Genomic DNA, 57671 nt, shown 5'->3' on the forward strand with positions numbered 1-57671 from the left:
AATCGCCCAGTGGGTAACTGGGTAATTGCGGCGTGTGTAAGGGGGCGGTCTGGCTAACTGACTTTCCGGTACACCTCACGCAGGGAGGACTTTCCGGGTACGGTGACCGACTGGTGAATTCCCGAAGAACCGGGATTGCCCCGGCGGCAGGGGATTCGGCTTATCGTTGATGTGCCCGAACGTGTCGCGACCGGTCTGGCCGATCGCGGCTCCAACAGATGAAGCTGCGGGAGGCGGATCCAGACGACGAGATTGCCCGGATGCGCACCCCCTGCGGCGCACCCGGGCGGGAAAAACTATACCAGTTGGTGTGTTTCAAGTTTTTCGCGCTTTTTCGTACCAAAAGTTTGGTAATTAGGGCATCAGCCCGCCTTGAAGTATTTGAAAGACACGTAACTCGCGTCGACGGTAGCCCAAAGGGTCCGCGACGGTAGCTAGCTTCGGAGGCGTTTCGAGCATGGCACGGCAGCAAGAGCGGGCCCGCCGGACACGCGCGGCGATCATCAGGTCCGCCGCCGTTGAGTTCGGGAAGAGCGGCTATGCCGCTGCATCGCTCAACCGCATATTGGAAGGTTCACGCGCCACCAAGGGCGCCATGTACTTTCATTTCGATTCCAAGGAGGATCTGGCACGGGCAGTTCTGGAAGCGGCGGTCGACCGCTACCGCGCCTCCACCGAAAGATGGCTCGGCAGAGGCGATCTCGGCCCGCTGGACGTTCTGCACGGCATGATCGACGAGATCGCGCTGCGCTTGGAGAACGACATCATCATCCAGGCCGAGTTCCGGCTCATCATCGAGCCGGAGTTCTACCGCGACATCCAAGCCGGCGGCGGCCGCATCCTCGGGCGGTCCATCCGGCTGCTCGCGGTGCGTGCCATCGAGCACAAGCAGTTGCGCGCCGACGCCGACCCGGACCGCTTCACGCGGACCATCGCGGCGGCGCTGGCGGGTCAGCGCTACATCACCGATGTGCTCGGCGGCCCGGTGGATCTGCGCTCCCGTTTCGCCGAGGCGCTCGAGGTGGTCATCGAGGCCACCGCGACACCGGAGTGGGCCGAGGAGTTCAAGCGCGGCGGCTGGAAGGTGGCGGCACGGCTGGAAGATCTCAATTTGGCGCTGTGACCAGCAGATTTGGGATTAGAGCGGAAGCTGTCATAAGCTATCTCCGCTCCCAACGGAAGCCGTTGAGCAAACGGTCCAGAGAAATCTGGCGGGCCCCCTTCGTCTAGCGGCCTAGGACGCCGCCCTTTCAAGGCGGTAGCGCGGGTTCGAATCCCGTAGGGGGTACCAGTAGTGGCAACACTACTGGCGGAGCAAGCAAGGCCCTGTGGCGCAGTTGGTTAGCGCGCCGCCCTGTCACGGCGGAGGTCGCGGGTTCGAGTCCCGTCAGGGTCGCAAGACACAAGTTTGGCATTCGAATGGGTGCCTTTCGGCCAGGTAGCTCAGTTGGTACGAGCGTCCGCCTGAAAAGCGGAAGGTCGCCGGTTCGATCCCGGCCTTGGCCACCAGATTCGGAGAAGCCCGCACCGGTAGGTGCGGGCTTTTTCGTGTGTCCGGACCTACCGGCCTGATCTTGGTGCCACCATGGAGGCATGGCTGATTCCGATGACCAGGCGTGGTACTACGACCTCACCACCCATCAGGCGGTCCAGGGCAAGCAGGGCTGGGTGAACGACCGGATGGGCCCGTATCCCGACAAGGCAACGGCCGAAAGGGCTTTGGAGATCGCGCGGGCGCGCAACAAGGCCGCGGACACCGAGGACGACTGACGGTCGTGTGATCGCCCGTACATCACGCGTGGTGCGCTCATACGCCACTCAGTTCCATCAAGTACGGTTTCGGAGCAAGTAGTGACCGAAGCGCGCGGGAGGGCGAGGCCTTGAAGGTGACCGTGGTGGTGCCGACCTACAACGAGCGGGAGAACCTGCCCGTGGCGGTGGAGCGTCTGACCGCGCTACCGGTGGCGGACCTGCATGTGCTGGTCGTGGACGACAACTCGCCGGATGGCACCGGTGAGGTCGCCGACAAGCTGGCGGCCGACCTGCCGAATCAGGTGAGCGTGCTGCACCGTACCGAAAAGGACGGGCTCGGGCGCGCTTACATCGCCGGCATCACCAAGGCGCTCGACGAGGGCGCGGACGTGGTGATCCAGATGGACGCCGACCTCTCGCATCCGGCCGAGGTGATCCCGGCCATGCTGGAGAAGCTCGAGACCACCGACGCGGGCGTCGTGCTCGGAAGCCGTTATGTTCCCGGCGGTTCCACCGCCGAGGAGTGGAAGTGGTACCGCAAGGCGCTCTCGGCCTGGGCCAACTTCTACGTGAATCTGATTCTGCGCCTGGGCGTCAAGGACGCCACCGCCGGTTTCAAGGCGTGGAAGGCCGATACGCTGCGCGCCATCGACGTGGCCTCCATCAAGTCGAACGGCTACTCGTTCCAGGTGGAGATGAACTACCGCACGGTCAAGAAGGGCATCGCCATCGCCGAGGTGCCGATCCGCTTCGAGGAGCGCACCCTGGGCGCGTCCAAGATGAGCCTCAAGGTGCAGCTGGAGTCTGCGGCCATGCCGTGGAAGCTCCTGTTCGGCCGTCAGGTCTGAAACTCACTCTGAGATCTCGTGCCCGCGACCCTGCGGGTCGCGGGGCACAGAGGGAAGAAGTTATTCGCTTTCGGGCCAGTGCAGCAGGGTGTCGGTGAACAGCTGCCGCACCCGCTCGATGTCGGCGTCCATCTGGGCGGGATCCCAGCCGCTCACGTCGATGGGCGATAGCACCGCCACGTCGACGACGCCTTTGCGCACGATTGCCGAATTGCGCCAGGCGATTTCGCCCGCGTTGCGGATGACCACCGGGATGATCGGGACTCCGGCCTGGATGGCGATGTGGAACGCGCCCTTCTTGAAGGGGCCGATGCGCGGGGTGAGCGAGCGGGTGCCCTCCGGTGCGATCACCACCGACAGTCCGCCCCGGAGGGTTTCGACCACCGGCGTGAGCGCGGCCTTGGCGGCCGTGGTGTCGGCGCGGTCGATGAAGGTGACCTCGACCAGGCGCATGAGCGGGCCGAACACCGGGTTCTTGGTGACCTCCTTCTTGGCGATGCCGGTGAATCCGGTGCCGAGCACCTCGGCCAGCACCACGATGTCGAATTGGCTCTGGTGGTTGAAGAGGAAGACGGCGGGCCGTGGGGCGCGGGCGTTCTCGGCTCCGGCCACGCGGACCTTCACACCGCTGCCGCGCAGGGTGGAGTCGGCGGCGAAGGTCATCATCGAATCCGCCATCTGGCGGCGCTGTTTCGTGTGCGCCTTGGCGGCGACCCCGACCAGCGCGCCGCCCAGCAGCCCGCCGAAGCCGCCGAGAGTGCGCGCGTAGTCGGTGGCCCTGGGTTCCTGCCGGGGCCGGAAATGCAGGACGGGCCAGTCCTTTTCGGCGGCCTCCAGCACCACGCGCGGATCCGGGTTGACGGCTACCGGATGTCCGGCGAGCTGCAGCAGCGGCAGGTCGGGTGCGGCGTCGGCGTAGACGCGGACGTCGGCGAGCTCGATATCTCGTGCGGCCAGGAACCGGCGGACGGCCTCGGCTTTGCCGTTGCGCCACAGGGGTTTTCCATCCACGTGCCCGGTGAGCACGCCGTCGGCGACGCTCATGGTGGTGCACAGCACGTTCGGGATGCCGAGTTCGGTGGCGACCGGCTGCACCTGGTACCGGGTGAGCGAGCTGACCAGCAGCAGGGTGTGTCCGGCGGCCTCGTGCTCGCGGATGAGCCGCCACGCCTCCGGGTACACGTGCCCGTGCACGGACTGCTGGAACAGTTGCGCCCCCAGCTCTTCCAGCTCGGTTTCGCGGATGCCCGCCCAGGTGTGCATGGCGAACTGCAGGAACCGCTCGTATTCGCCCTCGCTGCGCGCCCCGCGGATGGAGCCGAGCATGGTGGCGGTGAGCACCCGATTTCCGGTGCGCCGCCCCATGATTCGGCTCATGAGCGGCGGCGGGTTGAATCCGGCCACCACGGTGCCGCCGAAGTCGAAGACGGCGGCGCTGCCCGGTCCGCGTGGCCCGGTGCGGATGGCGGCGATGGCGTCGTCGAGTTCCGTTGCGCCGATGGGCTGTTGCGTGATGCCGACTCCGGGGCGGAGTCGCCGGCGCGGCCGGGTGCCCTCCGCGACGCCGGATGCCCGATGGCTCATAGCGCGTCCAGCCGGTTGGACGGATCCAGGACCGCGGCCCGGGAGATGCGGGCGCTGATATCGCGCAGTTCCGCGGCGAAGCGGATGCGCCGTGCGGTCAGGTCGAATGGGTCGTCGCCGCTGAGCAGTCCGTGGTTGTCCGCGAGTTTCAGTGCGCTGCCGAACAATTCGGAGGAGACGGATTCGGGGCTGTGCAGCCGCTGCTGCAGCAGCATCTGTTTGCCGACCTGGAGGCATTCGTCGATGAACACCTTCTTGTCGAGCGCCTGGGCTGGGTCGCGTGCGGCGAGCCGTTCGGCCACCACGAGTTGCGCGTCGAAGAAGGAGCGGAGCACGCGGTGCGCCATCATGAAGCCGGATCCCGCGAGTTGGGCCAGGACGTCCGCGCCGACGGTGCCCGCGGCGGTGCGCCGATGCCACTGCTGGTCCACCAGCAGCATTTCCGTGGTGAGCTGGCTGGTGAACTCGGTGCGCTCGGGGAAGAAGAACTCGAATTTGAGCAGATCCCGCAGCCGGTAGGCGGCCTCCCAGCCGGCCCGCAGCTGATCACCCTCCGGTGCTTCGACGGCGGTGAGCACGGCCAGTTCCAGGATGGCCCGGTTGACGAACCAGTGCACGGCGCTGTTGCGGTAGAACGCGGCTTCCAGGTGCGCGCCCGCGTTGATGGAGTACACCGGTTCCAGCCCGCCGCGGTACACGGTGACGACCTTGGCGACGGCGAGCTGTTCGAGCACCACCGCGAGCCCGTGATCGTCACGGAGCGTGGCGAGTTCGCCGCGCGGCAGGTTCCGGCCCTCCAGGTAGCCGAGGACGGGTGCGATGGCGGTGCGCAGTTCGTCGCGGGTGAGGGCGCGCTCGTGCACGCCGAGCAGCACCAGGGTGGTGAGGGCGTTCACGGTGACCGGGGTGACCTCGTTGATGCCGACCGCGACCTCGAAGGCGAGCCGCTGCACCGCGCGATGCTCGAGTTCGAGCAGTTCGTCCTCGGCGGTGATGCCGTGCGCCTGGAGTGGATCCCCGTGTGCGGCAAGGCGTTCCCGTGCCGACAGCGGGGTCCCGAAGCGCACGTACACGTGCCCGGCGGAGTGCTGCTGGTTGCGCACGTACTGGGCCAGCCAGGTGAGCCCCTCGGGTTTCTTGCTGCCGCCGGTCTGTTCGTCGGCGATGGCCCCGATCTCGTTGAGCCGCTCGTAGGTGATGGAGACGGGCACCAGCATGACGTCGTCGATGCGTTTCGAACGCAGGGCCGCCGCAAGGTAGTTCAGCAGGCCGTAGCGGGGTGGCCGGAGTTTGCCGGTGCGGGTGCGCCCGCCCTCGAAGTACCACTCCAGGTTGAATCGTTTGGCGAGCAGGTAGGCGAAATATTCTTCGACGACGGCCTTGTACACCTCGTCGTCGCCGAAACTGCGCCGGATGAACACGGTTCCGGTGCGCCGCGCGATGGGTCCGAGCGGCCAGAAGCTGAGGTTGGCCCCGCCGACGACGTGGTTGGGCGGGAAGTCGTTGCGCGCCAGGATGTCTCCGAGCACGAAGGCGTCCACGTAGGAGCGGTGCGAGGGCAGGAACACCAGTGGATAGCGCCGGTTGAGGGTGCGCAGCCGGTCCAGGCCGTTCTCCTCGGAGTCGACTTTCCAGGTGGACGCGTGGATGGGGCGCATGGCCTGGGTGAACAGGTCCGACACCAATCGGCTCTGCGCCGCGACGAGTTCGCGCAGCGCCTTCTCCGCGCGCCGGTGCACATCGCGGACGGGGACGCCGGTGGCTTCGGCGATGGTGTCGAGCCGCCGCAGGAATTCGCGCGAGTCGAGGATTTCCTCGGCGACCAGTCGCGGCACCTTGTACCGGTCGCCGATGACCGCGCGTTCGGCGCGTTCCAGGGCGACGATGCCCGCGCGAACGATGGCGCGCGCGAAGGCTTCCGGTGCGGCGACGGTGCCGGGATTGTTGGCGCGCAGCTCGCTCAGCCGGGCGGGCTGCCCGGTGAGCACCAGATGCCGGTCGGGTGCTTTCCGCACCAGCCGCCGCTGCAGAAACTTGTTGGGTTTGCGCGGGTTCGACAGGGTCGCGAGGTCGGTGAAGGTGGTGCGCCGCACGCCGTCTCGTTCGGGCGGCAGCCACAGCACGCGTACGGGCACCACGAGTGGGTCGTCGACCCGGCCGACGAGGCGGTCGGCCACGGCCTCGGGGTCGAGGTCGAGCTGGGTGACGGGTGCGCTGGTGCCGAACTCCTGCGCGATCCCGCCTTCACTGAGCCAGTTGCCGACGAGTTCGCGTTCGACGCGGCTGGTGGCGTCGACGAGGGCGACGACCGATCCGGGGGTGGTGCCGGCTTCTGGGAGCCGACTGTCGTGGTCGAGCATGGTCGTATCCCTCCGCACACACGTGGTGACGATCTCCATTCAAGCCGAAAACCGGTGTGGTGCGGGGCGGAACATGGGGAGGATTTCGCGGCGGGTCTTCGTGATGTAATCGGCTCCCGCCTGCTGCGCCATGCAGGGCTAGGTAATGCTAACCTCACTCACTAAGTTAGGTAAGCGTAACCTTGGAGGACCTGGTGTCGGCTACGGACGAGCGAGTGCGGCTGGAGTTTGCGAACAGTCCGGCGGCACTGTCCCCAGCACGGGTCACCGACCCCGTCGCGGCCATGGCGGCCCTCGCCGCATCGGATCGCTTCGGCGAGTACGTGGTGTACGAGAAGCCAGGCGCGTGGGTGTTCGCCGCGGACCCCGTCGGCAGCGTCGAACTCGACGCCGACGAACTGCGCGTCACCTGGGGCGGCGACACCACCCGCGGGCCGTGGACCGGCAGCCCCGCACAGGTCGTCGACACCGCGCTGGCCGGCCTCCCCGTCGGCCGCCGCAATGCCTACGGCTGGATCGGATTCGAATTCTGCGCCTGGTACCTGGGCGCGACCGAACACGTGCACCCGCGAGCCACCGTGGCGCAGATCATGATTCCGCGCATCGAGGTGCGCATGGACTCGAGCGGGATCCAGATCTCCGGGGCCACCACCGACGAGGCCGGGGACATCCTGGCGCTGATCGGCTCCGCGCAGGGCAAGGCCCTGCCCGTCCCGCATCCGGTGGACATCGGCATCGACCCGACCGGCTATCCGGAGCGCGTCGCCACCGCAGTCGCCGAGATCAACGCCGGCAAGTACCAGAAGGTCATCCTGTCCCGGAAGGTGGATCTGCCCTTCGCCGTGGACATTCCGGCCACCTACCGGCTGGGCCGGGCCAACAACACCCCCGCGCGCTCGTTCCTGCTGCGCCTGGGCGGCCTGGAGGCCGCCGGGTTCAGTCCGGAACTGGTGGCCTCGGTGGACCGCGACCGCGTGGTCACCACCGAACCGCTGGCCGGCACCCGCGCCTTCGGCCGCGGCTCGGACCTCGACATGGCCGCGCGCGCCGATCTGATCAGCGACCCCAAGGAGATTGTCGAGCACGCCATTTCGGTGCAGACCTCCTTCGCCGAGATCGCCACCGTCGCCGAACCCGACACCACCGCCGTCTCCGATTTCATGGCCGTGCGGGAACGCGGCAGCGTGCAGCATCTGGCCTCCACCGTGCGCGGCCGGCTGGCCGCCGACCGCAGCCCGTGGGACGCGCTGCAGGTGCTGTTCCCCTCGGTGACGGCCTCCGGCATCCCGAAGGCGGGCGGCGTGGACGCGGTGTTCCGCCTCGACCACGATCAGCGCGGCCTGTACTCCGGTGCGGTGGTGACGGTTTCGCCGGACGGCGAACTCGAGGCCACCCTCGTGCTGCGCGCCGTCTACCAGACCTCGACCGGCGCGTGGCTGCGCGCGGGCGCGGGCGTGGTGGGGCAGTCGCGGCCCGAGCGCGAGTTCGAGGAGACATGCGAGAAGCTGGGCAGCGTCGCGCCCTACGTGGTCAAGGCCTGAGATACCTCGAGGGTCTGCGCCGTAGCCGGCGCGGGCCTTCGATCCCGTCAGCTCACCGGGAAATCGATGCCGGTGAGCTCCTCGGCGAGTTTCCACAGCAGCCGCATGGTCTTCTCGTCGCGGGCCGCGCCGCTGGTGCCCACCCGGCCGGGCGGGCCGCTCCAGCCGAACCATTCGGACGGGCCGTAGTAGCCGCCGGGTTCCACGGCGGCCGTGGCGGCGTACACCGAGTGCAGCGCGCCCGCCGCCGAGCTCTGCGCGATCAACCGGTTGCCCAGGTTGATGAGGGACTCGAGCAGGTTCTCGGTCTTGGAATTGATGTCGGTGGCCGCGTATCCCGGATGCGCGGCCACCGCCAGTTTCCGCGATCCGGCCGCCAGTAATCGGCGCTGGAGTTCGGTGGTGAATTGCAGCAGAGCGAGTTTCGACTGCGCGTACGCCCCGAAGCGGGAGTAGGCGCGCCGCTCCCAATTCAGGTCGTCCAGGTCGATCCGGCCTATGTGATGCGTCACGCTGGACACGTTCACGACGCGGTCGGCGATGCGGTCGAGCAGCAGCGCGGTGAGCGCGAAATGGCCGAGAAAGTTCGTGCCGATCTGCAGTTCGAAACCATCGGCGGTGTGGCTCTTGGGCACCGCCATGACACCGGCGTTGTTGACGAGCACATCGGCTCCCTCCACCGAGTCGGCGAATCGCCGGATGGAGGCCAGGTCGGCCAGATCCAGGGCGCGCACCTGCACCGTGCCGTCGATGGTCTTGGCCACCGCCTGCGCCTTGATCTCGTTGCGGCAGGCCATGATCACCGTCGCGCCCGCGCCGGCCAGGGCGCGAGCGGTGGCCGCGCCGAGGCCGCTGGTGGCTCCCGTGACGACATGTGTGCGTCCGGTCTGGTCAGGGATATCCGCTGCGTTCCACCCACCCATACGAGAACTCTAGGACGTGTGACCGATATCGGCAGCCCGCGAGCGTGGCCTCAGGCTCCGCGCAACGCCTTCTTGTCGATCTTGCCGACCGCGGTGATCGGCAGGCTGTCGGCCTGACGCAGCACATCGGGCAGCTTGTAGGTGGCCAGGCCGCGGTCGGTGAGGAACGTCTTGATCTGCGCCAGTGTGGGCATGTCACCCTCGACCACCAGTACGGCGCAAGCCTTTTCGCCGAGCGCGGCATCGGGCAGGCCCACGGCGGCGGCGTGCCGGACGCCCGGGTAGGCGAGCAGGTGCTCCTCGAGCTCGTCGCAGGAGATGTTCTCGCCGCCGCGGTTGATCACATCCTTGATGCGACCGGACACCACCAGGTGACCCGACGGCAGCCGGCGCACCAGATCGCCGCTGCGGTAGTAGCCGTCCGGGGTGAAGGCGCGCGAATTGTGTTCCGGCGCACGGTAGTAGCCGCGCAGCGTGTACGGGCCGCGGGTGAGCAGCTCGCCCTCCTCGCCGTCGGCCACGTCGTTGCCGTCGCCGTCCACGACCCGGACCTCGTCGGCCGGGGAGAGCGGGCGGCCCTGCGTGGTGGTGATCAGCTCGTCGGAGTCGTCGAGGCGGGTGTAGTTGAGCAGGCCCTCCGCCATGCCGAACACCTGCTGCAGTTTCGCGCCCAGCGCCGGGGTCACCTCGACCGCGTTCACCTCGGCCAGGCGCGCGCCGCCGACCTGGAGCAGCCGCAGCGTGGACAGGTCGGCCTCCTCCCATTCGGTTGCGGCGCACCAGAGCTGGGCCAGCGGCGGCACCAGCGCGGTGACGGTCACGCCGTACTTCTCGATGGCCGCGAAGGCGTTCTCCGGGCTCGGGTCGAGGGTGAAGGTGACCGCGCCGCCGGTGGCCACCGTGCCGAGGATGCCGGGGCAGGCGAGCGGGAAGTTGTGTGCGGCGGGCAGTGTCGCGAGATACACGTCGCGCGGGCCGAGCCCGCACACCTCGGCGCTGGCCTTCGCGTTGTAGGCGTAGTCGTTGTGCGTGCGCGCGATGAGCTTCGGCAGCCCCGTGGTGCCGCCGGACACCAGCATGAGCGCGATATCGTTCGCGTCCACCTCGGGCAGCGAATCGCCCTCGGCGGCCACGGAATTCAGATCTGTGAACGCACCGGGATCGCCCAGCACCAGCACATGCTCCAGGGTGGGCACGGCGGCGGCGACCTCACCGGCCAGCGCACGGTAGTCGAAATCGCCCAGCCGGTCCGCGATCAGATAGGCGACGGCGCCGGAAAGCCTTGTCAGATGCTCGATCTCGGCTCGCCGATGCGCGGGCAGCGTGAGCACCGGAATGATTCCGGCGCGCAGCAGCCCGAACAGCACCCGCAGGAACTCCGGCACATTGGGCAGCTGCACCACCACGCGGTCGCCCGGCGTCAGCCCGAGCGCCAGGAAGCCGTGCGCGGTGCGATCGGCGGCGGCGTCGAGTTCGGCGTAGGTGAGGCTGCCGTCGGCGGTGACCAGTGCGGTGGCCTCGGGCCACTGCCGGGCGGCGGTCCGCAGCAGTTCGCCGAGCGGTGCTCCGGCCCAGTACCCGGCCGCGCGGTACTGCTCGGCCAGATCGGCGGGGAAGGGTACGAAGCCGTCGCGGTGGTCCTGGGCGGCAGTGGTCGGGGAAGTCACGTCTGGCCTCACGCTTCGAGCAGGTTGATGAACGGTCCTGCTGAATAGGTTAGGCAACCCTATCCCATGGCGACAGTCCGCCCCGGAAAAACGCGACGGCCCCGCACCCTGACCGGTGCGGGGCCGTGCCTGCGCGCGCGGACGGTCACTCGAGGACCGGGCAGTCGCCCTTCAGGATCCCCAGATCGTGGAACAGCTGATAGCAGGACGGATTGTCCGGCAGGTACCAGTGCAGGCCCGCCAGGCAGAACACCGCCACCAGATTGATCACGATGACGATCCCGGCGAACCACAGCGCCAGCCTGCCGATCAGCTCGTGCAGCCCGCCGGTCGGAATCCGGGTGGCCGCCGTCTCGGCGGAGAAGGCCAGCACCACGCCGATGGTGGCGATCGCCGCGACGAACAGGATCCACGCCCACACGTACAGGTGCAGGCCGAGCACCGCGCCGCCGTAGCCCTTGTCGCCGGGCAGGATGTGCAGCATGGTCTGCCGCCAGGAGGCGAAGCCGCCGCCGAAGCAGGCCACGATGCACAGGCCCCAGCCGGTCATGTAGTCGCGGCGGGAGATGGTGCCCGCCATGCCTTTTCGCACGATGAACGCGCCGCCGAGGACGGCCAGGGTCATGAAGTTGCGCTGCACCATGCACAGCGGGCACGGGTAGTCCCAGGTGCCGAACTGCACGGCCAGGCCGCCGCAGACGACGCCGGTCCAGCCGACCACGAAGATGACGGCCAGCCAGTACTGCACCTGTCCGAGGGCGCCGGTGCGCGGTGCGGTCGCGGTGTCGTTCGTCGCGGCGGTCACCAGGTGAGTCCCAGTCCGAGGCCGCTGGTGATGTGATGCCGCAGCAGCAGGCCGGTCAGGATCAGCACGACCCACCACGACGCCAGGACGACGCGGCGCGAACTTTGTCGGTAGATCAACACCAGAACCGCCAGCAAACCAGCCCAAATTATGGTGTCCATGGTCGCGGACGCTACCGCTTGCGCAGGTCATAGCAAGTTAATGCACTGTGGACACGCCGTCGTCGGTGCCCGTAACGGTGATTGGCAATCTCTCGGCACGGGCGCGCGGGCGGTGTGGCGCACTCGGGTTCACGGCGAGACCGCCCGGTCCCGCTCCCGCGCCCCTAGACTCGGTCGGGTGAGTGGTTGGGACATCTCCGACATCCCGGATCAGAGCGGGCGGACGTTCATCGTCACCGGCGCCAACAGCGGACTGGGCGCGGTCACCGCCCGGGCGCTCGCGGGGGCGGGCGCGCAGGTGATCATGGCCTGCCGCAACGAGTTGAAGGGCCGATCCGTCGCGAGCGAGATCGGCGCGGGCGTCGCGGTGCGCCGCCTCGACCTCGCCGACCTGTCCTCGGTGCGCGAATTCGCCGACGGCGTCGACGCGGCCGATGTGCTGATCAACAATGCCGGCATCATGGCCGTGCCGCAGGGTCGCACCGCCGACGGCTTCGAAATGCAGGTCGGCACAAACCATCTCGGCCACTTCGCACTGACCGGGCTGCTGCTCGACAAGATCCGCGACCGCGTGGTCACGGTGTCCAGTGGCGCGCACGCCATGGGCCGCATCGACCTCGAGGACCTGAACTGGGAGCGGCGCGCCTATCAGCGCTGGGCCGCCTACGGGCAGTCGAAGCTGGCCAACCTCATGTTCGCCTACGAATTGCAACGCCGGCTCACCGCGGCGGGCTCCGCCAAGCTGTCCGTCGCCGCGCACCCCGGCTACGCCGCCACCGAATTGCAGTCGCACACCGAGTCCATCCAGGACCGGTTCATGGCCATCGGCAACAAGCTGTTCGCGCAGAGCGCCGAAATGGGCGCGCTGCCAACACTGTTCGCCGCCACCACCGAGGTGGAACCGGGAACCTACTACGGCCCCACCGGATTCCGCGGCCTGCGCGGCCACCCGGGCCGCAGCGGTTCCACCGCCGCCTCCCGGGACGAGATGACGGCGCGGCGGCTGTGGGAGCTGTCCGAACAGCTCACCAAGGTCAACTACCCTTTCCTGCGGAAGTAGCCTGGAATTCGCTGAAATGTAACGGATTTACGCGTGCGAGAAAGCCAATACGCTGGGACGCATGAGCATTCCGCATGACCGCCGCGAGCAGCTGGAGAAGATCCAGCAGGGCCTGCTGCAGGGGGAACAGATCCTGGCGGTCTACGACGCCATCGGCGTGGGCACCGGATTCCTCGGGCTCACCGACCGTCGCGTCATCATCCAGGACAATTCCTTCGTCGGTAAGAAAGTCGCCATCACCAGCGTCCCCTATTCGCGGATCAGCAGTGTGAGCGTCATCTCCAACAAATCCTTCGCGGGCGCCTTCTTCTCCTCCGGGCATATCGCGATCAGCACCGGCCACCACACCTACGAGGTCGAATTCCGCGGCGATCAGAAGGCTCGCCACGTGCACGACGTGATCCTGCACTACATCGCCAGGTAGTTGCCGCAGTGTCGCACGCCACACTCTTGTTCTGTCATTTCTGGTACAGTCCCCGGCATGCAGCGCGTGTATTTCTGGTTTAGCCAGCCGGCCCCGGGTGGGCCTGGCGGCGTGAACCTGCGCTGACCTCCCACCCCGAGCCGGAAGAACACAGACCGGCTCCCAAGGGTTTTCGAATTCTTCCGCGTGGGCCGGCCTGAGAAAAGGAACCCACGATCATGACCCTCGCCGCCGATCTCGACAGGCATGCCGACCTCGACGACCAGCGCACGCTCAATGTGAGCCCGCTACGCTCGCCCGCCGATATCCGCGGCGTGCACCCCATCGACGACACCCTCGCCGATGTCGTGCGCGCCGGCCGCAAGGCCACCGTCGACGTGCTGAACGGCGACGACGACCGCCTGATGGTCATCGTCGGCCCGTGCTCGGTGCACGATCCCGAAGCCGCCATGGACTACGCCCGCCGCTTGGCGGCCAAGTCCGCCGAACTCTCCGACCGGCTGCACGTCGTCATGCGCGTCTACTTCGAGAAGCCGCGCACCACGCTGGGCTGGAAGGGTCTGATCAACGACCCGCACCTGGACGGCTCCTTCGACATCAACACCGGCCTGGACCTGGGCCGCCGGCTGCTCGTCGACATCACCGGCCTGGGTCTGCCGGTGGCCTGTGAGTTCCTCGATCCCATTACGCCGCAGTACATCTCGGATCTGGTGTCGTACGGCGCCATCGGCGCGCGCACCGCCGCCAGCCAGGTGCACCGGCAGCTGTCGAGCGCGCTGTCCATGCCGGTCGGCATCAAGAACGGCACCGACGGCGACGTGCAGGTCGCGGTGGACGGCGTGCGCGCCGCGGCCGCCAGCCACGTGTTCCCCGGCACCGACCTCGACGGTCGCTCCGCGCTCATCCGCACCGCCGGCAACCCGGACTGCCACGTCATCCTGCGCGGCGGCAGCAACGGCACCAACTACGACGCCGCCTCCTGCGCGGAAGCCCTGCTCCGCCTGGAGAAGTCGTCGCTGGCGCAGCGCCTCGTGGTGGACGCCTCACACGGCAACAGCAACAAGGACCACAACAAGCAGGTCGACGTGGTCACCGATATCGCCGAGCGCATCGCCGCCGGCGAGCGCACCGTCGTCGGCCTCATGATGGAGAGCTTCCTCGTCGCGGGCCGCCAGGACCTCACCCTGGGCAAGTCCGAGGACCTCACCTACGGCCAGTCCATCACCGACGCCTGCCTCGACTGGGAGGTCACCGCCGCCCAGCTCGACCGCCTCGCCGACGCCGTCACCGCCCGTCGCGGCTAGGTCGCGACCACACAGAGCAGGTCGCCCGAGGACACGGTCCGGGTCGTGAAACCCGCCTCCGTCAAGTAACCGATCAGCTTGGCGGAGGCGGGTTTCGGGCTTTCCGAGGGACCGTCGGGGTCGCCGTAGCCGTAGACCAGATACAGCGAGCCGTCCGGCGCGAGCAACTCCCGGACGACGGCCAGCGCCGCGGTGGGGCGGGCCGTCCAGAAGAGATTCACATTGACGGCCAGGATCTTGGTGAAACCGCCCGGCCCGAGCTTCCCCGGGAGGGCATCGTCCAGGGCCGCCGTCAGCAACCGGACACGCCCCGAATCGACCAGGGCCGCATGCTTTTTCGCCGATCGCGTGACGGCGGTCTCGGACTTGTCGACGGCCACCACCTCGCCGGACTTCAGCCTGGCCGCCAGATACGCGACCGAGGGGCTCGAACCGGCCCCGATCTCCAGGACGCGATCGTCCGGGCCGACCCGCATGGTGTCGGCGATCCACTCGAATCTGTTGTCGCTCGCCATGATCGGTGCTCCTAGACGTCGTCGGGCCAGTCCCGGGCCGGAGTGGAGGGATCGGTGGCCAGGCGGCCCGCGATCCAGATGTCGCGGCGCACACCGCGCTGCAGGCCGCCGCCGCGTAGCAGGCCCTCGTAGCGGAAGCCGGCGCGGCGCGCCACCGCCGCCGAGGCGTGATTGCCGGTGAAGGCCCGCCATTCGATGCGCTGGAATCCGAACAGGGCCGGATCGAAACCGGCGGTGCAGACCAACTCGACCGCCCGGGTCATGAGGCCGCGGCCGCGCACCGCGCTCGAGAGCCAGAAGCCGATCTCGGCGGCATCGCTGTCACGGTGGACGTCGGGGGTGCCCAGGCCGATCATGCCGACCACCGGGCCGTCCGCCGCCGGGCGCAGCGCCCAGGTGGGGCGGCGGCTCGCCCAGCCCGGGGTGACGATGTCGTAGACGAACTTCTCGGCGTCGGCGCGGCGGTAGGGGACCGGCATGGTGGTCCATTCGCCGAGTGAGGGCTCCTGGCAGCGGGCGGTGATGGCGTCGATATCGGGCGCCGCGGGCGGCGACAACCACAGCGTTCCGTCGGTCAGGGTCTGCGCGTCCTCCATCGAGTCATGCTGACATGGAATCGCCGGTGGGCGCATGAGGTTTCCCGGCGCGGGCGCCTCCGGATCCGCGGTGCGGCGACGGCGACCGGAGGTTCCGGGACCGGTGACGGTCGTCCGGGACACTGGCCGTAGGATCGATGCGATGGTTGCCGCTCTTCTCGCCGACTTGTTCGAATCCCATCGGCCGCATCTGCTCTCGGTGGGCTATCGGCTGACGGGCAGCGTCACCGACGCCGAGGACGCGGTGCAGGAGAGCTGGTTACGCCTCGCCGTCGCCCGCCAGCACGAGATCGAGGATCTGCGCGCCTGGCTCACCACCGTCGTCAGCCACATCTGCCTGGACCGGCTGCGCAGCGCCACCGCCCGCCGCGAACGCTATGTGGGGCAATGGCTTCCGGAACCCGTCGTCACCTCGGCGCTGCCCTCCAGCACCCCCGATCCACTGGCCGCCGTCGTCCGCAGGCAGGACGCCCGCCTGGCCGCCCTGGTCGTGCTGGACACCCTGACCCCGCCGCAGCGGATCGCCTTCGTCCTGCACGACGGATTCGCGGTGCCGTTCGAGGAGATAGGCGGCATCCTCGGCGTAACCGCCGACGCCGCACGCCAATTGGCGGTGCGGGCACGCAAAGCCGCTGCGCGCGCACCGGAACCGGTGACCGACGACGAGCACAATGCCGCCGTGCAACTGCTGATCGAAGCCCTCTACAAGGGTGATGTGGATGCCGTTGTGGCAGCACTGCATCCGGAGGTGCGCACCATCGGCGACGCGGGCGGCACCACCGCCACCGCCATCAATGTGGTCGAGGGCGTGGAGAAGAACGCCCGCCTGTGGCTGGGCCTCAAACGCAAATACGGCCTCGACGACGTCACCGCCATCGGCCCCGGCGAATTCGAACTCGTCCTCGTCAACGGCCAGCTCGGCCTGCTCGTCCACGAACGCGCCCCGCGCGACGGCTACCCGGGCTCACCGCTGCGCGTCTACGCCTTCACCGTCCGTGACGGCCAGGTCTGGAGCATCTACGACCTGGTCAACCCCGCCAAGCTCACCGGCATCCGGCTGCCCGCCGACCGCCCGGACGCCTTCGGCTCGCACTGAAACCATTTCCGCTGGTGGACTATCCTCCGGACATGCCCTCCACACCGACTGTCGCCCGGCTGCGGCCCTTCGCCTCGACGATCTTCGCCGAGATGACCGAACTCGCTGTCAAGCACGGCGCGGTCAATCTCGGGCAGGGGTTTCCCGACTCCGACGGCCCGGCGGGCATGCTCGAGGTGGCGCGGCAGGCCATCGCGGACGGATTCAACCAGTACCCGCCCGGGCGCGGGGTGCCCGCGCTGCGGCAGGCCGTGGCCGCTGATCGCGCGCGGCGGTACGGGACGCACTACGACCCGGACAGTCAGGTGCTCGTCACCGTCGGTGCGACCGAGGCCATCGCCGCGACAATTCTCGGGCTGGTGGAACCGGGCGACGAGGTGGTGCTCATCGAGCCCTACTACGACTCCTACGCCGCCGCCATCGCCCTCGCGGGGGCACAGCGCCGCACCGCGCGGCTGGTGCCCGAGGGTGACGGGTTCGCCCTCGACCTGGACAGCCTGCGCGCCGCCATCACCCCGAAAACCCGTATGCTGCTGGTGAATTCACCGCACAATCCGACCGGCACCGTGCTCTCGCGCGCCGACCTCACCGCCATCGCGGAACTCGCGATCGAACACGATCTCTACGTCATGTCCGACGAGGCGTACGAGCACCTCGCCTTCGACGGCCACCAGCACATCAGCATCGCCACCCTGCCCGGCATGTTCGAGCGCACCGTCGTGATCTCCAGTGCCGCCAAGACTTTCAGCGTCACCGGCTGGAAGATCGGCTGGGCCTGCGCGCCCGCGCCGCTGCTCGACGCCGTCCTGGCCGCCAAACAGTTCCTCACCTTCGTCGGCGGCGGCCCCTTCCAGCCCGCCGTCGCCCACGCCCTGCAGCACGAACAGCAGTGGGTCGCCGCCCTCCGGGACACCCTCGCCGACAAGCGACTTCGCCTCTCGGCCGCCCTCGCCGACGCCGGCTTCGCTGTGAAACGCAGTGACGGAACCTATTTCGTCTGCGCCGACATCACCCCCCTCGGCGCGACCGACGCCTACGCCTTCTGCCGCGAACTCCCCGAACGCCTCGGCGTCGCCGCCGTCCCCGTCAGCGTCTTCGCCGACGACAAAGCCTCCTGGAATCACCTGGTGCGCTTCACCTTCTGCAAGAAGGAGGAGACCATCGCCGAAGGCGTACGCCGCCTCCGCGCGGGCGTCCGCGTCGGCTGATCAGCCCGCGCCCGTAGACGGTCGCCTCTGGGCGGCCGCGTCTCTCGGCGGCTGCCCCGGAATGACGGGTAGGGGTATCCGCCTCAAGCGGGCACTGGGCGAGCACGGTCGGTGGCTACCAGCGCCGCCATCGCGCCCAGCACCGTGCCGGTGACCGCGCGCTGGGCACGCAGCCACAGCGGCCGTCCGGCGAGGAACGTCGCCACCATGCCCGCGCTCAGCACGATCAGTCCGTTCACGGTGACGGCCACGGCGATCTGCACCGCGCCCAGGCCCAGGCTCTGCAACCACACCCGGCCGTGTTCGGGCACCACGAATTGCGGGATCAGCGCCATGTACATGATCGCGATCTTGGGATTCAGCAGGTTCGTCACCAGGCCCATGGTGAACAGGCGGCGGGTGGGGTCGGCGGGCAGCTCCTCGGGGGCGAAGGGCGAGATCCCGCCCGGCCGTAGCGTTTTCCAGGCCAGCCAGAGCAGATACGCCGCGCCCGCGAGCTTCAGCGTCAGGTACAGCGCGGGGACCATGGCGAAGACCGCAGTGATCCCCGCGGCCGCCGCGACCAGGTAGACGAGGAACCCCGCCAGCACCCCGGCCAGGGAGACCAGGCCCGCCCGGCGGCCCTGCGACACGGTGCGGGAGACCAGGTACATCATGTTCGGGCCGGGCGTCAGCACCATGCCCAGCGCCGCCACCGCCACACCCAGCACCGCAGTCGTCTCGATCATGCCTTCGATGCTGCTCGGTCATGTGCTGCCCTGTCGCGGGCCAGTGGAGCAGTACTGGACCGCGCCGCCGCGTCCAGTCGCGCCTAGGTGCGCAGCGAGCCCGGGTACAGGTACTCGTCGGCGGGTGGTTCCTCGCGATCCAGCCAGGCATCGAAGAATCCGGTCAGGTCCTGCTCCGTTCGTGACTGCACGAATTTCCGGAACTCCGGCATGGAGGCGTTCCCGAAGGCGTTCTTGTTCACGAATTCGTGGATCGCGGGGAAGAACACCTCGTCGCCGATGGTGCGGCGCAGCGCGTGCAGGAACAGCGGGCCGCGGTAGTAGACCGAGGTGAATTCCCTGTCCACACCCGGATTCTGCAGCGGCACCTGCCAGAACTTGGGGTTGTCGTAGTACTCGGCCAGCGTGCTGCGGTACTCGGCGTCCACGTCCAGGCCCTCTTTGCGTTCGGGCCAGAGGTAGTCGGCGGTGTAGCTGGCGAAGCATTCGTTCAGGCAGATGTCGGACCACTGCTTGATCGACATGGAATCGCCCCACCACTGGTGCGCGATCTCGTGCACGACCGTCTGCAGATCCGTCCACGGCGCGTAGATGGGCCGCGACTGGGTCTCCAGCGAGAACTGGAGTTCGGTGTCCACGTAGATGCCGCCCGCTACATCGAATCGGTACGGGCCGTACAGCTCCTCGGAGAAGTCCAGGATCTCCGGCAGCCGCAGTTCCAGTTCCTTGGCGTCGAGCGCGTCGGGGGCGAAGGCGCTCAGCAGCGGAGTTCCGTTGGCGCGCACCTGATCCAGGAATTCGAACTTGTCGATGGCGATGGTGGTGAGATATCCGATGATCGGCTGCCGCATCTCCCAGTCGGTGGTGCGGTTCGGGCCGTTCACGACGTCGCGCGTCTTCAGGCCGTTCGACATCACCTCCCACTCCGCGGGCACCGTGGCGTGCAGCGCGAAAGTCGCCTTGTCGAGCGGCGTGTCGTTGAGCGGGTACCAGCTGGTGGCCGAATGTGGTTCGCCCGCAACGAAAGCGCCGCCGGTGGGGGAGAGCACCCAGCCCTCGCCGTCGGTGCCGGTCACCTCGCCCGCGTACTCCACCCGCACCGAGAACGGCAGGCCGGGCAGCAGCGGGATCAGCGGCGTGATCACCAGTTCGTGCTCGTCGGTGCGGTCGAACCAGGCGGGCATATCGTTCACCGACACCTTGGTGACCTGCGGGCCGCTGTAATCGAGGTTGAACACGCGCAGCAGCTGGGTGGCCACGGCGTCCACGCGGGTGGCGCCGGTGAGCTGACGGGTGGGCGGGTCGTACCCGATGGTGACGTCGTAGTGCGTGGCGTCGTAGCCGCCGTTGCCGTCCAGCGGATAGTAGGGATCACCGAGGCCGGGCGCGCCCACCGTCGGATCGGCCGGATCCGCCTGCGCGGGAGCCGCTCCCACACCGGCGAGCAGTACCGCGCTCACCGCCGCGTACCGCCACCAGCCGCGCCTGATATCCCGTGCCCCGAACAAGAATTCCGCCCCTTCCCGCCTGCCGTCGATGCGCCGATGCTAGCCGCCGCCGGGCCCGGAACCCGTCCCCGAGCCCCGGCTGCGTGTTGCGCGACCTCAGTGACTGTTGCCCGAGACCGCCACGCTCGCACCCAGGCCGATGATCATGACGCCGCCCGCGCCGCCGACCGCGTCCAGCCGCTTCGGGGACCGCGCGAACCAGCTGCGCGCCGACCCTGCCGCCAGCGCCCACGCGCTGTCGGACACCAGGGCGATGGCCAGGAAGATCAACCCGAGAATCATCAGCTGCACCGGCATGAGCCCGCTCGCGGGATCCACGAACTGCGGCAGCACCGCGGAGAAGAAGACGATGGCCTTCGGATTGGTGAGTCCCACCAGCACCGACTGCCGGAAGGCGCGGCGGTTGTGCGCGGCCTCGGCGCTGGTGCCCAGGGCCTCTCGCAGCGATCGCCGCTCCCGGATCGCCTGGATGCCGATGTACATCAGATACAGCGCACCCGCGAGTTTCACGACGGTGAGCGCGACGGCGGATGCCTGCAGGATCGCGCCGAGCCCGGCGGCCACCAGGATCAGCACGCCCAGCACCCCGATGGAGTGCCCCAGCACCGACAGCAGTGCGGCCCGGCGACCGGCGGACAGTGCCCGGCCGATCACGAAAAGCACACCGGGACCGGGAATTACGATGAGGACCACTGCGGCGACGAGAAACGCCAGCAGGTTCGCGGCGGGTATCATCGACCCAGTCTATGCCCGCACCGCAAGGCGGTTTCCGGGCGCTATCGCCGGAGCTCTTCGGGTAGCTGCTGTGGATCGAGCAGCAGCCGCTTGGCATCCACCCGCCGCACCTTGGCCGCCAGGTCCAGATTGTCGGTGAGCAGCTTCCACTCGACCTCGCGGATGGACTGCCGGGCGTTCTCGATGATGTTGAGGTCGCGGGTGCCCCACGCGATGGGCATGGTGCTCACCGACTGCCACAGTTCCCCGACCGCGGCGGGCGCGCGGTCGATGCGCACCGTCACCGCCGGAACCCGCTCGCCGGTCTGGGCGCGATGGCCGGGCAGGGTGCGGACCGTGCGGGTGATGAGCGCGTAGCGCGGCCCGTCGGCATTCGGCTTGGCCAGATCCACCAGGGCCAGCAGGATGGTGCCGCGCTTGGAGGTCTCCGACACCACGGCGGGCACGAGTTCGCCTGTGGCGTACAGCTTGTCGACGCGCCCGCGATGCGGCGTCCACAGCCCGATGAACAGTGAGGTGGCCGCGCCCAGCGCGAAGGCCACGGCCAGCAGGTACGACCACGGATGATTCAGCCACACCAGGAAGGCGGTGCCGAGCCACAGCACGGCGGCCACGGTCATCGCCGCGATCCGCAGCCGCCGCAGATCGGCGACGACTTCGTTGACCGCCCGGGCATGCTCACGGTCCACCGCGAATTCGAAGCGTCGCACGTGCGTCCCTCCCGCCTTATGGAGGCAAATCCTCCACTTTCTATCCTATCGTCGGCCCGAGTAGGTCGTCCGCATCGGTGATGCGATAGGCATACCCCTGCTCGGCCAGGAAACGCTGCCGGTGCGCGGCGTATTCGGCATCCAGCGTGTCACGCGCGACAACTGAATAAAAATGCGCCTGACCGCCGTCCTGCTTGGGCCGCAGCAGCCGCCCCAGCCGCTGCGCCTCCTCCTGTCGTGACCCGAAGGTGCCCGAAACCTGCACGGCCACAGACGCTTCCGGCAGGTCGATGGAGAAGTTGGCGACCTTCGACACCACCAGCACCGGAATCTCCCCGCGCCGGAAGGCGTCGAACAGCTCCTCGCGCTCCCTGGTGCGGGTGGAACCCTGGATGACCGGGGCGTTCAAATGCTCGCCCAGCTCCTCGAGCTGATCCAGATACGCGCCGATCACCAGGCTCGGGGCGTCCTTGTGCTTGGCCAGAATCGATTCCACCACAGGCAGTTTCGTGCGTGCGGTGGAGCACAGCTTGTAGCGCTCCTCCGGTTCGGCGGTGGCGTAGGCCATGCGCTCGGCATCGGTGAGCGTCACCCGCACCTCGACACAGTCGGCGGGGGCGATCCAGCCCTGCGCCTCGATGTCCTTCCACGGCGCGTCGTAGCGCTTGGGGCCGATGAGCGAGAAGACATCGCCCTCACGGCCGTCCTCGCGGACCAGGGTGGCCGTCAGGCCGAGGCGGCGGCGGGACTGCAGATCGGCGGTCATCCGGAAGACGGGCGCGGGCAGCAGATGCACCTCGTCGTAGATGACCAGGCCCCAGTCGCGGCTGTCGAACAGCTCCAGATGCCGGTACTCGCCCTTGGTCTTGCGGGTGATGACCTGATAGGTGGCGATGGTGACCGGGCGGATCTCCTTGCGCTCACCCGAGTACTCGCCGATCTCGTCCTCGGTGAGCGAGGTGCGCGCGAGCAGCTCACGCCGCCACTGCCGGCCCGCCACCGTATTGGTGACCAGGATCAGCGTGGTCGCCTTGGCCTTGGCCATGGCCGCCGCGCCCACCATGGTCTTGCCCGCGCCGCAGGGCAGCACCACGACGCCCGAGCCGCCCGCCCAGAACGAGTCGGCGGCCATCTCCTGATAGTCGCGCAGCTGCCAGTGGCCGCCCGCGTAGTCCAGGTCGATCTGATGCGCCTCGCCGTCGACATAGCCCGCCAGGTCCTCGGCGGGCCAGCCGATCTTCAGCAGCATCTGCTTGATCCGCCCGCGCTCGGACGGATGCACCACCACGGTGTCGTCGTCGATGCGCGCGCCCAGCATCGGCGCGATCTTCTTGTGCCGCAACACTTCTTCGAGGACGGCGCGGTCCAGGCTGATCAGGGTGAGACCGTGCGCGGGATGCTTCACCAGCTGCAGCCGGCCGTAGCGGGCCATGGTGTCGACGATGTCCACCAGCAGCGGCTGCGGCACCGCGTACCGCGAGAACTTGACCAGCGCGTCCACCACCTGCTCGGCGTCGTGCCCCGCGGCGCGCGCGTTCCACAGCGCCAGCGGGGTGATGCGGTAGGTGTGCACGTGCTCGGGCGCGCGTTCCAGTTCGGCGAACGGCGCGATGGCCTGCCGTGCGGCGTCGGCCGACTCGTGGTCGACCTCGAGCAGCAGCGTCTTGTCACTCTGAACGATCAGCGGACCGTCGGTCATCGCACCTCCAGGAATGTCCGGGCCCGAGCGGGCCGTGGTCCATTGTTCCTGATGACACCGACAGTGCGGGGCGGTGAATTCCGCGAAAACGGTCAAGACCCGAGTTCCTGTGGCTACTATCACCCAAAACTGGACAGGTGACCATGTTGATACGTGCGAAACGATGGCTGGCGGGTGCGGCGACGGTGGGCTGCGCACTCATGACGGTGCCCGGGACGACGGCCCAGGCGGCCCCCGACGCTCCGGCGGCGAACCTCCGGATCGAGGGCTCCCGCTTCGTGGACGAGTACGGGCGGGTCGTGCTGCTGCACGGCGTCAACAATGTCGACAAGGACGCGCCCTACGTGGAACTCGGCGACGGTTTCACCCTCACCGAACAGGACGCGGCGCTGCTCGCGGGGCACGGCTTCAACACCGTGCGGCTCGGGGTCTCCTTCGACGGGCTGATGCCGACGCGCGGCATCGTCGACACGGCGTACCTGGACCGGGTGGCCGCCGTGGTGGACACCTTGGCGCAGTACGGAATTCACACCCTGCTCGACAACCACCAGGACGGGCTGTCGGAACTGTGGGACGGCAACGGCTTCCCGGAATGGGCGCTGACGACCCGGCCGGGAGCGGGAGAACCCAATCCCGGATTCCCGCTCTACTACCTCATGCCGAGCATGAACCTGGGCTGGGATGAGGTGTGGGACAACAACAACGGCGTCCTGGACTACCTCGGTCAGGCGCTGGGCGCACTCGCCGCCCGGCTCGACGGGCACGCCGGAGTACTCGGCATCGAGCTCATGAACGAGCCCTGGCCGGGGACCGCGTTCCTGTCCTGCTTCCCCGACGGCTGCCCCGGCTTCGACACGAAATATCAAGCGGCCATGCAGAAGCTGACCGATGCGGTGCGCGCCCGCGACGGCGACATCCCGGTGTTCTGGGAGCCGAACGTGACCTGGAACGAGACCATGCCGTCGAATCTGGGCAGGAATCCGCCGATCACCTCACCCGGCATCGCCTTCGCGCCGCACGACTACTGCATTCCGAGCCAGTTGGCCATCTATCTGGGACTGCCGGCCTTCCTGCGTGGGCTGTGCTCGGTGCAGCAGGACAAGACCTGGGGCAATATCGACTCGTTCAGCGCGCGGACGGGGATACCGACGCTGGTCACCGAATTCGGCGACGGCGACGCGAGCGTGCTGGCACAGACGCTGCGGCGCGCCGATGAGCGGTTCATCGGCTGGCAGTACTGGCACTACGCGTCACGGTTCGGGGCGGGCGGGCCGCGGCCGGACCCGTTCCTCGGGGAGCTCGGGTGGGAACTCGTGCGGACCTACCCACAGGCCACCGCGGGCACGCCGGGCCGCATGATCTTCGATTCGGCGACCGGCGACTTCGCCTACCGCTACACGCCGCGTGCGGCGGCGAAACCCACCGAGATCTATGTGTCCGATCTGCACTATCCGGACGGCTACCGGGTGCGGGTGGACGGCGGCGTGGTCACCTCGGCGGCGGGGGCCCGGGTGGTCACCGTCGAGGCGAGTTCCGCGCTGCCGGTGACCGTGCACATCGAGCGGCCCGGTTCGCCGGGCGCGACGCTGCCCGGCGATTCCGCCGGAACGGGATCCGCTGGATCGGGGTCGGCCGGAACGGGATCCGCCGGAACCGGTTCGGCGGGAACGGGTTCGGTGGGAACCGCGTCCTCCGGGCAGTAACGAGCAGATGTGAAAAGCGTATGTAACGCGCGAACCGCCGCGCACGAACTCAGTGCAGAGCGCCACAATTGGTCGGTTGCCCAGATTAATGTCGAGAGGGATAACTCGTGAACACAAGCCTCGCACTCCTTGCCCAGATGCTCGGCACCCTCAGCAAGCTCACCCTGTCGGGACTCAACGGGATGTACCTGTACAACGTGCTCTGAGAATCGTTTGCGGCGCTGATGCGGTCGCTGCTGGTCGAAGGGTATTCTCACCGCGTTCACGGCAGCCGTGAATTGTTCGGTGAGAAAGGTTTTCGCTAGTGAAGTTCGCAGGAACGAGGCTGGTAACCCGCCTCGGGCTCGCCCTCGTGGCGGTGGCCGTGCCGGCCGTGACCGGGTGTTCCATGATCAAGGACGCCAGCAAGTCCGATACCGCGAAGGCGGCGGTCGGCGACTGCATCAACGTGCTCGAAGGGGCGTCGGCCAAGACCGAACCGGTCGACTGCTCCTCCGAGAAGGCCGTCTACAAGGTCATGCAGGTATTCGATTCGACGACCACCTGCAAGGAGGGCTACACCTCCTACGAGGAGACGCTGAACGGCGGCACCACCGCGTTCCTGTGCCTGGCGCCGAACCTCAAGGAAGGCGTCTGCTACAACGAGAACCCGAGCACCGGCTACCGGTTCGTCGACTGCACCGCCCCGGAAGCCTCCTTCAAGGTGACCAAGCGCATCGACGGCAAGGCCGACGAATTCGAGTGCGCCAGCGCCGACGCCGTGAACTTCATCGTGGTCCCGGACCCGGCCACCACCTTCTGCCTCGGCACCGCCAAGGCCTGATCCCCACTCTCGGGAGGGCTCTCAGGGGCTTCGCCCCCGAACCCCCCGAGCCGGGCCGCCGGGAGCGCTCTCGGAATTCTCGCTTTCGCGTGTCCGGGCTAGTCGACCAGGGTGACCGACGCGATCCGGTGCAGGGTGAAGTGACGGATCGAGTCGGTTACCGGGTCACGGGCGTCGAGTTGGCCGCCGCCGACCCGGACCGGTTCGACCACGCGCTGGGAGGCGACGCCCTGGGCGTCGACGTAGCTGATGTGGACCGAGCGGCGGGTGCGGGCGGCCAGCTGGAGCAGGTTCAGGGTGGCCGCGGTGTTGGTGCGGGAACCATCGGTCCGGATGGTCTGGCCGCCACGGGTTTTCGCGGCGCGATCGCTGGCGCGGAGTTCGGATACCAGGGACCGCAGTTGTTCCGTGGTAGGCGGATTGGGCCGCCAGGGCTGTTTCTGGTTGGCGCGGGCGGAGATTCGCGCACCGCGCGGGCGCAGGTCGACTATCGCGCCGGAGGAATCCTCACCGGCGGGGCTGAAGCCCGCCGCACGCAGGTGTTCGAGGACCTCGCCGAGCGGAGCCTGTGAGATCGCGACCGTGGGCGCCACCGCGCGCAGGGCCAGCTGCCCCGCGACGGGGGCCGCCAGCACCTCGGCGAGCAGCGCGGGATCCTCACTGCGGACGAAGGATTGAGCCATGCCCGCCCGCAGGCGGCCGTGCCTGCGGGCCACATCGTCGATGAGGTAGGTCAGTGACTGCGGCACCGGCGTGCGGGAGTGGGTGGTGAACAGGTGGTGCAGTTCGGCAGCGGTGGCCCCGGCATCCAGGGCGCGGCGCACCGAGGCTTCGGAGATGCGGTAAACCGTTGCGGCGCCCGCGGATTCGACATCCGCGACCAGCGAGACCCGATCCTGGAGTTCGGGGGTGAGCGGGCCGGGCGCGATCACCGTCAGATCCGCCTGCACCAGCACGTGATCCACCGGTTCCGGCAGCGCGTTCGCCATCTCGGATTCGGCGTCCTCCTGGCTGCCGTGCAGCAGCGCGCGGCCCGCGGAGGTGACCGCGCCCCGCGCCACCAGGCCCAGCGTCTCCGCTTCGGCCAGCGTGCGTTCCACCGATTCCAGCCGGAAGTGCCGCCGCCAGCGCGGTTGCCGCCAGGCCAGCACCCGCGCCAGATCGGCGGCGGAAACCTCGGTGCCGGAAGGGTATTCGGCCAGCAGGCCGAGAATCGCGCGGCGGTCACGGACGGCGTGCACGGTGCGTAGCTCACCCGACAGCGCCGCCAGGGGCTTGTCGTTGGCGTCGCGCATGCCGATCATCCACGGGAACCGGTCGAGCTCCAGCCAGGCCTGCGCCAGCACCACCCAGCGGCGCGGCGGCACCACGGCCAGCCAGGCGTCCGCGGTGGTGGTGGGCGCCCAGTAGTCGTCGGCGCTGTCCACCTCCGGCATGGGCTCGGGCGCGCCCTTGTCGAGCAGTCGTGCGGCGGAAAGGATTTCGGCGAGCAGTCCGAGCCGGGTCTCGTCGATGCCGGTCTGCTTGGCGACGCGGCGCAGCTCCCGCACGCCGAGGCCACCGGAACGCAGCGCGGGCGCGGGCCCCTGCCCGAGCGCCTCCAGCACGGAGGCGCTGTGCCGCAACAGTTCTCCCACCTCACCGGCCGCGGCGGCGTTCACATCGGCGGGGGAGTGCTTCTTGATGTCGGTGTGCGGCGGCGTCAGCGCGTGCGGATCGGTGACGGGTTCGCGCCGCAGGATCTGCCCGACCGAGACCGGCAGCTCCACGGTCTCCTCGTCGATCCAGTTCAGCAGTCGCAGTGCCAGCAGCCGCTGCACCGGCCGGTCCTCGGGGGTGCCCGGCGCGGCGTCTCGGCTGCGCCCGCGCGGCCCGGTGGCGGCCAGCTTCTCCAGCAGCCCGCGCTCCTGCGGATTGCATTGCGCGAGCGCGGTTTCGATCTCGGGTTCGGTGAGGGCGTCCGGCAGCTCGGTGGTGCTGCCCAGCGGCCACGGCAGCGCCTCCTGTGCGGCCGTGGCCACCCGCAGCGCCTTGTCCGGTCCCCACACGATGGCCCGTGCGCGCAGCCGGGCCACCGCGGCGTCGACGGCGGCCTTCGGAACCCGGTCGGCCAGCAGCTTGCGCAGTCGCGTCAGGGCGAGCGGTTCGGGCGTGCGCGGATCGCCGCCCTGGATGACGAGCGTCTCGATGACCGCGAAATCGAGCGTGTCCAGTTCATCGGTGGCACGCAGCACCGAGGCGCGCTGTTCGACCCGCCCCGCCAGCACCGCCATCGAGGCGGGCAGCGGCACGGCCAGATCCGGCCGCAGCTGCAGCAGCGTCACGAGTTCCTCGTCGCCGCGCGTGGCCAGCCAGTCGGCGAGCGTGGGCTCGGCCGCGGCAGCCTTACCGGCCTTGCCCGGCTCGGCGGAGGTGACGGTTTCGGTCACGTCAGGCACCTTGCCCTTGGTGTTTCGCGGGTCTGCTCAACGGCCGTACTGGACCGGATCGACCGGGCGGGGGCGACAGCCCTTCGGAACGCGGCGACGGACGCTCGGACGGATTCCACCAGCCCAGGCTAGGCCCCGGTGTGGACGGGCCGCAGCCCAGTGCCGTGAGAACGCCGCGGGGTGTCCTGGGGCACAGCAGCTCGACGGCCGCCACGGCAACCCGGCTCGCGATGCGGAGCCCGGCGGTTGCGCGGCGGCCGTCGGAAACACAGCCACGCCGTCGACCGCATGGGTGGGTGCGGGACCTACCGGTTGATGACGGTGTGCGGGTGGACGTACGGCAGCTGGTCGGCCGGCAGCGGGAACTCGGTGTCCTCGCCGTAGGGGGACAGGTTGCCGGAGCGCGTCGAGGAGAGCTCGGTGACGGCGTGCTCGCCATTGGGCAGCTGCGGCCAGCCGTTGTCGACGTACGGTTTCTTCGATTTGTTCACCACGCGCTCATTCTGGCATGCGGGGGTCGGTACCGCCGTGTCCGGCACCCGGAAGTTTGCCCGGCGCACGGTGATCCGCGAGCAACAACCACCCCGAACACGCGAAAGCCCCGCATCGCCAGTGATGCGGGGCTTTCACGCAGCGCGAACTGCAGGGGGTTCCTAGTTGGGCAGGAGGCCCTTGTTCGCCTGGTAGAAGTTCACGAGGGTGGGGTCGAGCTGGCCGTTGGCCTTGGCCCCGTTGATGAAGTCGAGCACCGGCTGCGGCAGGTTGATGCCGTTCTGCTGGGCGACCTCCACGGCGCGATCCACAGCCTGGAAGACCTCCTGGCTGCCACCGTCGGTGGCCTGCGTGGCGCCCGGGGCGGGGTTCCACTTCGGGGTCTCGGTCAGGGGCGCGGTGCGCTCGGTGGGACCGCTGGTGAGGCCGAGGCTCGAGGAGCAGGAGGGCCAGGCGCCCCAGCCCTGCGAGGCGAGGACCTTCTCGGCGATCACGATCTGCTGTTCGCGGGTGGCCTGGTTGGCGCTGGCCGCGAACTCGCCGCCGCCGTGGGCCCGCCAGGTGCTGGGCGAGAACTGCAGGCCGCCCTGGTATCCGTTGCCGGTGTTGATCTGCCAGTTACCGCCGGCTTCGCACTGTGCGAGGCGATCCCAGTCGGAGTCGGGTGCCGCGCTGGCGTTTCCGGCCAGGGCCACTCCGGCTCCACCGATGATCGCGCCCGTCAGGGCGACCTTGGCGGCGGTACGACCGGTGTTACTCGGCTTGCGATGGCGTCCACTCATGTTCGGGTCGTTCCTCTCGTACGCGTCTACGAGGCCGACTACCGGGGTCGAACTGAGAGGTCGTCCGGCCCGGCGCACCGAGTGCGCTGTTCCTCGTCCTCGCCCCTGGATCCAGTTGGGGGTCCGTACCCGCGGGGCGAGGTGCGATGCGGCGGGCCGGTGGCGCCGGGCTGACCCGGCTGGTGAGAGACATTACGTCGACTCCCGCGAAAAATCTCTATTTGGTAACCGACGTGTCTGTCCGGGACGCGAACCGGCGCAACGGGTTCCGCTTAGCGTCTGCGCAGGTGGTCACGGCGAGTCTCGCGCGATAGGGGTCTGACACCGCTCCGTGACCTCCTCGTTATGTGACGAAGATCACAGGCATGGCCGGGTAACGAACGGGGCAATCAGTGTGTCGCGCCGGGCGCGGCGACACCGATCACCGTGCCCGGCGACCAGACCACAGCGCGAACGTCACCGACCCCAGGAAGCCGAGCGCGGTTCCGCCCATCGCCACCAGGTACAGCCAGACGCCGGGCTTCGCGTCGGTCGCCAGACCGATCACGAAAATTGCCAGCACCGCCAGCAATCCCGCTGCGAACAAGGCGAGTGACGCGTAGAGCAGCCAGCTTCCGGACCTGCGGGACGGCTGCTGCGAGGGAGTGTCGGACACCTCCAGACCGTAAAACTGATGTGCTCGCGCTATTCACACCGGGGTAGACTCGATGGCAATCGCGTCCTGCATACCTGTGTGGGGCGCGTTCTTTTCGCAAGCAGAAAGGTTGCGGACCGAACGGTCCGAAGCCACGACTGTGCCCGGGTCCGCCCGGGCATCGAATTATGAACGGGTGAGCGCAGTGCCGACCGGCAAGGTGAAGTGGTACGACGTCGAAAAGGGCTTCGGCTTCCTTTCCCAGGATGAGGGTGAGGACGTCTACGTTCGATCGTCGGCGCTGCCCGAGGGTGTCGAGGCGCTCAAGCCCGGGCAGCGGGTGGAATTCGGAATGGCCGCGGGCCGTCGCGGACCGCAGGCGCTCAGCCTCAAACTGCTCGAAACCCCTTCCCTGCGAAACAGTTCCGAGCGCGGGGAACGCGGCGAGCGGGGCGGCCGCGGCAAGGGCGCCGACGGCGCGCCCATCCAGCGCAAGTCGGCCGACGAACTGCACGGCCTGATCGGCGACCTGATCACCCTGCTGGAGACCAAGGTTCAGCCGGATCTGCGCCGCGGCAAGTACCCCGACCGCAAGACCTCCCAGCGCATCGCCGAGGTCGTGCGCGGCGTCGCGCGCGAGCTCGACCACTAGGTCGCGGCGAAAACGCTTCCAGGACAAGCGAAAGGGCTCCGTGAGCGGTTGTGCTCACGGGGCCCTTTCGCGATGTCCGCGCCGAGCGTGCCCCGCTCGGTGACCGGGCTTCGGCGCGACGCTCAGGCGGCTACGCGCACCGACCACGCGGCGTGCGGGATGTAGCCCTCTTCACCGGTTGCCATGTCCCGCGCCAGAATCGGCAGATCCAGCTCGACGCCGACCAGCGGCAGCTCCTGCAGCGACGGGATGCGGATCGCGCTCGGCGACTTCTTCACCGTCTTGAAACCGGTCCAGCTCAGCTCGCGGTGCTCGGTCTCGAAATCGCTCTTGGTGAACTGCTGGCGCACCAGCCTGCCGTCCGGCGTCTGGTAGACGGCGGTCAGCAGCCACGGCGCGTTCACCACCTGCTTGGGCAGCGACAGCTGCAACGGGTATCCGCCCGGGATGTTCAGTTCGGCGGACGTGCCGGTGCGGCATTCGGTTCCCTCGGAGCACACGACGCCGTCGGGCAGTTGCTCGGCCGCGATGTCGGCCGGCAGCACCAGGCAGTCCTGCATGCGGGTGTTGCAGTACATGTACGGCTCCACCACGACCGACCTGCCGTACGCGTAAGCGGTGATATCCGGTTCGTGCTCCGGCGCGTCGCGGACCGCGAGGGCGACGACGGCGGCGACGGCTGCCACGAAAACCAGCAGTGCCGCTCCCGCTAGCGCGGCGATGGTGCGGGCGTTGGGTGTGCTCACCGGTAAGGGTTCCTGTCCGTCAGGGGGTGGCTTCCCCGAGCCGTTGAGCGCCGGGGATCTCCTGCTTCGCATGCTGTGGTCGATTGCCACCCAAACCGGGCAGCAGCGAATGACCACGGTAGCTGACCACCGTTTGGATCAAACCGAGCGCCATGACACCGGCGACGATGGCGAAACCCTTCCACCAGACGGTGGGCAGCAGCACGCCCATCGCGCCGCCGAGCACCCAGGACAGCTGCAGCACCGTCTCCGAACGGCCGAAACCGGAGGCGATGGATTCCGGCGGCAGATCGTCCTGGATGGAGGCGTCCAGCGACACCTTCGCCAGCGCGCTCGCACCCGCCGCGACCAGGGTGGCGACCGCCGCGCCGATCAGATTGCCGAAGACCGCGGCCAGGGCGGCGATGGCCACACAGCCGATGGTGCACAGCAGCACGATCAGCGTCGGGCGGCCGAGTTTCATGCGCGCGCCGGTGGCATTGCCCACGAAATTGCCGATGGCGGCGGCCGCGCCGACCACGCCGAGCATGGCGGCCTGCTGCACCGGGCGATGCTCGGTGGCCTTCGCGACGAAGGCCACATAGAAGGTGAGGAAGCCGGTGAGGACGCGAATGGTGCCGTTGCCCCACAGGCCCGTCACCACCGAACGGCCCAGGGGCTGACGGCGTTTCTTCGCCGGGACGTCGGTGGCCTTGGCCGGGTCGAGGACCTCGGTGTGCTTGTCGTCGCCGTGATAGGACAGCGTCGCGGGCACCTCGCCCTCGGTCACCTCCACCCAGGACGGAATGTGCAGGCTCAGATACGCACCCGCCGCCGCCAGCACCGCCGCGAACAGCAGCGCGCCGGTGGATCCGGTCGCGATGGCGATGAGCCCGGCCACGCCGCCCGCGCCCAGCGTGCCGCCCACCAGACCGAAGACGGTGAGCCGGGAGTTGGTGCGCACCAGGTCGATTCCCGGTGGCAGGACGCGTGGCGTCACCGCGCTCTTGAGCACCGAGAACGATTTGCTGAGGATCATCATGCAGAGCGCGAGCGGATACAGCGCCCAGTTGTCGATATTGAAGATCAGCAGCAGCGCGATGAAAATGCGCAGCCCGAACGATCCGGCCAGCGCCAGCCTGCGCCCGCGCTGTAGTCGATCGAGCATGGGCCCCACGAACGGCGCGATCACCGCGAACGGCGCGATGGTGATCAGCAGGTAGAGGGCCACCTTGCCCTTGGATTCGGCGGTGGCGCTGGCGAAGAACAGCGTATTGGCGAGCGCCACGGCGATGGCCGCGTCGGTCGCGAAATTCGCCATGGTCGCGTACACCAGCGAGGTGAGCCCGGATTCCTCCGCGCCGTCGGCCTTCGCCGCGCGCTGGAAGGTCGCGAACCCGCGCTCGGTGAGTTCGATACTGCGTCGCGCCGCCACCCGCGTCACGGTCAGTTTCCGCGGCGGCTTGTGTAGTCCCGGATTCGACGGCGCGTCCTGCTCACCCACGGCGTCCTGCGAATTCGCCTGCGGGTGCGCGTCTTCGGGTTCGGTGGTCGGCCACGGCTGCGTGGTACCCGCTGCGCCCTTGCGCATGCGCGGATCCTGCGGTGGCGCGCTGCCCGGCTCCTCGGCGGAGCGCTGCTGCCACCGCGATCCGGTGACCCGGGTCTGCTGGGTGTCGGCGGGCGGGGATTCCATCGGCCGGGTCGGCGGGCGGCGCGCCAGGAACTCCGGTACGTCCGGTTCGTCGCCGCGCGGCGGTTGCGGCCTGGCCGCGGGCCGGTTGGCGGGCGGGTACCGGTCGTAGCCGGGGTGCCGATCGATGAGGGGAGACTCCTCGTCGCCCCACCGACCGGGGTCGGCGCCTGGGTCACGGGGAGCTGTCACGCCCCCAATTCTTGCAGTGTCGAACGACTGCGGCGCGACTACCGCCGGTGTGGCCCGCCACAAACCCTCATTCGGGGACGAACCGGACCTCGTAGGAGGTGGGCCAGTTCTTGCCGGTGAGGAGGAAGCGGTCGGTGCCGGGGACGGCGGCGATGCCGTTGAGGACGTCGGCGCCGGCGGGGCGGGAGCCGCGCGGGAGCAGGCCGGAGGCGTCGATGACGGCCAGCACCGCGCCGGATTCGGGGTCGATGCGCAGGATGGTGTCGGAGGGCCAGGCGTTGGCGTAGACGGAACCGTCGGGGGCGCAGTCGAGTTCGTTGAGGCGGGTGTCACCGTGGGAGGTGAGGGTGACGGTGCGGACCGGGGCGAAGGTGTCCGGATCACGGAAGGTGAGGGTGTCGGTGCCGTTGCTCATGACGACCTGGTTGTTGCGGGTGCACAGGCCCCAGCCCTCGCCGTCGTAGCCGGTGCGGCGTAGTTCGGCGAGGGTGCCCGGGTCGCGGGCGATGGCGATGCCCTCGGTGTAGGTGACCTGCCACAGGATTGTTCCGGTGTTGGTGATGCCCTCGCCGAACAGGGGCGCGGGGAGGTCGGCGCGGGTCAGGGGCGTGCCGTCGGCGGCCGTGGTCTGGATGAAGGAGCGGCCGGACAGGCCGGTGCTCTCGTAGAGAATTCCGTCGTGGAATTCCAGGCCCTCGGTGAACGCGGAGGTGTCGTGCGGGCGTTCGGCGACCACCTCGACCCGCATACGCGGCGTGTCGTCTGGTTTGCCGCATCCGGCCGTGGCGGCTGCCAGTCCCAGGGCTGTGGTCAGCGCGATCGAGACGGTCGCTACCGGTGCGCGGCGATTGCGTTCCATACGGCAAAATGTAGGGCGTGAGCGCGGTTGGAGTTTCGGAGTCCGGAGTGCGGCCGATCCTGGCGGAGGCTGTGGAGCTGGCCCGCCGTGCTCTGCTGGAGCTGGAACCTGTGGGTGTGGGCGCACATCTCGGCGTGACCGCCGAGGACGATGCCGCCGCCACCCACCACTTCCAGGCCACCCTGCCCGGCTATCACGGCTGGCAGTGGGCGGTCGTCGTGGCCGCGCCGCCGGAGGCGACCCACGCCACGGTGAGCGAGTCGGCCCTGCTGCCGGGCCCCGACGCCCTGGTGGCCCCCGACTTCCTGCCCTGGGATCAGCGCATCCGCCCCGGCGACCTCGCCCCCGGCGACCTGCTGGCCCCGCCCGCCGACGACCCCCGCCTGGTCCCCGGCTACATGATCACCGGCGACCCCATCGTCGACGACACCGCGACCGCCCTCGGCCTCGGCCGCTCCCAGGTCCTGTCCCGCGAGGGCCGCGAGGAAGCAGCCGACCGCTGGTTCTCCGAATTCGGCCCCGACACCGATATGGCCCGCGCCGCCCCCTCCACCTGCGGCGTCTGCGGCTTCTTCGTCCCCCTGGCCGGTTCCCTCCAGGCCGCGTTCGGCGTCTGCGCCAACGCCATGGGCGCCGACGGCCGCGTGGTCCACGTCGCCTACGGCTGCGGCGCGCACTCCGACACGGTCGTCCCCACCGGCAGCGGCTCCCCGCTCTACGAGGCCTACGACGACGCCGCTGTGGAAATCGTCCCCGCCGAGGAATTCCGCAAACCCGAACCCGCCGCCGAGACGATCGCCGACGGCGCAGCGGCAGCACCGGAAGCCACCCCCACCATCGCCGCGGACATCGCTGCGGCCGAGACGCCGGAAGCCGCTGTGGCCGAAACCGCTTCGGTGGTCGTTCCCGCGCCGGAATCCGATGCGCGGGTCGCCGACGCGGCACCGGCGGGCACCCTGTTCGACCTCGACGACGCCGACGCCCGCAATACCGACGCCTGGGTCGTCACCGCGGTCAAGGTGGAGTCCGAGGCGGCCGAGCCCGGAGCCGCGGAAACCCGCTAGGCGGACCTGATTCACCGGCCGCGCCCGGTCCCTTGCTCGCCGGGCGTCACGGCGGCGTCGTCCCGGCTTCCACCCGTATTCGAAACCGGCTGATCCCGTCCGGTGAGACCCACCGGCGTCGACTGTGGGTTCGCCGGGTCCGGTGGGTACGGTCTCGGGGCGAGTGATGCTGTGACTAGCGGCGTGGTATCGGCCGGAAGAGGTGTGGGATGAGCATGGGTGATCCGTTCGGTACCGCTGAGCTGCGGGCGGGAGTGGTTGCGGCGTGGCGGGATTCGCCCACCCGGTTGCGGGAGGACGCTGCCACCGAGGCCGATCTGGTGCGGGCGGGGTACCGGGATCGGGTGCTGACCGAGCTCGCGCAGAACGCCGCGGACGCCGCCGCGAAAGCGGGGGTTCCGGGGTTCGTCGCCGTGTGGCTGGACGGGCATACGCTGCACATCGCGAATACCGGGGTGGGGCTGGATGTTTCGGGCGTGCACGCGCTGACCGCGCTGCGCGCCTCCGCGAAGGGAGCGGGTGACGCCGCGGTCGGGCAGTTCGGCGTGGGGTTCACCGCCGTGCTGAGTGTTTCCGATGAGGTCGAATTCCGGTCCGCGAGTGGGTCGGTGCGGTTCTCGCGGGAGGAGACGTGGGCGGCGCTCCGCGCCGAGGGCATCAAGATTCCGGAAGGGGTCGAGGATTTCCGGCCGCCCGCACTGCGCCTGGCCTGGCCGCTCGACGCGGCCCCGGCGAGCGGATTCGACAGTGAGATCGTGCTGACACTGCGGGCCGAGGTGGATTCCGCCGCCCTGCTGGCCGGGATGCGGGCGGAAGCCGTCGATCTGCTGCTGGAACTGCCCGTGCTGCAACGTATCCGGATCGGCGCGGACGAACTCGTCAGCACGGTGCGGGATCTCGGCGCGGAGGACATCCACGGCGCGGCGGCGACGGATCGAACCGACGCCCTCGACGCGGCCCTGGCGGCCCTGCCGGACCCGGACCTGGGAGCCGTATCGGCTCTGATGGACCCGGATTCGGGAGCCACATCGACGCCGGCGGGCGCGGACCTGGGGGCCGCGCCGGGCCTCGCGGGCGCGGACCTGGGGGCCGCGCCGGGCCTCGCGGGCGCGGATTCGACCACCCCGGCCGCGAGGACCGCATCGACTGCCGAGGGCGACAGCGGCGTGGTTCAGCTGGATCTGCTGTCCATGGGCGAAGACGAGACGGATACGCCGCGGTCGTCCGCGAGCCGCGTGGCGGAGCCGGAACAGCCGACCACGGCCGGGGGGCTCGGCGGCCGGCATCTGCCTGATGCCGCCGCCCCCGGGGCCCGGGGTTCGTTCGCGGGCACGGGAACTCCCGGGCTGCAGGAGCTGCGGATCACGGGTGATGAAGCGGGCGAACAGATTTGGTGGCAGTACCGGACCGGCCGGGCCCGGTGGCTGGTGCCGGTGCGGGACGGGCGCGCGGTGGCCGCCCGCCCGGATGTGCTGCGCGCGCCGACCCGATCGGACGAGGAGTTGTCGCTGCCCGCGATACTGATCGCGGACGTGCCGATGCAGCCCGATCGGCGGCGGCTGCTGCCCGGGGCGCGAGTGGCCGAATTGGCTTCGGGGTACGCGGAATTCGCACGGGCACTGCCGATCCGGGATCGACTGGTGCTGGTGCCCGCGCCGGGCTTCGCGCGCAGCGAGGTGGACGGGCTGCTGCGTGAGGCGCTGGTCGCGGAACTGCGCGCGGGGGAGTGGCTTCCGGTCGTCGGCGGCGCGGCGGCGCCCGGCGCGAGTAGCCGCCTGCCGGGTGAACCGGTGCTCGCCGACGAGATGGTGCGCGCTGATGATGTGGTGCGCATGGGCGAGACGGCGCGCGCTGACGATGTGGTGCGCGTGGGCGAGACGGTGCGCGCTGATGATGTGGTTCTCGCGGGCGATGCGGAGCGCGCCGGCGCTGCGGCGCAGCGACCGCCGTCACGGCCGGCCGCCGGTACCGCGGGCGATGGCGGTCATGCGGCCACCAGCGCCGTTCCGGTCGCGGCGGAGTCCGCTGTCTGGTCCGCCGCTCCCGGGCGGGTGAGTGTGTTCACCGGCGTGACAGTCGAATTGGCGCCGTTGCTGGCGGAATTGGTTGGTCCGCTGGTGATTCCGGAACTGTCCGGCCGGGCGCTCGCCGATGCGCTGGCGGTGCTGGATGTGCACCGGATCGGGCTGGCGCGGATCGCGGAGCTGTCGGGGAGCCTGGAACGGGAACCGCAGTGGTGGTATTCGCTGTACGACGCACTGGACTCGTTCGTCACCGATCCGCTGGCGGTGGAGGAGCTGGGGGCGCTGGCGGTACCCCTCACGGACGGCCGGACGGTGACCGGGCCGCGCACCACGGTGCTGGACGATCATCTGGAGTCGGCGATTCCGGTGCACTGGGCGCGGCTGGTGCATCCGGAGGCGGCGCACGAGCTGCTGGGCCGGTTGGGGGCGCGACCGGCGACCTCGGCCGATCTGCTGAATGATCCTGCGCTGCAGGCGCATCTGGAGGACGACCCGGCCGATCCCGATACCGTGGATTCGGTGCTGGCCCTGGCCGCGCACGCCGATGCCGCGCCGGGTGAACTGCCCTCCTGGCTCGGCCTGATCGAATTGCCGGACGAGACGGGCGAATTGCTGCCCGCCGATGAACTGCTGCTGCCCGGCGCACCGCTGAGCCGGGTGCTGGTGGCCGATTCGCCGTTCGGCACGATCGCCGCCGACGCCGTGGAACGCTATGGCGCGCAGGCCCTGCGGGCCGTGGGCGTGGGCTGGGGCTTCACCCTGGTGGGCGAGGAGGACCCCACCGGCCCGGATCATCACCTGGACGACGAGGAGTCCTGGTGGGATTCGCTGGCCGAGGATCCGCCGCACCTGCTCGCCGTGCGCGACCTGGATCTGGTGGACGACGCCGAATGGCCGGAAGCGTTGCGGCTGCTGCTGTCCGAGGAGACCACCCGTCCCCTGCTGGCCGATCGGGACGGTTACACCGCCTGGTGGTTGCGCCATCACGCGCATATCGACGGCATCACACTGGGTCTCATGCGGCATCCGGAGGATCGCCTGTGGGCGGGTCTGCTCCCGCAGCTCCCGGGTTTCGCCGAACCGGATCTGACGGTGCTGCGCGGTGTGCTCGCCGCCCCGCAGGAGCTGAACGCGCAGCTGGCCGAGGAACTGCTGGACGCCCTCGCCGATCCGGCGAAAATCCCTGGCCCGGAAGCGATTTCGCTCACCTACCAGCTGCTTGCCGAAACCGTGGCCGCCGGTCGCCTGGATGTGGAGGACGTGGTGCTCCCGGACAAGGTTCGCGCCATCTCCGGTGCGGTGATCGACGCCGCCGACGCCCTGGTCCTGGACGAGGCGCATTTCGGGCCGGCCCTGCCCGCCGGCCGTCTGGTGGTGGGCGATATCGATTCCGCGCACGATCTGGCGGATCTGCTCAATCTGCCCGTGGTGTCGCAGGCCGTCACCGCCGAGGTGGTCGGCGCGGGCCGCGAAACCACCTGGGCCGCCGACCCGCTCGGTGTCCTGCTCGGCCTGCAGTTCGGTTCGTCCACGCGCACGGGCGATCTCGTCGTCCACGATGATCTGCGGGTGCGGTTGTCGGGCGCGTACGAGGGCACGGTCGCCGTGTCCTGGTGGGAGGACGGCGACGTCACGCATGTGCAGGCCCAGCCTCGGCTCGTTTGATCAGAGCGGAAGGCCCGCGCCGGAACTGTTCCGGCGCGGGCCTTTTCGGTTCGGGGAGGCGGTGCTCAGGCCGAGTGCGTGGCGACCATGGCGGCGAGGACGTCGAGCTGCTCGCGTACGGCGGCGCTGTCGTTGTCGACGAGCCAGCGCAGCACGATGCCGTCGATGGCGGCGAGCATGAAGCGGCTCAGGGTGCCGACGGAGGTGTTCCACGAGCAGCCGGTGGCTTCGCGGGCGTGCTCGAGGATGTCGGCGACGGTGGAGTCGTTGAACGTGTACTGCTCGCGGGCGATGGCGAGTTTTGCCGGAGTTGTTTCACCTTCGCGGAGTGCGTAGGTGGTGGTTTCGTAGGTGAGTAGTTGTCGTTCCGGTGTGGCTTCGATGTTGAGCCACATGAGTTCCAGTCCGGCGCGCACCAATTTTTGAAGCGCTTCTTTTCCAGTTCCGACGTCCTGCCAAACCGCTTCGTTGGCATCGACGGAATCGCGCAATTCCATCGAGAGGGCCTTGACCAGCTCTGTCATGAGCTGATCCTTATTTTCGAAACAGTAATGCACCACACCGAGGGAAACACCGGCTGCCTGCGCGACATCGCGGGTGGTAACCCCTGCCACGCCCTTTTTTTCGGCAAGGCCGATGGCTGCCTCGATAAGGTGGGCCCGTCGTTCTTCGACGCTCAATCGGGAGGACACTCCGCAGAGTTAAGCGTCAAGTAAGCGCGCAGTCAATTCGCACGCTCCGAAAATCTAGACTGGACGGATGTCCAGTTGCGTGGTTCGATCCCAGACAAGACGTGAGGAGGCGCGAATGGTGCTGTCTGACAACGCAACGGGCGACCCGGCCGTGAGCTCGGCGGTTTCGCGCCGGACCGTGCTCGCCGGCGCGGCGGCGGGTACGGCCGCACTGGCCGTCGCGAGCACCGCCGCGGTGCCCGCGACACCCGCGCGCGCGGAAGGATCGGATTTCCGTATCGGAGTGGGCATTTCCGACATCACCGGTCCCGCCGCCGAATGCGGCATGATGGGCTATTCGCAATTCGGGCAGGACACCGCCGGAATCCACCTGCGCCCCCGCGCCCGCGCCTACGTCCTCGCGACCGCGCAGCGCCGCATCGCCTACGTGGTCGCCGACAACGGCATGATCTTCCAATCCGTGCACCGCGGCGTGATGCAGGAACTGGCCCGGCGTTTCGGCGACACCTACACCGAGCAGAACGTCCTGCTCACCGCCACGCACTCGCACGCCACCTGCGGCGGGTCGGCCCACGACTACGCCTACAACCTCTCCATCCTCGGCTTCCAGCAGCAGGTGTACGACGCCGAGGTGAACGGCATCGTCGAGGCCATCGCCGCCGCGGACGCCGACCTCGCGCCCGGCACCCTCGCGCTCGGGCGCGCCGAATTGCACGACGCCAGCGTCAACCGCTCCCGAATCGCCTTCGACCGCAATCCCGAAGCGGATAAACAGCATTTCCCGAATGCCATCGACCCGGCCGTCACCGTGCTCTCGTTCCGCAAAGGCGGCAGGCAGGTCGGCGCCATCACCTGGTTCGCCACCCACAACACCTCCATGAGCAACACGAACCGGCTCATCAGCGGCGACAACAAGGGCTACGCCTCCTTCGCCTTCGAACACGGTGAACACGGCGTGCGCTACCTCGACGGCGCGGATTTCGTGGCCGCCTTCGCGCAGACCAACTCCGGCGACATGTCACCGAACCTGAACCTGTCGCCCACCTCCGGTCCGACCGAGAACGAATTCGACAACACCCGGATCATCGGCGAACGCCAATATCACGCGGGCAAAGCCGCTCTCGCCGCCGCGAGCCCGATGAACGGCGGCATCGACAGCCTGCTCTGCTACATCGACCTGTCGAATATCGCCGTGGACGGACGCTGGACGCCGCACGGTCAGCCGCGCACCACCGCCCCGGCCTGCGCGGGAGTATCGCTCATCGCGGGCAGTATCGAGGACGGTCCGGGTCTGCCCGGCGTCCCGATCCCCGAGGGTGTGCGAAATCCGTTCGTGGACGCGCTAGGTGGCGCGAGCCAGCCCGTGCCGGACTGGCTCGCCGATGCGCAGGCGCCCAAGGTGGTCGTCGCTCCGCTGGGCCTCATGCCGCCCGCGGCCTGGGTGCCGAGTGTGGTGCCGATTCAGCTGGTTCGCCTCGGCGATCTCTATCTGGCCTGTGGCGGAGCGGAATTCACCATCGTCGCGGGATTGCGCATCCGCCGGGCGGTGGCCGCCGCCGTGGGCGTCCCGCTCGAGAATGTGCTCCTGCAGGGTTACGCCAACGCCTACCACCAATACGTCACCACCCCCGAGGAATACGACGCCCAGCAGTACGAGGGTGGCTCAACCCTGTACGGCCGCTACACGTTGTGCGCCTACCAGCAGGAATTCGACCGCCTCGCAACGGCTTTCGCCGCCCGCCAGTCGATACCGCGCGGCCCCGCGCCCCGCGACCTCTCGAATACGCAGCCCAATCTCGTTGCGGCCCCGGGTCCGGACGCCGTGCTGCCCGGCCGCGCCTTCGGCGATGTCCTCACCGGTCCCGCCCCCGCCTACGCGCGCGGCGAGCAGGCCGCCGTCGAATTCCTGTCCGCCCACCCGAAACACGGCACCCGCCGCAACGGCACCTTCCTGGAAATCCAGCGCGCCACCGGATCCGGCTGGACCCGCGTGGCCAACGAGGGCGAATGGGACGTCAAGTTCTACTGGTCCCGCCCCGCCGCGAACGTCTCCGCGGCCCGCTTCACCTGGGACATCCCCGCCGACGCCACCCCCGGCCGCTACCGCTTCCAGCACTACGCCGACCAGCTCGCCGCCGACGGCACCGTGCATCCCTTCACGGGCACCAGCCCCGAGTTCGACATCACCTGACCCGACTCCGGGCCATCGAGATCAGGGAGAGCCGGGGTGGGAATATGCCGAAATTCCCACCCGGCTCTCCCTCATCGGTTCAGAGGCCGAGTTGGGCGCCCTTGTCGCCGCGGCGGGCCGAGCGGCGTTGCAGCGCGAAGATCGAGTAGGCGAGCAGGCCCACACCCATGCCCATCAGGCAGACGGGGCGGGCGGTGGCCCAGGCGTCGTTGAGGAAGACCGCGATCGTCGCGATCAGGAAGCCGAGACTGCCGATGGCGAGTACCGGGCGCGGGTCGGTGAAGCGCGGCGGGATCTCCGGGACGGGGGGAGTCGCGGGATTGGTCACGGGTTCAGGGTAGTGGGTCGGCCGGCGGCATGCGGGGCATGAGCGGGGCCTTGCGTACCGGTAGGTTCGCCACCTGGGGCGGAAATGGATCTTGCGTGGTGGGACGGTGTGGGGCGGAGCGCGCGAACAGGCGACTCGTGCGCGAACGTTCCCGTATCGTTTGCCTCTGTGACAACGCCTTCCGACATTCGAGCGCTCGCCGGTGACCTCTCACTGGCGGTGGTGCGCTTGACGCGACATCTGCGAGGCAGGCGCGCCGATGCCCAGATTTCGCTGACCCAGCTGTCGGCGCTCGCGACCCTGAATCGGGACGGCGCCATGACGCCGGGCGCGCTGGCCGCCAAGGAGCGGGTGCAGCCGCCGTCCATGACCCGGGTCATCGCCTCGCTGTCCGACCTGGATCTGGTGGAGCGCAAGCCGCACCCCACCGACGGCAGGCAGATCATCGTGTCGCTGTCGGAGGCCGGGCGCGCCCTCATCGCCGACGAGACCCACGCCCGCGAAGCGTGGATGACCGAGCAGCTCGCCACCCTGCGCCCCGATCAGCTGAAGGTGCTGAACGAGGCCGTCGGCATCATGAAGCAGATCGTCGACGAGTCGGAGTGACGATCAGGCTGGCACGCGCTGGCCGAAAGCGCGGTCGCTGGGGACGATTTCGCGGCCCAGGGGGAACAGTGAGATCGGGATGAGCTTGAGGTTCGCCCAGGCGAAGGGGAGGCCGATGATCGTGATGGCCAGGGCGATGCTGGTGGTGAGATGTCCCAGTGCCAGCCACCAGCCGGCGACGATCACCCAGATGATGTTGCCGATCAGCGACCCCGCGCCGGCGGTGGGTTTCTCCACCGCTTCGCGGCCGAAGGGCCACAGCACATAGCCGGCGATCCGGAACGACGCGATTCCGAACGGGATGGTGACGATCAGGATGCAGCAGATGATTCCGGCGATCACGTATCCGATCGCCATCCAGAATCCGGCCAGCACGAGCCACAGGACGTTCAGGACCAACCGGATCGCGCTCATATTTCCAGCATGCCAGCCCGGCCGCTCGGCGACCACCAACGCCGAGTGACCGGTCGGTGTGAATACCGCACAGTGCGGGTACGGCATCGTGAAACGCCCTGTTCAGCGTCCCGCTGCGAATTCGATCACTGCTAACGTCACGCTATTGCGGCACTACGCAGCTCTTACTGATTTTCATGGACGTGGTGGAAGGCGGGAGCACATGGTGGGCAATCGAATGCGACTGCGAGCGGGCGCGACCGCACTGGCACTGGCCGCGGGTGCGCTCACGGCCTGCGGCGACGACTCCGATTCCGCGCCCACCCCGACCACCATCCCGATCGACGCGGGCGCGGGTCCCGCCCGCAATCCCTATCTGGCGGCGGACAAGTACTCCGTCACCCACATCGACCCCGCGAACACCGACAGCTTCCCGGATCCCGTGCCGCGCGGCACTTTTCACATCGATCCCGCGCAGATGCCCAGGGTGCCGGGCGGTCCCGTGAACGTCATGACCCTGGCCTCGACCTCCCCGGACCACCGCTGGGTCTCCTCCACCTCCGGCCCGCGCTACGTCGATGTCTCCGGCGGCGGCTTCCGCCAGGTCGCGTCCCTGGATACCCCGGGCGTACAACCGATTTCGACGCAGGCCTTGGATCGGGTCGTCGACGGGCAGTACACCGACACCGGGCAGATCTCCGACGCCATCCGGCAGAACTGGAACGGCGTCGACTCCGAGCGCATCGGCAACGGCATCTACAGCGTGGTCGACAAGGACAACCGGCTCTACTACGTCAACCAGCGCGCCGAACTGTTCGTCTTCGGCCTGAAGAACAAGAATCGGCCCGAGGACGGCATCGAGATCCTGGCCCGCCGCGACTTCGTGCCGCTGCTCACCGACAGTCCGACCACGCTCGGCACCCCGGAGATCATCGTCGGGGTCGGCATGACCTACGACGGGCACCTGGTGGTGCTGGGTTCGCGCTCGCTCTACGTGCTTGAGCGGAGCCTGCGCGGCGATCCGGAACGCCTGCGGGTCTCCGACAACGAGACCGTCTCGAACTCCATGGCCATCGACCCGTTCGGCGGCATCTACTTCGCCTCCGACAAGGTCATGCGCAAGGTTGTGTGGAAGGACGGGGAGCTGTCCACCGACACCGCGGACGGGGCGTGGGCCGCGCCCTACGACTACGGGCGGCAGCCGCCGAGTGTGAAGTTCGGGATCGGCACCGGGTCCACTCCGGCGCTGATGGGCTGGGGTGACGACGAACTGGTGGTGCTCACCGACGGCGCCGACCACATGAAGCTGGTCGCGTTCTGGCGCAACGAGATTCCCGACTATGCGCAGCCGGTGGAAGGCGCGCGATCGCCGCGTATCGCGGGGCAGATCCCGGTGACCGCCGGGCTGCGCGAGCCGCTGCCCGAGTTCATCCAGTCCGAGCAGTCGGTGACGGTGCAGGGTTACGGCGCGTTCGTGGTGCAGGATGTCGGCGCGGCGAGCTCCCAGGACCGGCTGGTCGATCTGCTGGCCATCGGCCCGGTGTCCGCGCCCGCGTACGGCGTGCAGCGATTCGAATGGGATCCCATTGCCCACCGGTGGAATTCGGTGTGGGAGCGGGGTGACGTGATGTCCGGGTCCATGGTGCCCGGCGTATCCACCACCACGGGAACGGTTTTCGTCAACGGCTACTACCCGGCAGACGGGTGGGAGGTCACCGGCATGGACTGGCACACCGGAGAAACCGTGCACCGCACCATTTTCGGTCGCACCAACCGCGGTAATGCGTCCTACTCGCAATGCGAGGCCTTCCCGAACGGCGACCTGCTGTTCAACAGCATCTCCGGGCCGTTCCGGGTCAAGATCTCCGAAAAGTAATACCCCCGCGCCGTTCCGGTGAACGGCGCGGGCGCGCTGTCAGAAGAACCAGCCCAGTTCCGGGTCGCGTTCGGTGGCGAAGGCGTCGTCGAAGGCGCGCAGCGTGGCCGCGTCCTTCACCTGGATCCGGTTGGCGGCGGCGAAGTTCCGGGCCCGATGCCCGCCGAAGTACAGGCCGCCGAGCACGTCGATGCCGAGTTCCAGATCGGCGGCGCGGTCGGTGCGCTCGCATGCGGCCACGCCGTCGCGCACCCGCAGGGCGAAGCTGCCGCCCGCGTTCCGGAACGGATCATCCACGGCCACAACCACATCCAGGTCAGAACGGTAGCTCCGGGCGGTGAGCGCGGCCGGAACGTCCATGACACGCGTCCACAGGCTGTCGTAGCGGTGCGTGAACTTCACCAGGCGCGGGTTGGTCACCAGATAGGGCAGCGGATCGTCGTCGGCGATATCGGCTTCCACCTTGGTCACCAGATCCATGCTGAGCAGCACCCGCCACAGCGCGATGTGCGCCTCGGCGGTGACGGCGCGGAATTCGTCCACGCGCAACAGGTTCTCGCCCTCGTCCTTCCACTGCCGCCGGTACAGCACGTAACCGTCGGGATGGGTGAGCACGAACAGGGTGGTCGCGCCGTCGCGATAGCGTTCCGGATCGCCGAACCAGATGTTCCAGTTGGCGTCCGGGCGGACCTGCCCGCCGGGGGTGAGCCGCCGCCACCGGTCGTAGACCTCGCGGATGTGCGGCTTGGCCTCGTCCAGGGTCGCGATGCTCACCCCGCCGGGATCCGGTGTGCCGGGCCGGAATTCGGCGCGGCGCGGGTCGATCTCGACCTCGTTGGAATAGATGGAGGTGCTGTAGCCGAAGCGGCCGTAGATGGTGCCCTCGCTGGCGGTGAACATGGTCAACGGGACGCCCTCGGCTTCGGTGCGCTCGTGCTGAGCGGTGTAGAGGGCACGCAGGATGCCGCGCCGCCGGTGGGTGGGGGCGACGGTGACCGAGGAGACGCCCGCGGCCTGCACGGTGTTGTCACCCGGGACGGTGACGGTCATGGTGCGGTCGACGGTGTGGCCGACGACCCGAGCGCCGTCGACCGCGACGATCGCGCGTTCGATGGGAAACAGATCGGGGATGTGATCTTTCTCGGGCTGGTCGTAGCGTGTACCGAAGGCGGTTTCCGCCAGGTTCACGATCTGGGACCAGTCGTCCTTGGTGGCCGAGCGCACGGTGATGCCATTCATAGCCATGCCCCGGACGATGCCACGGACGCGCCGTGTTCCGCATCTGAATATTCCGGGCGAGTCGCCAGTGAAGGCCACCTGTCACCCCCTCCGTGGCAGGTGACCTTCACACCGATCACTATGCCGAGGGGCGCTGATGAATCGCTTATGAACCGCTAATGCCCCGAACCCCCGCATCGAAAAACCCGCTCTCTCGCATTGCGAGAGAGCGGGTTTCGTGGTTTCGCGATCAGCGGGTCTGGATGCCGTTGTAGTCGCGGGCTTCGTAGCCGGTGTAGATCTGGCGCGGGCGGCCGATCTTCAGCGGCTCGCGGTGCATTTCGCGCCAGTGGGCGATCCAGCCCGGCAGGCGGCCCATGGCGAAGAGCACGGTGAACATGCGGGTGGGGAAGCCCATGGCCCGGTAGATGACGCCGGTGTAGAAGTCGACGTTCGGGTACAGGCGACGCTCGATGAAGTAATCGTCGGTGAGCGCGGCCTCTTCGAGGGCCTTGGCGATGTCGAGCAGCTGGTCGTCGCCGCCGATCTTCGACAGGATCGAGTCGGCGACCTTCTTGACCAGCATGGCGCGCGGGTCGTAGTTGCGGTAGACGCGGTGCCCGAAGCCCATGAGCTTCACGCCGTCTTCCTTGTTCTTGACCTTGCGCACGAACTCCTTGACGTCGCCGCCCTGCGCCTTGATGTCGTCGAGCATCTCGAGCACGGCCTGGTTCGCGCCGCCGTGCAGCGGGCCCCAGAGCGCGTTGATGCCGCCGGAGACGGAGGTGAACAGGTTGGCGTCGGACGAACCGACAAGGCGCACAGTCGAAGTGGAGCAGTTCTGCTCGTGGTCGGCGTGCAGGATGAGCAGCATGTCCAGCGCCGCGGCGACCTCGGGGTCGACCTCGTACGGCTCGGCCGGGAAGCCGAAGGTCATGCGCAGGAAGTTCTCGACCAGGCTCAGCGAGTTGTCCGGGTACAGGAACGGCTGGCCGACCGACTTCTTGTAGGCGTAGGCCGCGATGGTGGGCAGCTTGGCCAGCAGTCGGATGGTGGACAGCTCGACCTGCTCGGGATCGCGCGGGTCCAGCGAGTCCTGGTAGTACGCGGACAGCGCGTTCACCGCGGAGGACAGCACCGGCATCGGGTGCGCGTTGCGCGGGAAGCCGTCGAAGAACCGCTTCAGATCCTCGTGCAGCAGGGTGTGCCGGCGGATCCGGTTGGTGAAGTCGTCGAGCTGGGCCTGGGTCGGCAGCTCGCCGTAGATGAGCAGGTAGGAGACCTCGATGAAGGTCGACTTCTCCGCCAGCTGCTCGATCGGGTAGCCGCGGTAGCGCAGGATGCCCGCTTCACCGTCGATGTAGGTGATCGCCGACTTGGTCGACGCGGTGTTCATGAAGCCGGGGTCGTAGGTCACGTACCCGGTGCTGGCGAGCAGCTTGCCCAGGTCGATTCCGTCATTGCCCTCGGAAGCCTTGGCAACGGTCATCGGGTACTCGCCGCCGGGGTACGACAAGACCGGCTTGGCGTCGTCGTCGACGTTGATGATGTTCTCAGCGGGCACGGAAGGATCCCTCTCAGGCTTGAAACCGTAGGCACAGGACGCGGTCGGCGTACGGTGCGCTTGCCTGAAGGCTAGTCGCTGTCCGGTTGGCCCCACTAATGAGGGTCGGCGTTTGCTACCTCACAGTCACATGACAACGAGGTGAGGCGCGGCGCGGTTCTGTGCTAGTGCCGTGAACCGCGACCGCGCCCCTGGTCAGTCGCTATGGGCAGGGCCTGCCCGGAACTGTGATCAGTACTCGTTGCAGACGGACTTCAGGATGGTGGAGTCGTGGTGCACGCGGGCGTTGTCCTCTGCCTCCCAGCGGGTGTCGCCGTAGCGGCCGTTGTACTCGCGGGCGAACTTGGAGTGCGAGACCGCGCCGCAGCCGGTGAAGGACACGAGGACCTCGCAGTTGGGTCCGTGGCACTGGTTCATCGCGGCGGCCTTGGCCTCGTCCTTGGTCGGGTAGTTCCAGGCCGAACCCATGGCGCCGTCGTCGGCGACGGCGATCGCGCCCCAGAGGGTCGGCGCGGCGTTGGCGGAAGCGGGAACCAGGACCGGAGCGATGGCGAGGCCGGCAACGGCGAGGGTGGAAAGGATGATCTTGCGCATGGTGGTAATTCCCCCGTATGGAATCAATTTGTCGGGATTGACCGTGTTCAGGTCGCGTGGACTCTAGCGTCAGTTTCCGTTGCCGGACAAGGAGAAAACTAGCGCGACTCACCTGTGAAAGATCTTGGAACTTCCTTAAAATGCCAGGTCAAGCCGTCTGTGGAACTGAGTGCGCCTGAGCCACGCGGTACCGCACGAAGGCGGGGAAAGCCAATGCCGACAGCATCATCCCGATAACCACCAGCGCGCCGCCACCCGCGGCCGCCGCCGCGGTACCGACCGCCGCCGCCGCGAAACCGTGTGCCACATCGCCGATCCTGGGACCGCCCGCGACCACCACGATGAACACGCCCTGCAACCGTCCGCGCATCTCGTCGGTGGCCACCGACTGCAGCATGGTGGTGCGCAGCGCCGCCGAGAACATGTCCACCGCACCGCCGAAAGCCAAGCAGGCGAACGCGATCCACAGCGCCACCGTGACGCTCAGCGCATGTCCGGCCGCGCCGACCGCCAGCCCGAACCCGACCATGCCCAGACCCCACAGCACGATCAGCCAGATCACCGCCAGGCCCTGCTGGCGAATCCTGGTGAGCCAGCCGGAGAAGACGCCGCCCAGCACCGCGCCCACCGACATGGCCGCGAACAGCAGCCCCAGCGCGTGACCCGAGCTCGCGGTATCGCCGAAACTGTCCTGCGCGATCTGCGGGAACAGTGCGCGCGGCATGCCGAACACCATGGCCACCACATCGACGGCGAAGGACGCCAACAGGATTCGCTGTGTAGCCAGGTAGACGAAGCCGTCCGCCACCTCGCGCAGCCCGGCGCGGCGGGTGTCGCCGGTGGGCGGAATGGGCGGGAGCTTCCAGATGGCCCACAGCGTGGCCAGCAGCGCGATGGCATCGAGCAGATACAGCAGGGCCAGGCCGCTGACCGGGATCAGCATGCCCGCCACCACGGGTCCGGCGATGGCGCCGAACTGCACGACCGTCATGCTCAGCGAATTCGCCGCGGGCAGTTGATGTTCCTCGAGCAGCCGGGGATAGATGGCGGCGCGGGCGGGCTGGTTCACCGCGAAGAACGCCTGCTGGACGGCGAACAGCACCAGGATCAGCCACGGGCTGTTCACCCCGGCGGCGGCCTGCGCCCAGAAGGCCAGCGCGGTGACGCCGGTGCCCGCGCTGGTGATCAGCAGCAGTGTGCGGCGGTCCATGGCGTCAGCGAGCGCGCCGCCCCACAGGCCGAACACCACCAGCGGCACCAGGCCGAACAGTCCGGCCAGACCGACATAGGACGAGCTGTGCGTGATGTCGTACAGCTGCTTGGGTACCGCTACGACCGACAGCTGCGCCCCGATGACGGTGACGATCCCGGTGGTCCACAAGCGTCTGAAGTCGGGATGCCGGAGCGGGGTGATGTCGGCGAGCAATTTCACTGACAGGAGATTAGCGGGGTGAATAGTGGTCCGACGAGGATTTTCCGGTGATTCATCCCACGATTCAGACTCTTGCCCTGCGGTTTCAGGGCTGCAGGCGCTCGACCTTCATCGCGCCCACATCCGTGTTCCCCGGCTCCACGCTCACCCGGATCCGGTTGTGCATGCGGCTGCGCCGCCCCTGCCAGAACTCCAGGAACTCCGGCTGCAACAGGAACCCGCCCCAGAACGGCGGCACCGGAATCTCCTCGACCTCGGCGAAACGCGCAGTGACAGCGGTCAATTGACGATCCAGCTCGGCCCGCGAGGCGATCGGGCGGGACTGCTCCGAGGCCCACGCACCCAGCTGCGAACCACGCGGGCGCGAATGCCAGTACAGCGCCGTGACCTCGGGTTCCACCGGCCGCACCGGTCCGCGCACGATGATCTGCCGCCCGAGTGCGGGCCAGACGAAGGTCGCCGACGCGTACGGGGTCGCCAGCAACTGCCGGCCCTTCGACGAGTCGTAATTCGTGTAAAAAGTCACACCCTCCGGGGAGAGCCCTTTGCACAGCACGGTCCGCGAGGCCGGGCGCGGGCCCGATTCGGTGACCTCCACGGTGGCCAGCACCATGGCGTTCGAGTCGGTGATCCCGGCGCTAGTCGCATGCTCTATCCAGTTGCGCAGCAACGGTTCCCAGCCGTCGGAGAGCCAGCTCTCGTCCAGGTCCGTTTCGATGCCCGGATGGTTGTCTCCGGCGTCCACGCCGTACTCGACGCGCAGGGCCGCGATATCGAGGTCGACGGTGACATCGTGCGCCTCCGGCGCAGTGGCGGAATTCTCCTGGTCACCCATGGGCCAGACGTTACTCCGGGGTAATCCGAGCGTTAAGGTCTTAGTTGATCGGCGTGGCCGCTCATCGATCGAGCGGCCCGATTTGCAAGGAGAGTCACAACATGACTGCCAGCGCTGCGGTTCCCAGCTCAGCCGTCCCCGCCGACTTCGTCAGCGGTCTCGAAGGCGTGGTGGCCTTCACCACCGACATCGCCGAACCGGACAAGGACGGTGGCGCACTGCGGTACCGCGGCGTCGACATCGAGGACCTGGTCGGCAACCGGGTCACCTTCGGCGATGTGTGGGCGCTGCTGGTCGACGGCGAATTCGGCCGCGGCCTACCGCCGGCCGAGCCGTTCCCGCTGCCGGTGCACACCGGCGACGTGCGCGTCGACGTGCAGGCCGGCCTGGCCATGCTCGCCCCGATCTGGGGATACGAGCCGCTGCTCGACATCGACGACGACACCGCCCGCGAGAACCTCGCGCGGGCCTCGGTCATGGCGCTCTCCTATGTCGCCCAGTCGGCGCGCGGCATCTACCAGCCCGCCGTGCCGCAGAAGAAGATCGACGAGTGCACCACCATTACCGAGCGGTTCATGACCCGCTGGAAGGGTGACCCGGACCCCAAGCACATCGAGGCCATCGACGCCTACTGGGTGTCGGCCGCCGAGCACGGCATGAACGCCTCCACCTTCACCGCCCGCGTCATCGCCTCCACCGGCGCGGATGTGGCGGCCTCGCTGTCCGGCGCCATCGGCGCGATGTCGGGTCCGCTGCACGGCGGCGCTCCCGCGCGCGTACTGCCCATGATCGAAGAGGTCGAGAAGTCCGGCGACGCACGGGCTCTGGTCAAGGGCATCCTGGACCGCAAAGAAAAGCTGATGGGTTTCGGGCACCGCGTGTACCGCGCCCAGGACCCGCGCGCCAAGGTGCTGCGCGAGACCGCCAAGCGCCTGGACGCCCCGCGCTACGAGGTCGCCGCCGCGCTGGAGCAGGCCGCGCTCGCCGAACTGCGCGAGCGTCGCCCGGACCGCGCCATCGAGACCAATGTCGAGTTCTGGGCCGCGGTCATCCTCGACTTCGCCGAGGTACCGGCGCACATGATGCCCGCCATGTTCACCTGTGGCCGCACCGCCGGCTGGTGTGCGCACATCCTGGAGCAGAAGAAGCTCGGCAAGCTGGTGCGCCCGGCCGCCATCTACACCGGCCCGGCGCCGCGCAAGCCGGAGACGGTGGTCGGCTGGGAGACCGTCGTCCGCAAGTGAGCCGGTAACGAGCCGGTAGCCGCGCTCGGAAGACTGGACAAACGGTGAATCCCACCCCTGGTTTCGGGGGTGGGATTCTCGTAACCTGCACCGGTGCTCGACGCAGGACTGCCGCGGCGCCGCTTCCTGGCCGCGGGCGCGGCCTTGGCCGCAGGATTGACGGCCACCGGATACGGTGTGGCGAACGGTAATTCGGCCGGCCGTGTACTGGATCCGCTGCGGCGCAGCTTCGATTCGAATCCGGTACCGGTCCGCATGCCCTTCATCACCGCGCCGCCCGATGCCGTCGCCGCCGAGTACGCGGGCCGCCAACCCGCGGCCTGGGGTGCGGCGCTGCCCGGCATCAAGACCGGAATTCCCTCCCACGCAAAGCGTTTCGCGCTCACCTTCGATGCCTGCGGCGGGCCCGGCAACAATGACGTCGACGAGAACCTGCTGAGTTTTCTTGTTGCCCAGCAGATTCCGGCCACCCTGTTCCTCAACAAACGCTGGATCGACGCGAACCCGGCCCGCGCCGCCCAACTGGCCGCCAACCCGCAGTTCGAACTCGCCAACCACGGCACCGCCCACAAGCCGCTGTCCGTGACCGGCCGCGCCGCCTACGAGATCAAGGGCACCGCGACGGTACGCGAGGCGGTCGACGAGGTCTGGGCCAATCACGAACGCCTGACCGCCCTCACCGGTCACCCCCCACGCTTCTTCCGCCCCGGCACCGCCCACTACGACGACATCGCCGTCGCCATCACCACCGCCCTCGGCGAAACCCCCCTCGGCTACACCCTCAACGCCGACTACGGCGCCACCTCCACCGCCGCCCAGGTCAACGCCGCCATGCTCACCGCCGAACCCGGCGGCATCGCCCTCGCCCACATGCACCGCCCCCGCTCCGGCACCGCCGCGGGCATGTACCAGGCCCTCCCGGCCCTGCGCGCCAACGGTTTCGAATTCGTGAAGGTGCCCTAGGTCAGCTCTCCCGCGACGCCGTCCAGTCGATGGCGACAGATTCGCCGCGGTCGACGGTGAAGAAGGCCGCCTCCAGGTGGCGGCCGAGGTCCACCAGTTCGAGCGCCGACAAGGGGACGGGCTGAACTATGCGGACCCGCCAGGGGGAGGGTTCGTCCCAGGCGTGCAGTTCCAGGTCCAGGCGCATCACCGGATCGTCGTGGCCGGTGTAGTCGGCCGCGACCGGGGTGGCGGACAGGACGGTGGCACGGGCGCGGCGGCCGTCGCTGAGAATCTTGGCGATCCCGGTGCGGGTGGTCTCCTCGGGCGACGGGACGTAGAGGACCACACGATCGTGGTCGCCGGGGTCGAGGCGGCAGGCGATCACATCACCGGGCTGCATCCATTCGAGATCCGCGGTGCTCACCCGCTGGCGGACCCGGGTCTCGTAGGCATGATGGCCCTCGCGTTGGATCCGCACCCAGAACTCGTGGCCGTAGGCCGGGTTCGCGTCGGCGGCGCTGGGTCCGGCGGCGGGCGCGGGCAGGGCGTCGCGGCGGCTGTCGCGGGGCCTACCCGCCGCGGTGGTGTTCGGACCCGGCCCTTTCACGCTGGAGCGGACGCTGAGAATCGTTGCCACGCCCTCGGCCCCGTGCATGAGCAGTTCGCGGCGGGCGGCGTCGTCGAGGGCGGGGCCGCGGCGGGTGAGGCCGCGCGAACCGAACTGGGAGGACAGGCGGGTGAGCAGGCTCGGGCGGGGGCGCGGGGGAGTTGCCGGATCGCGTTGCGCGGAGCCGGGATTCGCCGGGGCGGCGGACGGGGCGGCGGTGGCGCCGGGTCTGTCGTGCGCGGCCATGTTCATGGCGGTAAACCGTAATGGTTGTGTGGGAAGCGCCACAGCGATACTCGCGGTTTGCCGTAAACCGTGGTCGGAATGTTTTTGCGGGGCTACCCACTGAATTCATGGGCTGACCCGTCCCCCTATTCTTGTCGCCATGACCTCTGCGTTCCCGACCATCCCCGACGATCTCAAGCCCGCCGACGGACGGTTCGGCTGCGGACCCTCCAAGGTGCGTCCCGAACAGCTTCAGTCCCTGGTGGATACCGGCGCTTCGGTGTTCGGCACCTCCCACCGGCAGAAGCCGGTCAAGGATGTGGTGGCCCGGGTGCGCTCCGGCCTGCGCGAATTGTTCGCGCTGCCGGACGGTTACGAGGTCGTGCTGGGCAACGGCGGCACCACCGCGTTCTGGGACGCCGCCGCCTTCGGCCTGATCCGCGAGAAGTCGCTGCACCTGAGCAACGGCGAGTTCTCCTCCAAGTTCGCCTCGGTCGCCAAGGGCAACCCGTTCATCGGCGACCCGATCGTCATCAAGAGCGAGCCGGGCGACGCGCCCGAGCCCACCTCGGACCCGTCGGTCGACCTCATCGGCTGGGCGCACAACGAGACCTCCACCGGTGTGGCCATTCCGGTGTCGCGTCCGGCCGGCTCGGAGAACGCGCTGATCGCCATCGACGCCACCTCCGGCGCGGGCGGTCTGCCGGTGAACATCGCCGACTCGGATGTCTACTACTTCGCGCCGCAGAAGTGCTTCGCCGCCGACGGCGGTCTGTGGATCGCGCTCATGAGCCCCAAGGCGCTGGAGCGCGTCGAGGAGATCAAGAACTCGGGCCGCTGGGTGCCGGAGTTCCTGTCGCTGCCGATCGCCATCGACAACTCCACCAAGGACCAGACCTACAACACCCCGGCGCTCGCGACGCTGTTGCTGTTCGCCAACCAGATCGAGTGGCTCAATGGCAACGGCGGTCTCGACTGGGCCGTCAAGCGCACCGCCGATTCCTCCTCGCGCCTGTACTCGTGGGCCGAGACCAGCGAGTTCGCCACCCCGTTCGTGCAGAACCCGGCGCTGCGCTCGCAGGTCGTCGGCACCATCGACTTCGCCGAGGGCGTGGATGCGGCGCAGGTGGCGAAGGTGCTGCGTGCCAATGGAATCGTCGACACCGAGCCGTACCGTAAGCTGGGCCGTAACCAGCTGCGCGTGGGCATGTTCCCGGCCATCGACCCCGAGGACGTGTCGCAGCTGACCCGCTGCATCGACTGGGTCGTCGAGAAGCTCGGCTGATACCGAAACGTGGCCTCGCGCAGTGACTTGCGCGAGGCCAAACCAGACACACTATGCGGCGCGGGAGTCCAGTATTGGATTTCCGCGCCGCGTGTCTTGCCCCATGATTAACAGAAGTGCACTACTGTTCCAGATCGTGGGCGGTGTCGCGAGGCCAGTGCAGTTGTGATCGTCGGTGCGGCTGTGAGTGACGCAGCGATAAGGAGGTAACGGTGCGTGAACTTCGAGTAATCGGATTGACGCCCGATTCCGCGCACATCGTGTGCATCGATACCGAGAACGGTCAGAAGTACCGCCTCGCAGCGGATGACAAGCTGCGTGCCGCCGCCCGTGGAGACCTTGCCCGATTCGGCCAGATCGAAATCGAAACGGAAGCCACGATGCGCCCTCGCGATATCCAGGCTCGTATCCGTGCCGGTGCTTCGGTGGAACAGGTGACCGAAGAGTCCGGCATGCCCGCCTCCCGCGTGGAGCGGTTCGCGTACCCCGTCCTGCTGGAACGCGCGCGCGCCGCGGAACTCGCGCAGAAGGCGCATCCGGTCCGCAACGACGGCCCCGCCGTGGAAACCCTCATCGACATCGTGGCTGCCGCGTTCACCGAGCGCGGCCACAATATCGAGGTCGCCGAGTGGGACGCCTGGAAGGACGAGAAGGGCTACTGGGTGGCCCAATTGCAGTGGCAGGCCGGGCGTTCGGTGATCGCCGCGCACTGGCGCTACCAGCCCGACGCGCACGGCGGCTCCGTGGTGCCGCTCGACGATCCCGCCTCCGACCTCATCGACCCCGATTTCGGACGCGCGCTGCGCGGCCTGGCGAGCATCCTGCCGGACCAGACGCAGGCGCCCGCGCCGGAGCCCACCCCGGCGCCCGCACCGCGTGAGGAGCGCGCCGAGTACCTCGAGTCGACGCCCGCCCGCGCCACGAATCAGCAGACGCTGGACGGGTATTTCGAGCAGCGCGCCGCCGTCGGCGCGGACACCGTGCCGGTCCCGGCGGCCGTCGCTCCGGCGCCCGCCGCCCCGGCCCCGGCGAAAGAGCCGGTGACCCCGGCACATTCGACCTCCGCGGCTACGGCGTCCGCTCCGGCCCCCGCGCCCGCCGCCGAGACCGCCCCGGCCGCTCCGGCCACCGAACCCGCCGCGCCCGCGCAGCCCGCCGCAAAGCAGAACGCGCCCAAGGGCAATCGCAACAAGCGCGGCGGCAAGGCCCCCATGCCGTCGTGGGAGGACGTGCTCCTAGGCGTCCGCAGCTCCGGCCACTGAGTTTCGCCGCGCGTTTCGGTATCCCGGCCTGTCTCCGGCCGGGATACCCGACGATGTTTCGGATGCCTGATGTTTGCTGTTCACCCGAAACTGTTGCCCGCAGATAGCCGATGACCCCTGCTCGGCGCATGGATAACCAGCTGGATGCGGAAAACCGCCTGTTGGCACCGCATCCCGCGCACGCTGACCGTTTCGTCCGAACCGGTCTTCCGCCGACACGCTCGCCGCGCGCGGAACGCGCTAGCGTAACAGCGCCATTTCGGCCCTGACAGGGGTAGATTTTGTACTGGTGGCGGTGAATGTCGGGGTCGTTCCACACCGACGCCGGCTGACAGCCACCGAATGTTGCTCAAGAGTTGCCAACTTGGGTCGCAATCACTTCGGGAGGTGCCGTGCCATCCACCGTGTCAGCCCTCTGGTACGTCGACGCCCCCGATCCCGTCGCCGTCCTGCGCGAACACCCCGGCCCCGACCCCGAAGCCGCCTGGGCGCTCGCCCGCCAGCTCAATCCCGGCCGCGATGTGGTGCCCGCCGCCTCCGGAACCATGAAGGTGTGGGCCGGGCCCGACCCCGAATCCGTCTACATCGGTTGCTATCCCGGCGTCACCGTCGTCTGCTCCACCCAGGCCGCACTGCCGCGCCCCACCAAACTGCCGGAGCTGCTGGTACGCCCGCTCGCCTCCGAGCACACCTACCTGATCGCCTACGACCTCTCCCTCGGCTGGGGCGCGTTCGCGCATTGGGAGCGTGGCGAATTCCGCCGCTCCTTCAGCGCGACCCGCGTCAACATCCTGGAGGACGAGGGTCTGCCGCTGGTGTGGGAGCGCGAATACTGGGCGGGGGAGCACCCCATCGAACTGGCCCCGGGCGAAATCCCCGACCCGCAGCTACTGCCCTTCGACCCACCCGGCTTCGCCGACGCCGCCAATCAGGAATGGCTCGGATTCCGCTATCGCGGCAAGGTGTCCGAGGACGCCCTGCTGCCCGAGCAGATCGAGGTCTGCGGATTCTCCCTGTTCCCCAAGGGCGAGGCCCCGCCCATCGAGCAACCCGTGGTCGAACCCCGGGTCGACCACACCGGCAAACGCGGCCTGCTGCGCTGGCTCCGCGGCAAGGATTCCCCCGCCTCTCCGCGCCTCTAGCCCCGGCAAAGGCCCGCGACCGGTGTGCCGACCCGACTCACGATCGCCGGCTAGGCGATCAGCGTCGACAGCCCCTTGACCAGCAGCGCCGCCCAGCCCAGCGCCACGCCCGCGACGAGGCCGACGATCACCCAGCGGGTCACCGGGGCGAAGCGCCAGCGCCACGCCGAGGGGGCCGCGCCGCCCACCGCGACCACGTTCACCGCAACCGCCAGCAGCGGATGGATTTCGGCCAGTGCCGCGCCGAAGGCGAAGATGGCGGTGGCGGCCA

At 68.7% G+C, this 57671-nt stretch carries 52 protein-coding genes and 3 tRNA genes (1 of these 55 only partly in view); 25 read left to right on the top strand and 30 right to left on the bottom strand.

Features of this window, described 5'->3' with window-relative positions; translation table 11 throughout:
* Positions 1-457 precede the first annotated feature (457 nt).
* The 6 genes from JK358_RS24745 to JK358_RS24770 all read left to right on the top strand — a co-directional run bounded on the left by JK358_RS24745 (position 458) and on the right by JK358_RS24770 (position 2600).
* Positions 458-1123, top strand: coding sequence for a TetR family transcriptional regulator (locus tag JK358_RS24745; RefSeq protein WP_201951105.1), 666 nt, complete (start codon positions 458-460; stop codon positions 1121-1123).
* Between the two features lie 92 nt (positions 1124-1215).
* Positions 1216-1291 (top strand) — tRNA-Glu (locus JK358_RS24750).
* Positions 1292-1322: 31 nt separating this feature from the next.
* Positions 1323-1396 (top strand) — tRNA-Asp (locus JK358_RS24755).
* A gap of 36 nt (positions 1397-1432) precedes the next feature.
* A tRNA-Phe gene (locus JK358_RS24760) sits at positions 1433-1509 on the top strand.
* 84 nt (positions 1510-1593) lie between these two features.
* Entirely contained in the window at positions 1594-1770 is a 177-nt protein-coding gene (locus JK358_RS24765; protein ID WP_201951106.1) for a hypothetical protein, read from the top strand.
* A gap of 128 nt (positions 1771-1898) precedes the next feature.
* Complete coding sequence (locus JK358_RS24770) at positions 1899-2600, top strand: polyprenol monophosphomannose synthase (protein ID WP_201951520.1); 702 nt, start codon at positions 1899-1901, stop codon at positions 2598-2600.
* Between the two features lie 60 nt (positions 2601-2660).
* Here JK358_RS24770 and JK358_RS24775 read toward each other — a convergent pair whose 3' ends face one another.
* Together JK358_RS24775 and JK358_RS24780 are read right to left on the bottom strand one after the other, a co-directional pair.
* The gene (locus JK358_RS24775) at positions 2661-4184 is read right to left on the bottom strand and encodes an HAD-IB family hydrolase (protein WP_201951108.1); all 1524 of its coding nucleotides are present in this window, start codon (positions 4182-4184) and stop codon (positions 2661-2663) included.
* A complete protein-coding gene (locus tag JK358_RS24780; RefSeq protein WP_201951111.1) occupies positions 4181-6544 on the bottom strand; it encodes a glycerol-3-phosphate 1-O-acyltransferase in 2364 nt (787 codons plus the stop codon). The genes JK358_RS24775 and JK358_RS24780 overlap by 4 nt, the downstream gene beginning before the upstream one ends.
* A 194-nt stretch (positions 6545-6738) precedes the next feature.
* On the opposite strand from JK358_RS24780, the gene JK358_RS24785 reads away from it, so the two are divergent.
* A complete protein-coding gene (locus tag JK358_RS24785) occupies positions 6739-8085 on the top strand; it encodes a salicylate synthase (RefSeq protein WP_372440717.1) in 1347 nt (448 codons plus the stop codon).
* 47 nt (positions 8086-8132) lie between these two features.
* Here the strand turns inward: JK358_RS24785 and JK358_RS24790 are convergent, their stop codons facing one another.
* The 4 genes from JK358_RS24790 to JK358_RS24805 all read right to left on the bottom strand — a co-directional run bounded on the left by JK358_RS24790 (position 8133) and on the right by JK358_RS24805 (position 11641).
* Positions 8133-9008, bottom strand: a complete 876-nt coding sequence (locus JK358_RS24790) for an oxidoreductase (protein ID WP_201951122.1) — start codon at positions 9006-9008, stop codon at positions 8133-8135.
* A 50-nt stretch (positions 9009-9058) separates the two neighbouring features.
* Positions 9059-10675, bottom strand: a complete 1617-nt coding sequence (locus JK358_RS24795; RefSeq protein ID WP_201951125.1) for a (2,3-dihydroxybenzoyl)adenylate synthase — start codon at positions 10673-10675, stop codon at positions 9059-9061.
* Positions 10676-10820: 145 nt separating this feature from the next.
* Entirely contained in the window at positions 10821-11480 is a 660-nt protein-coding gene (locus tag JK358_RS24800; protein ID WP_201951135.1) for a disulfide bond formation protein B, read from the bottom strand.
* A complete protein-coding gene (locus JK358_RS24805; protein WP_201951138.1) occupies positions 11477-11641 on the bottom strand; it encodes a DUF5993 family protein in 165 nt (54 codons plus the stop codon). The genes JK358_RS24800 and JK358_RS24805 overlap by 4 nt, the downstream gene beginning before the upstream one ends.
* Before the next feature lie 178 nt (positions 11642-11819).
* Between JK358_RS24805 and JK358_RS24810 the strand changes: the two genes are divergently transcribed.
* From JK358_RS24810 to JK358_RS24820, 3 genes are all read left to right on the top strand, one after another.
* A complete protein-coding gene (locus JK358_RS24810) occupies positions 11820-12701 on the top strand; it encodes an oxidoreductase (protein ID WP_201951149.1) in 882 nt (293 codons plus the stop codon).
* Positions 12702-12762: 61 nt separating this feature from the next.
* Complete coding sequence (locus tag JK358_RS24815; protein WP_201951152.1) at positions 12763-13125, top strand: PH domain-containing protein; 363 nt, start codon at positions 12763-12765, stop codon at positions 13123-13125.
* Positions 13126-13343: 218 nt separating this feature from the next.
* Positions 13344-14429: a 3-deoxy-7-phosphoheptulonate synthase gene (locus JK358_RS24820; protein ID WP_201951154.1), complete on the top strand. Its 1086-nt coding sequence runs from the start codon at positions 13344-13346 to the stop codon at positions 14427-14429.
* Here JK358_RS24820 and JK358_RS24825 read toward each other — a convergent pair.
* Entirely contained in the window at positions 14426-14944 is a 519-nt protein-coding gene (locus tag JK358_RS24825; RefSeq protein ID WP_201951156.1) for a class I SAM-dependent methyltransferase, read from the bottom strand. The two genes, JK358_RS24820 and JK358_RS24825, sit on opposite strands and share 4 nt — an antisense overlap.
* Before the next feature lie 11 nt (positions 14945-14955).
* Positions 14956-15540, bottom strand: coding sequence for a GNAT family N-acetyltransferase (locus tag JK358_RS24830; protein WP_201951158.1), 585 nt, complete (start codon positions 15538-15540; stop codon positions 14956-14958).
* A gap of 142 nt (positions 15541-15682) precedes the next feature.
* Between JK358_RS24830 and sigJ the strand changes: the two genes are divergently transcribed.
* Positions 15683-16636, top strand: a complete 954-nt coding sequence (sigJ, locus tag JK358_RS24835) for an RNA polymerase sigma factor SigJ (protein WP_201951159.1) — start codon at positions 15683-15685, stop codon at positions 16634-16636.
* A gap of 32 nt (positions 16637-16668) precedes the next feature.
* On the top strand, positions 16669-17844 hold the full coding sequence (locus JK358_RS24840; RefSeq protein ID WP_201951160.1) for a pyridoxal phosphate-dependent aminotransferase: 1176 nt from the start codon (positions 16669-16671) through the stop codon (positions 17842-17844).
* An 83-nt stretch (positions 17845-17927) separates the two neighbouring features.
* On the opposite strand, the gene JK358_RS24845 is transcribed toward JK358_RS24840, so the two are convergent.
* The 5 genes from JK358_RS24845 to JK358_RS24865 all read right to left on the bottom strand — a co-directional run bounded on the left by JK358_RS24845 (position 17928) and on the right by JK358_RS24865 (position 23224).
* Positions 17928-18572, bottom strand: a complete 645-nt coding sequence (locus JK358_RS24845) for a LysE family translocator (RefSeq protein ID WP_201951162.1) — start codon at positions 18570-18572, stop codon at positions 17928-17930.
* An 83-nt stretch (positions 18573-18655) separates the two neighbouring features.
* On the bottom strand, positions 18656-20080 hold the full coding sequence (locus JK358_RS24850; protein WP_232851791.1) for a M1 family metallopeptidase: 1425 nt from the start codon (positions 20078-20080) through the stop codon (positions 18656-18658).
* 96 nt (positions 20081-20176) lie between these two features.
* Positions 20177-20815 (bottom strand): LysE family translocator, encoded by a 639-nt coding sequence (locus JK358_RS24855; protein WP_201951164.1) that lies wholly within the window; start codon positions 20813-20815, stop codon positions 20177-20179.
* Between the two features lie 41 nt (positions 20816-20856).
* Entirely contained in the window at positions 20857-21525 is a 669-nt protein-coding gene (locus JK358_RS24860; RefSeq protein ID WP_201951166.1) for a DUF3239 domain-containing protein, read from the bottom strand.
* A gap of 40 nt (positions 21526-21565) precedes the next feature.
* Positions 21566-23224: a DNA repair helicase XPB gene (locus JK358_RS24865; RefSeq protein ID WP_201951168.1), complete on the bottom strand. Its 1659-nt coding sequence runs from the start codon at positions 23222-23224 to the stop codon at positions 21566-21568.
* Positions 23225-23367: 143 nt separating this feature from the next.
* Between JK358_RS24865 and JK358_RS24870 the strand changes: the two genes are divergently transcribed.
* Together JK358_RS24870 and JK358_RS24875 are read left to right on the top strand one after the other, a co-directional pair.
* Positions 23368-24927 (top strand): endoglycoceramidase I, encoded by a 1560-nt coding sequence (locus JK358_RS24870; protein ID WP_201951529.1) that lies wholly within the window; start codon positions 23368-23370, stop codon positions 24925-24927.
* Positions 24928-25231: 304 nt separating this feature from the next.
* Entirely contained in the window at positions 25232-25750 is a 519-nt protein-coding gene (locus JK358_RS24875) for an LppU/SCO3897 family protein (RefSeq protein ID WP_201951170.1), read from the top strand.
* A gap of 98 nt (positions 25751-25848) precedes the next feature.
* On the opposite strand, the gene JK358_RS24880 is transcribed toward JK358_RS24875, so the two are convergent.
* The 4 genes from JK358_RS24880 to JK358_RS24895 form a co-directional block, all read right to left on the bottom strand.
* Positions 25849-28179, bottom strand: coding sequence for a helicase-associated domain-containing protein (locus JK358_RS24880; RefSeq protein ID WP_201951173.1), 2331 nt, complete (start codon positions 28177-28179; stop codon positions 25849-25851).
* A 305-nt stretch (positions 28180-28484) separates the two neighbouring features.
* Complete coding sequence (locus JK358_RS24885) at positions 28485-28673, bottom strand: hypothetical protein (RefSeq protein WP_201951179.1); 189 nt, start codon at positions 28671-28673, stop codon at positions 28485-28487.
* A 159-nt stretch (positions 28674-28832) separates the two neighbouring features.
* A complete protein-coding gene (locus JK358_RS24890; RefSeq protein ID WP_201951181.1) occupies positions 28833-29453 on the bottom strand; it encodes a resuscitation-promoting factor Rpf1 domain-containing protein in 621 nt (206 codons plus the stop codon).
* 421 nt (positions 29454-29874) lie between these two features.
* On the bottom strand, positions 29875-30108 hold the full coding sequence (locus tag JK358_RS24895; RefSeq protein WP_201951184.1) for a hypothetical protein: 234 nt from the start codon (positions 30106-30108) through the stop codon (positions 29875-29877).
* 184 nt (positions 30109-30292) lie between these two features.
* On the opposite strand from JK358_RS24895, the gene JK358_RS24900 reads away from it, so the two are divergent.
* On the top strand, positions 30293-30739 hold the full coding sequence (locus JK358_RS24900; protein ID WP_201951532.1) for a cold-shock protein: 447 nt from the start codon (positions 30293-30295) through the stop codon (positions 30737-30739).
* A gap of 122 nt (positions 30740-30861) precedes the next feature.
* Here the strand turns inward: JK358_RS24900 and JK358_RS24905 are convergent, their stop codons facing one another.
* The 3 genes from JK358_RS24905 to JK358_RS24915 all read right to left on the bottom strand — a co-directional run bounded on the left by JK358_RS24905 (position 30862) and on the right by JK358_RS24915 (position 34208).
* On the bottom strand, positions 30862-31485 hold the full coding sequence (locus tag JK358_RS24905; protein WP_201951187.1) for a DUF2771 family protein: 624 nt from the start codon (positions 31483-31485) through the stop codon (positions 30862-30864).
* A gap of 19 nt (positions 31486-31504) precedes the next feature.
* Positions 31505-33349 carry an MFS transporter gene (locus tag JK358_RS24910; RefSeq protein WP_307817714.1) on the bottom strand — a complete coding sequence of 615 codons (1845 nt, stop codon included), beginning with the start codon at positions 33347-33349 and terminating at the stop codon, positions 31505-31507.
* Positions 33350-33416: 67 nt separating this feature from the next.
* Entirely contained in the window at positions 33417-34208 is a 792-nt protein-coding gene (locus JK358_RS24915) for a glutaminyl-peptide cyclotransferase (RefSeq protein WP_201951198.1), read from the bottom strand.
* Positions 34209-34225: 17 nt separating this feature from the next.
* On the opposite strand from JK358_RS24915, the gene JK358_RS24920 reads away from it, so the two are divergent.
* Positions 34226-35272 carry a DUF3027 domain-containing protein gene (locus JK358_RS24920; protein WP_201951200.1) on the top strand — a complete coding sequence of 349 codons (1047 nt, stop codon included), beginning with the start codon at positions 34226-34228 and terminating at the stop codon, positions 35270-35272.
* 209 nt (positions 35273-35481) lie between these two features.
* On the top strand, positions 35482-38961 hold the full coding sequence (locus tag JK358_RS39435) for a sacsin N-terminal ATP-binding-like domain-containing protein (RefSeq protein ID WP_232851792.1): 3480 nt from the start codon (positions 35482-35484) through the stop codon (positions 38959-38961).
* 65 nt (positions 38962-39026) lie between these two features.
* On the opposite strand, the gene JK358_RS24935 is transcribed toward JK358_RS39435, so the two are convergent.
* Positions 39027-39641 carry a TetR/AcrR family transcriptional regulator gene (locus JK358_RS24935; RefSeq protein WP_232851793.1) on the bottom strand — a complete coding sequence of 205 codons (615 nt, stop codon included), beginning with the start codon at positions 39639-39641 and terminating at the stop codon, positions 39027-39029.
* A 127-nt stretch (positions 39642-39768) separates the two neighbouring features.
* Between JK358_RS24935 and JK358_RS24940 the strand changes: the two genes are divergently transcribed.
* Positions 39769-41844 carry a neutral/alkaline ceramidase gene (locus tag JK358_RS24940; RefSeq protein WP_201951204.1) on the top strand — a complete coding sequence of 692 codons (2076 nt, stop codon included), beginning with the start codon at positions 39769-39771 and terminating at the stop codon, positions 41842-41844.
* Positions 41845-41923: 79 nt separating this feature from the next.
* On the opposite strand, the gene JK358_RS24945 is transcribed toward JK358_RS24940, so the two are convergent.
* Positions 41924-42172, bottom strand: coding sequence for a DUF2530 domain-containing protein (locus tag JK358_RS24945; protein WP_201951215.1), 249 nt, complete (start codon positions 42170-42172; stop codon positions 41924-41926).
* Between the two features lie 168 nt (positions 42173-42340).
* On the opposite strand from JK358_RS24945, the gene JK358_RS24950 reads away from it, so the two are divergent.
* Entirely contained in the window at positions 42341-42778 is a 438-nt protein-coding gene (locus JK358_RS24950) for an Rv0880 family HTH-type transcriptional regulator (protein ID WP_307817715.1), read from the top strand.
* A 3-nt stretch (positions 42779-42781) separates the two neighbouring features.
* Here JK358_RS24950 and JK358_RS24955 read toward each other — a convergent pair whose 3' ends face one another.
* A complete protein-coding gene (locus tag JK358_RS24955; protein ID WP_232851794.1) occupies positions 42782-43192 on the bottom strand; it encodes a YccF domain-containing protein in 411 nt (136 codons plus the stop codon).
* Between the two features lie 202 nt (positions 43193-43394).
* On the opposite strand from JK358_RS24955, the gene JK358_RS24960 reads away from it, so the two are divergent.
* A complete protein-coding gene (locus tag JK358_RS24960; RefSeq protein WP_201951219.1) occupies positions 43395-45047 on the top strand; it encodes a hypothetical protein in 1653 nt (550 codons plus the stop codon).
* 39 nt (positions 45048-45086) lie between these two features.
* On the opposite strand, the gene JK358_RS24965 is transcribed toward JK358_RS24960, so the two are convergent.
* From JK358_RS24965 to pdxH, 5 genes are all read right to left on the bottom strand, one after another.
* The gene (locus JK358_RS24965) at positions 45087-46292 is read right to left on the bottom strand and encodes a GNAT family N-acetyltransferase (RefSeq protein ID WP_201951222.1); all 1206 of its coding nucleotides are present in this window, start codon (positions 46290-46292) and stop codon (positions 45087-45089) included.
* A 223-nt stretch (positions 46293-46515) separates the two neighbouring features.
* A complete protein-coding gene (locus tag JK358_RS24970; protein WP_201951232.1) occupies positions 46516-47829 on the bottom strand; it encodes a citrate synthase in 1314 nt (437 codons plus the stop codon).
* A gap of 231 nt (positions 47830-48060) precedes the next feature.
* Entirely contained in the window at positions 48061-48423 is a 363-nt protein-coding gene (locus JK358_RS24975; RefSeq protein WP_201951235.1) for a DUF4189 domain-containing protein, read from the bottom strand.
* A gap of 148 nt (positions 48424-48571) precedes the next feature.
* The gene (locus JK358_RS24980; protein WP_201951237.1) at positions 48572-49855 is read right to left on the bottom strand and encodes an MFS transporter; all 1284 of its coding nucleotides are present in this window, start codon (positions 49853-49855) and stop codon (positions 48572-48574) included.
* Positions 49856-49940: 85 nt separating this feature from the next.
* Positions 49941-50690 carry a pyridoxamine 5'-phosphate oxidase gene (pdxH, locus tag JK358_RS24985; RefSeq protein ID WP_201951239.1) on the bottom strand — a complete coding sequence of 250 codons (750 nt, stop codon included), beginning with the start codon at positions 50688-50690 and terminating at the stop codon, positions 49941-49943.
* A gap of 101 nt (positions 50691-50791) precedes the next feature.
* Between pdxH and JK358_RS24990 the strand changes: the two genes are divergently transcribed.
* Together JK358_RS24990 and JK358_RS24995 are read left to right on the top strand one after the other, a co-directional pair.
* Positions 50792-51934 (top strand): citrate synthase 2, encoded by a 1143-nt coding sequence (locus tag JK358_RS24990; protein ID WP_201951242.1) that lies wholly within the window; start codon positions 50792-50794, stop codon positions 51932-51934.
* Between the two features lie 93 nt (positions 51935-52027).
* Positions 52028-52897, top strand: a complete 870-nt coding sequence (locus JK358_RS24995; RefSeq protein WP_307817716.1) for a polysaccharide deacetylase family protein — start codon at positions 52028-52030, stop codon at positions 52895-52897.
* Between the two features lies 1 nt (position 52898).
* Here the strand turns inward: JK358_RS24995 and JK358_RS25000 are convergent, their stop codons facing one another.
* Entirely contained in the window at positions 52899-53738 is an 840-nt protein-coding gene (locus JK358_RS25000; RefSeq protein ID WP_232851795.1) for a hypothetical protein, read from the bottom strand.
* 133 nt (positions 53739-53871) lie between these two features.
* On the opposite strand from JK358_RS25000, the gene serC reads away from it, so the two are divergent.
* The 3 genes from serC to JK358_RS25015 all read left to right on the top strand — a co-directional run bounded on the left by serC (position 53872) and on the right by JK358_RS25015 (position 57400).
* The gene (gene serC, locus JK358_RS25005; RefSeq protein WP_201951245.1) at positions 53872-54996 is read left to right on the top strand and encodes a phosphoserine transaminase; all 1125 of its coding nucleotides are present in this window, start codon (positions 53872-53874) and stop codon (positions 54994-54996) included.
* Positions 54997-55208: 212 nt separating this feature from the next.
* Positions 55209-56258, top strand: a complete 1050-nt coding sequence (gene sepH, locus JK358_RS25010) for a septation protein SepH (RefSeq protein WP_201951248.1) — start codon at positions 55209-55211, stop codon at positions 56256-56258.
* A gap of 392 nt (positions 56259-56650) precedes the next feature.
* Complete coding sequence (locus JK358_RS25015) at positions 56651-57400, top strand: DUF6928 family protein (protein ID WP_307817717.1); 750 nt, start codon at positions 56651-56653, stop codon at positions 57398-57400.
* Between the two features lie 50 nt (positions 57401-57450).
* Here JK358_RS25015 and JK358_RS25020 read toward each other — a convergent pair whose 3' ends face one another.
* Positions 57451-57671, bottom strand: the 3' portion of a protein-coding gene (locus JK358_RS25020; RefSeq protein WP_201951250.1) for a DUF2537 domain-containing protein. Its footprint extends 94 nt past the window's final position; the window shows 221 of its 315 coding nt (coding positions 95-315); its start codon lies off the right edge, out of view; the stop codon is at positions 57451-57453.

The sequence above is a fragment of the Nocardia acididurans genome (genome assembly GCF_016741815.1).
GTDB lineage: Bacteria > Actinomycetota > Actinomycetes > Mycobacteriales > Mycobacteriaceae > Nocardia > Nocardia acididurans.

Coding starts and splice junctions, on each gene's coding strand:
- JK358_RS24745 (WP_201951105.1), top strand. CDS start 458: ATGGCACGGCAGCAAGAGCGGGCCCGCCGGACACGCGCGGCGATCATC.
- JK358_RS24765 (WP_201951106.1), top strand. CDS start 1,594: ATGGCTGATTCCGATGACCAGGCGTGGTACTACGACCTCACCACCCAT.
- JK358_RS24775 (WP_201951108.1), bottom strand. CDS start 4,184: ATGAGCCATCGGGCATCCGGCGTCGCGGAGGGCACCCGGCCGCGCCGG.
- JK358_RS24780 (WP_201951111.1), bottom strand. CDS start 6,544: ATGCTCGACCACGACAGTCGGCTCCCAGAAGCCGGCACCACCCCCGGA.
- JK358_RS24790 (WP_201951122.1), bottom strand. CDS start 9,008: ATGGGTGGGTGGAACGCAGCGGATATCCCTGACCAGACCGGACGCACA.
- JK358_RS24805 (WP_201951138.1), bottom strand. CDS start 11,641: ATGGACACCATAATTTGGGCTGGTTTGCTGGCGGTTCTGGTGTTGATC.
- JK358_RS24815 (WP_201951152.1), top strand. CDS start 12,763: ATGAGCATTCCGCATGACCGCCGCGAGCAGCTGGAGAAGATCCAGCAG.
- JK358_RS24820 (WP_201951154.1), top strand. CDS start 13,344: ATGACCCTCGCCGCCGATCTCGACAGGCATGCCGACCTCGACGACCAG.
- JK358_RS24825 (WP_201951156.1), bottom strand. CDS start 14,944: ATGGCGAGCGACAACAGATTCGAGTGGATCGCCGACACCATGCGGGTC.
- JK358_RS24830 (WP_201951158.1), bottom strand. CDS start 15,540: ATGGAGGACGCGCAGACCCTGACCGACGGAACGCTGTGGTTGTCGCCG.
- sigJ (WP_201951159.1), top strand. CDS start 15,683: ATGGTTGCCGCTCTTCTCGCCGACTTGTTCGAATCCCATCGGCCGCAT.
- JK358_RS24840 (WP_201951160.1), top strand. CDS start 16,669: ATGCCCTCCACACCGACTGTCGCCCGGCTGCGGCCCTTCGCCTCGACG.
- JK358_RS24845 (WP_201951162.1), bottom strand. CDS start 18,572: ATGATCGAGACGACTGCGGTGCTGGGTGTGGCGGTGGCGGCGCTGGGC.
- JK358_RS24855 (WP_201951164.1), bottom strand. CDS start 20,815: ATGATACCCGCCGCGAACCTGCTGGCGTTTCTCGTCGCCGCAGTGGTC.
- JK358_RS24865 (WP_201951168.1), bottom strand. CDS start 23,224: ATGACCGACGGTCCGCTGATCGTTCAGAGTGACAAGACGCTGCTGCTC.
- JK358_RS24870 (WP_201951529.1), top strand. CDS start 23,368: ATGTTGATACGTGCGAAACGATGGCTGGCGGGTGCGGCGACGGTGGGC.
- JK358_RS24890 (WP_201951181.1), bottom strand. CDS start 29,453: ATGAGTGGACGCCATCGCAAGCCGAGTAACACCGGTCGTACCGCCGCC.
- JK358_RS24915 (WP_201951198.1), bottom strand. CDS start 34,208: ATGGAACGCAATCGCCGCGCACCGGTAGCGACCGTCTCGATCGCGCTG.
- JK358_RS39435 (WP_232851792.1), top strand. CDS start 35,482: ATGAGCATGGGTGATCCGTTCGGTACCGCTGAGCTGCGGGCGGGAGTG.
- JK358_RS24940 (WP_201951204.1), top strand. CDS start 39,769: ATGGTGCTGTCTGACAACGCAACGGGCGACCCGGCCGTGAGCTCGGCG.
- JK358_RS24955 (WP_232851794.1), bottom strand. CDS start 43,192: ATGAGCGCGATCCGGTTGGTCCTGAACGTCCTGTGGCTCGTGCTGGCC.
- JK358_RS24960 (WP_201951219.1), top strand. CDS start 43,395: ATGGTGGGCAATCGAATGCGACTGCGAGCGGGCGCGACCGCACTGGCA.
- JK358_RS24965 (WP_201951222.1), bottom strand. CDS start 46,292: ATGGCTATGAATGGCATCACCGTGCGCTCGGCCACCAAGGACGACTGG.
- JK358_RS24975 (WP_201951235.1), bottom strand. CDS start 48,423: ATGCGCAAGATCATCCTTTCCACCCTCGCCGTTGCCGGCCTCGCCATC.
- pdxH (WP_201951239.1), bottom strand. CDS start 50,690: ATGGGTGACCAGGAGAATTCCGCCACTGCGCCGGAGGCGCACGATGTC.
- JK358_RS24990 (WP_201951242.1), top strand. CDS start 50,792: ATGACTGCCAGCGCTGCGGTTCCCAGCTCAGCCGTCCCCGCCGACTTC.
- JK358_RS25000 (WP_232851795.1), bottom strand. CDS start 53,738: ATGAACATGGCCGCGCACGACAGACCCGGCGCCACCGCCGCCCCGTCC.
- serC (WP_201951245.1), top strand. CDS start 53,872: ATGACCTCTGCGTTCCCGACCATCCCCGACGATCTCAAGCCCGCCGAC.